This window comes from Gottfriedia endophytica (assembly GCF_017814275.1).
In the GTDB taxonomy this organism is placed as follows: Bacteria; Bacillota; Bacilli; order Bacillales; family Bacillaceae_G; genus Gottfriedia; species Gottfriedia endophytica.
The window spans coordinates 1-57,671 of record NZ_JAGIYQ010000002.1 but is presented as its reverse complement, the minus strand read 5'-3'; the positions used below and the strand labels follow the sequence as shown (position 1 = coordinate 57,671).

The window sequence follows — 57,671 nt, the reverse complement described above, 5'->3', positions numbered from 1 at the left end:
TATCTAATGGACCGTTTGAATTAAGTGAGTGGAAACATGAACAAAGCTATACATTAAAGAAAAATCCAAATTATTGGGATAAAGACGCGGTTAAATTGGACGAGATTAAATATAATGTCGTAAAAGATACTTCAGCAGCAGTAAATCTATATGAAGGTGGTCAAGTCGATTTACTACCAAAATTAGATGCTGAATTTATCGATAAATATAAAAATGATCCAAAGAATTTCCATACAATGTTAGATGCACGTTTAGTATTCTTCCGATTCAATGAATCGAACCCATTATTTAAAAATGCAAACGTTCGTAAAGCAATCGATTTGGCTTATGATAAAAAGGCGGTTACAGATGGAATTATGAATAATGGTGCAATTCCTGCATATTGGGTTGTTCCTACTCAATTTGCAAAAGGACCAGATGGTAAAGAGTTCCGTGATACGAATGGTGACTTCAATAAAGAAGATATAAAAGAAGCACAAAAATTATGGGCACAAGCGAAAAAAGAGCTAGGAAAAGATTCTTTCCAAGTAAATATGCTTAGCTATGATGATTCAACTCGTAAAAAAGCTGCAGAATATATTGCTGGTGAATTATCAAAGAACTTACCTGGTTTAAAAATAAATGTACAACCACAGCCATTTGAAGTGAAATTAGATTTAGAGAAAAAATTCAATTATGACTTCTCATTCTCAGGTTGGGGTCCAGACTATCCAGATCCAATGACATTCATTGACATGTTCTTATCTAATAGTCCTTTCAATGAAATGAAATACAATAATCCTGAATATGATAAACTAGTTTTAGATGCGAAAAAAGAGCCTGATGCTTCTAAACGTTGGAATGATATGCTAGAAGCAGAAAAAGTAATCATGAAAGATTCAGGTATTGGACCGATCTACCAAAATGGTATTGCATATTTAGAAAAACCAACAGTTAAAGGTGTTTACTACAATGCATTTGGAGCGGGATATTCTTATAAAAACGCTACAAATAAAAAGTAACATAGAGAGAAAGGAGCCCTCATATATTCTATTGAAGGCTTCTTTCTTTATTGTAGTTTACTAGAATGAAGGGGGGAATTTATGTACAGTGAACCCTAAAATCTCTATGAAGTACAAAGTCTATTTTTCAGTATTAAAAAAGTTTTCGGAAAATTAGTCAAACTTTGTTGATTTTTTATTTAATTTATGTAGAATTAAGATAAGTTAAAAAATTCTAAATCTTTTTACTATAATTTGTTGGAATGTTTTAACATTTTAAAAACAATGTAGAATACATAGGGGGCAAATAGAATGAAAAAGAAAATTTCATATTTTCTATCACTATCAGTTGCAGTGAGTATGCTTTTAGCTGGATGTAACTCAAGCAACGATAAAAAAACAGGTGGAACAGCTGAAAAAAGCCAAGACCAAGTTCTAAACTTAATTGGTAATGATGAATTACCAGGTTTAGATTCTTCAACAGCTACAGATGCTGAATCTTTTAACGTTTTAGGTAATGTTATGGAAGGTTTATTGACATTAGGTAAAGATGATGTTGTAGAACCAGGTATTGCTGAAGGAAAGCCTGAAATAAATGCTGATAAAACTGTTTACACTTTCCATTTACGTGATGCTAAGTGGTCAAACGGTGATGCTGTAACAGCTTATGATTTTGAATATGCATGGAAGCGTGGAGCTAATCCTAAAACGGCTTCTCAATATGCAAGCATGTTTACTTATTTAAAAAATGGTGAAGATGTAATTTCTGGAAAAAATAAAAATTTAAATTCACTTGGTGTAAAAGCTACTGATGCTAAAACATTAGTAGTTACACTAGAAAAGCCAGTTCCATATTTTGAATCTTTAGTAACTTTCCCAACATTCTATCCATTAAATCAAAAATATGTTGAGTCTCAAGGGAAAAACTATGCTTTAGAAGCTGGTAATTTGATTTTTGACGGACCATTCAAATTATCAAAATGGGATCACAATGTAAGTTATACATTAGAGAAAAATGATAACTATTGGGATGCAAAAGATGTAAAATTAAAAACAATTAACTACAATATCGTAAAAGATGTAGCTGCAACTGTTAACCTTTATACTACTAAAAAAGTTGACCGTGTAATTTTATCTTCTGAATTTGTTGATAAATTTAGAACTAACGAAGATTTTGGAACATATGGAACGCCAACTACATTCTTCTTACGTTTAAACGAAAAGAGAAATCCTGATCTGAAAAACGTGAACATTCGTAAAGCTTTAACGTATGCAATCAACCGTGGAGATATTACAAATGGTATTTTAAATAATGGTTCAAAACCAATTGGTGGAATTGTACCAGCAAACTTTGTTCAAGCTAATGGATCAGATTTCCATCAAGCAAATGGAGACCTAGTGAGCTTTGATAAAGCTAAAGCTACTCAGTATTGGCAACAAGGTTTAAAAGAACTTGGTAAAAAGAACTTAACATTAGAATTACTTGGTGTTGATGACGACACAAACAAAAAAATTGAAGAATATTTACAAGGTGCATTCACATCTGCATTACCTGGTTTAACAATCAACATAAAACAAGTTCCATTTAAACAAAAGCTTGATAATGAAACAAAGCAAGATTATGATATTTCATTAGGTGGATGGGGACCTGACTACTTAGATGCTACTACTTTCTTAAATATGTTTGAGTCTAAGAGCGAATTCAACCAAATGTCTTTTAATGATGGTAAGTATGATGATTTAATGAATAAAGCAAACAAAGATTATTTAGCAGATATTCCAAAACGTGATCAAGCATTACTTGATGCTGAGAAAATCTTAATTCAAGATGATGCTGCGATTATTCCATTATACCAAAGATCAAGAGCTTACTTAATGCAACATAAAGTTCATGGCTTAATTATCCACAACATAGGTCCAGATTACACTTTAAAAAATATAGAAATTAAATAATAATTTGTTTAAAAAGAGTCACAGTAAATGTGGCTCTTTTTTACGTATTTAAAATAGTACTGTAGTCTATAAAGAAGTTGAATGGAACGGAAGGTGCGAGACCCTGTAGGAATAGTGGGAAGGCTGAGACCCCGAAGGCTTCCGAGGCTCTGCTCACTCCCCACGGAAAGCTAGCATCCTGGAGTTGTAATCAACTAGCATGAAAATAATACTTCTGTACGCCATAAAAAAACAATAACAAAGAAGACGCTACTGAGTCGTTAGAATAAGAGAGCGACAAACGTATAGACTTATGGAGTATGTAGCAATGGATTGCAAGTATCGCCAGCTTCATACATTTTCATTTACTGTTGTGAAGCTCCGATTTATGAGCTTCATGGATGGCTAAAGCTTTCAATGTAGAAACAATATATACGAAAACAGACTTTTTTTAATAGAATGAAAGGAGATCCAAAAAATTCAAATACAGTATAGAAAAATCAAATTTTTCAGTATTAATTAAGTTTTTTAAAAAATTCGTCAAATTTTGTTGATTTTTCGTTAAAAATATGTAAAATAAAAGTTAAGTAAAAAATATTGAAATCTTTCTACTCTAATTTGTTAGAATATTTTAATATTTTTTAAAACGATTTAATTACATAGGGGGCAATCAAATGAAAAAGAAAATTTCTTATTTTCTATCGCTATCAGTTGCTGTTAGTATGCTTCTAGCAGGATGTAACTCAAGCAACGATAAAACTGGAGGCACTGCTTCAAAAAGTAAAGATCAAGTTTTAAACTTAATCGGTAATGATGAGTTACCAGGATTAGATTCTTCAATAGCTACAGATGCTGAATCATTTAACGTTTTAGGTAACGTTATGGAAGGTCTAATGACATTAGGTAAAAATGATGCTGTAGAACCTGGTATTGCTGAAAAGGTTGAAACAAATGCTGATAAAACAGTTTATACTTTCCATTTACGTGATGCTAAGTGGTCAAATGGTGATCCTGTAACAGCTAAGGATTTTGTATATGCATGGAAACGTACAGCGAATCCTAAAACTGCTTCTCAATATGCAAGCATGTTTGTTTATTTAAAAAATGGTGCAGATGTAACATCTGGAAAAGCTCCAGTAGACTCACTTGGTGTAGAAGCTAAAGATGATAAAACATTAGTAGTTACACTAGAAAAGCCAGTTCCATATTTTGAATCTTTAGTAACTTTCCCAACATTCTATCCATTAAATCAAAAATATGTTGAATCACAAGGGAAAAACTATGCTTTAGAAGCTGGTAATATGATTTTTGACGGTCCGTTCAAATTATCTAAATGGGATCACAATGTAAGTTATACATTAGAGAAAAATGATAACTATTGGGATGCAAAAGATGTAAAATTAAAAACAATTAACTTCAATATCGTAAAAGATGTAGCTGCAACTGTTAACCTTTATACTACTGGTAAAGTTGACCGTGTAGTTTTATCTTCTGAGTTTGTTGATAAATTCAGAACTAACAAAGATTTCGGAACATATGGAACGCCAACTACATTCTTCTTACGTGTAAACGAAAAGAGAAACCCTGATCTGAAAAATGTGAACATTCGTAAAGCTTTAACGTATGCTATCAAACGTGAAGATATTACAAATGGTATTTTAAATAATGGTTCAAAACCAATTGGTGGAATTGTACCAGCAAACTTTGTTCAAGCTAATGGATCAGATTTCCATCAAGCAAATGGAGACCTTGTAGGCTTTGATAAAGCTAAAGCTACTCAATATTGGGAGCAAGGTTTAAAAGAACTTGGTAAAAAGAACGTAACAGTAGAATTACTTGGTGTTGATGATGACACAAACAAAAAAGTTGAAGAATATTTACAAGGTGCATTAACATCTGCATTACCTGGTTTAACAATCAACTTAAAACAAGTTCCATTTAAACAAAAACTTGATAATGAAACAAAACAAGATTATGATATTTCATTAGGTGGATGGGGACCTGACTATTTAGATTCTACTACTTTCTTAAATCTGTTTAATTCTAAGAGTGAATTTAACGAAATGTCATATAATGATCCTAAATATGATGATTTAATGAATAAAGCTAACAAAGAGTATTTAACAGACATTCCTAAACGTGATCAAGCATTACTTGATGCTGAGAAAATCTTAGTTCAAGAAGATGCTGCGATTATTCCTTTATACCAAAGATCAAGAGCTTACTTAATGCAACATAAAGTTGATGGCTTAATTATCCACAACTTAGCTCCTGATTACACTTATAAAAATGTAACAATTAAATAATAACGTGTTTAAAAGGGTCACATTTATTGTGGCCCTTTTTTCGACGGTGTCTTGTATTATAGATTTTTGAATGAGTAATATCAGCATAGTTCCTATACCAATTGTAAATTTATTGTTACAAATAGTATTATACTTTGACTTTTTCTTAATTCATCAGTAATATTCTTTTAGACAAGTCGTAATATATAGAGAGGAGATGATCTTGTGACGCATTTCATACATCAAGTACTAGATTTCTTTGCATCATTAGGTTATTTTGGAGTTGCTTTAGGTTTAATGATAGAAGTGATTCCAAGTGAAATTGTCTTATCTTATGCTGGTTTTTTAATTGCACAGGGCCATATAAATTTTTGGGGAGCAATGATAGCTGGTATTATAGGTGGTACGATCGCACAAATATTTTTGTATTGGATCGGTGCCTATGGCGGGAGAGCTTTTATTGAAAAATACGGTAAGTACATATTAATAAATAAAAATCACTTAGCAATTGCAGAAAAATGGTTTGAAAAATATGGGGTTGGCGTTATCTTTACTGCTAGATTTATTCCAGTAGTTAGACATGCTATTTCAATCCCAGCAGGTATTGCAAGGATGTCATTATCTAAATTTACGTTTTATACTGTTTTAGCGATGATTCCTTGGGCTTATATGTTTATCTTAATTGGAGAAAACTTAGGGAAAAATTGGGATAAAGCAAAGAGTATAATTGCTCCATACACTCCTTATATTATGATAGGAGCTGTAATATTGCTTCTTGTGTATTTATTAGTTAAGAGAAGATTTAAAAAGAAATAATTTATTTAAGGATAAAAATGGTCACAAATTTGTGGCCATTTTTTTTATGAATTTTCTAAATGAGATGAGTGATAATAGAATAAAAATTGCTAAAATCATGAAAGGTAAATAGAGAAAGTAAAAGAAATTCTTTTAAAATAGGAAATTTTAATGCAAGAAAGGTTGAAACATTTACAATTGTTCCGTATTCTTATAGAGTATATGCTATTTCGTTTTTTGTTTAGAAATTGAGGTGAGTCTTCTATGCTTAACTATTATCTTTCTGATGAGACTGGTAAATTATCACAAATAGATTCAATTGAAAAAGGGTGTTGGATCAATGCTATAAATCCAACCGAACAAGAAATTCAATTTTTAATAAAAAAATTGGATTTAGATGTAGATTTTATTAAGGACCCACTTGATGATGAAGAACGTTCAAGGATTGAAGTAGAGGGAGAACATACCTTAATTATTGTCGACATTCCAATTGTTACACATGATGATACAGGTCATTCCATGTTTGATACAATTCCAATAGGTATGATTATATCACCTAGTACGTTTGTTACGATTTGTTTAAGTGAGAACCCTATATTTGAACGATTTATTTATCAAAAGGTGAAAGGGTTTTTTACGTATAAAAAAACTCGTTTTGCGCTGCAGATACTTCATACAACTTCTACGTATTATTTGAGGTATCTAAAGCAAATAAATCGTAAAACAAATGAAATTGAGGCCGAACTTCATCAATCTACTCGAAATCAAGAGTTATTTACAATGTTAAATTTAGAAAAAAGTTTAGTATATTTTACAACTTCTTTAAAATCCAACAAAATTGTCATGCAGAAGATATTAAAAGGTAATGTCGTAAAAATGTACGAAGATGATGAGGATCTATTAGAAGATGTAATCATTGAAAATAAACAGGCAATAGAGATGGCTGAGGTATATGGTAATATTCTAAGTGGAATGATGAATACTTTTGCTTCTGTAATTTCAAACAATTTAAATATTGTAATGAAATTTTTAACATCGATTACAATTGTTTTATCAATACCAACAATGGTTGCAAGTTTCTATGGAATGAACGTTGATGAAATACCATTATCTCATGTTCCACACGCCTTTTGGCTTGTTTTAGGTATATGCTTTTTCTTATCATCATCACTTGCATTTATATTTTGGAAGAAGAAGTTCTTTTAACTCTCATTTTCTACCTGTTTGGTAGATTTGAGAGTTTATTTTTACTAAAAATGAGGGATTTATATGGGGAATAGTTTTTTTCATTCTTTCCTACAAATGAATACAATTTTTATTTCAATTGTAGTTGAGGCACTACCATTTATTTTGATCGGTGTCTTTTTCTCAGGAATTATTCAAATTTTTGTTACTGAGGAAATGCTTTCAAAATTAATACCAAAAAATAGATTTTTAGCAGTTTTAGTTTCAGTATTATTAGGGTTTATTTTTCCGGGATGTGAATGTGGAATTGTACCAATCGTTACTAGATTAATAGCGAAAGGTGTACCACCATATGCGGCAATTGCGTTTATGTTAACTGGACCAATTATTAATCCAATCGTGTTATTTGCAACGTTTATTGCTTTTGGTAACAATATTCACATGGTCATTTTACGTTGCTTAACAGCTATTATTGTAGCTTATATTACAGGAATTGTTCTTTCATACTCAAAAATTCAAAATCCATTATTAAAAGAACATACTATTCCAGTAAACTATAATGTACCGTTAAAACAAAAATTGTGGGATGTTTGCGTCCATGCCATTGAAGAATTTTTCTCAATGGGTAAATTCTTAATAATCGGTGCTTTTATCGCTGCAAGTGTTCAAACATTTATTAGTACTGACGCTTTAGTGAAAATTGGACATGGTCCATTCTTAAGCTCACTTGTAATGATGGCTCTTGCGTTTATCTTATCATTATGTTCTGAAGCAGATGCGTTCGTTGCCTCTTCATTTCAAAGTACATTCTCTACAAGTTCGATCGTAGCATTTATGGTATTTGGGCCAATGGTTGATATTAAAAATACGTTTATGCTGTTTAATAACTTTAAAAAGGGTTATGTACTGAGAATAATTGGGTTAGCATTTGGAATCACGCTACTACTCACAACTTTCATATGAGGAGGGATGTAAATGGCTAGAGCATATATGTTATTTGGCTTTACAGTCTTTTTAGTTCAATTACATGTTTCAGGAAATATAACGAAATACATTAACATGAAATATTCCTATCTTTCCTTAACAGCTGCCATTTTATTTGGTCTGTTAACGGTCATCCAAGTTATTCACGTATTTAAGACGGAAGGAAACCATGATCATGAACACGACCATGACTGTGATCATACCTGTCATCATGGCCATGTTCATAAAAAGGAAAAAGGGATTAAACGATTTTTAAGTGCTATCGTTTTCATATTTCCTGTTTTTACAGGATTGTTTTTACCGATATCGACACTAGATTCAACAATCGTAGATGCAAAAGGATTTCATTTTCCTGTTTCTGAACCAGGCAACAATGATCCGTTTATGCAGAGACAGTACTTGAAACCAGATTTAAGTGTTTACTACGGTGAAGATGGATACAAACAATTAATAAAACAAGAAACAAAAGAATTTGTAAATAAAAATCATATCGAATTGAATGATGAAAATTTCTTAAAAGGGATGGAAGTACTTTACGATAATCCAGGTATCTTTTTAGGTACAAAAGTAACTTATAAAGGTTTTGTTTATAGAGAAAAATCATTAAATAATAATCAGCTTTTCATATTCCGTTTTGGGATCATTCATTGTGTAGCTGATTCTGGTGTTTATGGAATGCTTATAAATTTTCCTAAGAAAACAAATTTGAAAAATGATCAGTGGGTTGAGGTTACTGGAACATTGAAACAAATGTATTATCAACCATTTAAAACGACGATACCTTACTTGCAGGTTGACAATATAAAAGAAGTTAAACCGCCAAGTGAACCGTATGTATATCGAAATAAATAAATTTTTAGCTATCCCTATTAAAATGAGAGGATAGCTTTTTTTTATTTGAATGGTTTGTAATATTTTGAGGTTTTTAAAATTAGTCAGGAGAGAGTGTATTGAAAATTTTATGGTTAGTAAGATAAATAATTAGGCAAGTACACGTGTCACTTTGACAAGCCGATACGTATGTTATGAGTGTAATGTATTTTATATACAGAGGTGAACTTAAATGTGTTGGGGCTGTAACCGTGAAGAGCGTGAGGAACGTCCAGAACGTCGTCGTGAAGAGGAAAGAGAATTTGTTTCAGTTCGTAGATCTTGTAGAAGACGTAACCGCCGTCGAGATTTTGATTTTAGAGATGAATTTTGTAGAAGACAATTTAACAGAGCAAGACATAGTTGTGTCTTTAATCGATTCAGCAGCTTTAGTCGTTGTGATTGTGATTTTGATAGAGATTTTGATCGTGATCGTGACCGTGATTTTGATCGTAATCGTGACCGTGACCGTGATTTTGACTTTTAAAATTTTGTTAGATGCTTCAAATAAGAAGCATCTTTTTTTGCTTTTATTATGATTTTGATAAAGCAAACTGTTGAATTGAAAGTTGATTTGAGCAGAGGTACGAGACCCTGCAGGAGTAATACCCCCGAAGTGGCTCATCGCCCGCTCAACGGAAATCGAGCATCCCTACGTTCTAATCAACAATGACCTTTATTATATAGCCACAAAGTATACGAAAACAGCACTTCTTATTACTATTACAAACAAAAATGAAAAAAGTTATCAAGATTTAGTAATTCTAAACAAGATAGCTTGTACATATAGTGAAAGTAAGAGGTGATTAGATGAAACAAACAATCTTAATAAAAACAGTGAATATAAAAAGATTAATTGCAAGCATCTTAATAGGAATTGTTATATTATTTCTAATGGCAAGTTTGTTTGTAACGTCTATGACAGATACGAAATCATATTACGTCCATCAATGGTTTGAAAAATTTAGTACTGACGGTTTTATAAAAGCTATTCAATTAGAAAATGGACATTTTAATACAAAACAATCATTGAAAAATAATGGACAAACTATCAATTCATTATTTTTTTCATTACTTACAAATTTACGCCTGAATGATACAAAAAGTTTACTAGTTCAAGAACTTTCAAGTATGTCTAAATTTGATAATAATATTTTAGTTGCTGGAGATGGAACAGATTTCACGAATTTACCAATCGAATCAAGCTTAACACTTGATGAAATAAATAAAGACCCAAATGTGGATGTAAATAAAATTGAAGACCAACCAATCACTCCTACGAAGCCACCGACACATACAACTAATGGGAAAAATGTATTTTTAATTTATCATACACATAGCTGGGAATCATTTTTACCATTAATTCCTGGAGCTACAAAACCAAATGAAGCGACTTCATCTAAAGTAAATGTAAGTCTTCTAGGGGAACGATTGAGAAAGAAATTAATATCGAATGGGATTGGTGCAATTGATGATAAATCGAATATAGGGAATGAATTGGCAAAACGGCAATTGAATTGGAAATCGTCATATAAAATGTCAAGGTTAGTTGTCCAAGATGATTTGCAAAATGACAAAAATCTAAACTATTTAATTGATATTCACCGAGATGATGCACGGAGAGATGTAACGACACAAGTAATTAACGGAAAAAGTTATGCGAAGCTTTATTTTGTCGTAGGTGTCGAAAATAAAAACTATAAGAAAAACTATGAATTTGCAAAAGAAATTAATAAAGAAATTGAAAAAGTAGATAAACGTTTAACTAGAGGGATATTTAGTAAAAACTATTCTAATGGTAATGGCGTATATAATCAGGATTTATCACCAAATTCTATTTTAATAGAAGTAGGTGGTGTAGATAATACACTTCTAGAATTGTATCGAACAGTTGATTTATTAGGAGATATATTAGCTAATTACTATTGGAAAGCAGAAAAAGTAAATGGTTAAGCAAAGACAATCGTCTTTGCTTATTTTTTATCTTTTCTAAAAGATTGTTTTTATAAAAAGGATTTATTTTAAGAATCTGCTGATAATAAAGTTGATTGAAACGGAAGGTGCGAGACTCCTGTGGAGGCAGCGAACAGGTGAGACCCCGCAGGAGCGATGGTGACGAGGAGGCTCAACGCACGCCCCAAGGAAAGCGAGCAACCTGGAGTGAAAAATAACTTAACACAATATTTAATCGCAACAAAGTTTTTAAAAAAAATCTTTTAATCATAAACCTTCTGTTAAATAAGATTTTAATTTAACATAAAATTATTATGTAAACTAAAAATAGTAAAATATGTTTAATTTTTTAAATATTCTTTCAAGTATACTATCTTTTTTTTCGTTAATTTTATAAGATAGTTTTATACATTATAAGACAAAAGGAGACAAACTCATGAAAAAGTGTCATCTTTTATCTTTTCTACTTATCTTTCTACTAATTTTTCAATTAAATAATAGATGGGTAGAAGCATCCAATATCGTAAAGGTAAAATTCGGCTCAAAGGAACTTACCTATTTGTTAAAGGGGAAGATCATTGATCAAAAAAGTATAGATGATCCAAAGGAAAGCCTTTTAACGAGGGAAAGACTACTACTAGCTTTTGCAAAATTATCGAATATTGAAGGTTCGAATACAAGTCTTACAGAGCCTCAAATTATTCAATCAATCAAAAGTTATTACATTACTATTTTACCAACTAATTGGTTATCGGACCAAAATTTGAAAAAGGTTGTATCATTTCAAGAGTTTTGTGAAATCATCAGTGCAATTGATGGATTCCCTAATTTAAAAAAGAATGATGCTATTCAAACTTTAAAATTAAAAGGATTATTTACAGATTCTGAGTATAATACATATTTTATAAATGGAAAGCTTACATATTCAGAAGTTATAGTACTTTTGTTTAGATGGATGCAATTACCGTTAAACCAACCTCAACTAGAACCTACATATTCTTATACAACTCTAAACCAAGTGACATTAAAAGAAGGTCCATCTTATACTTATCCAAATGTAAAAACAATCCCAAAAAATACGCTCTTAACTATTTTAAAGATAACTCCTAAAGTTGCTCTAGTAAAAACTGGCAATTCTGTTGGTTATATTCCTTCTAATACATTAAGTTCATCAAATTCTGTGGGTGTTAATCAAATGTATGGAATTAATACTGATGGCCTTAATGTTAGAAGTGGTCCAAGCACTAGTTATCCAGTTATTCAAAAAATCAATAAAGCAACAAAAGTACAAGGGTATTCTATAAATAATGATTGGCTTTATCTTTCTGATAAAAATTTGAAGGGGTATATATCTATTAAATACACTACTAAACTAAAAAATGATCCATCAAAGCCACCTAGTAATCAAGATGACTCAAAGTTAGTTAGGAAGGTAATTGTCGATACAACATCATTAAATGTTCGTTCAGATAGTTCCACTTCGTCATTGGTCATTGGATCAGTTAAAAAAGGAGAAATTTTAGTCGTTTTAAAGGAAATAGATGGATGGTTACAAATTTCCAAAAATAATTCGATAGGGTTTGTAAGCAAGCAATATGTGAAAGATTTGCAAGTACCAAATTCATCTACCATTAATATAGCAATTGATGCTGGGCACGGAGGTACTGACCCTGGAACAAGCTATAATGGATTAGTTGAAAAAGATATAACTTTAAAAACTGCACAATTTATAAAAGAATCATTTTTGGGTTCAAACGTAAATGTCATTTTAACAAGAGATAGTGATCAATTTATTCCATTAGGCGATCGGGTGAAAATTGCAAAAAATAATGGTGCCATTTTATTTGTTAGTATTCATGTTAATTCTGGTAGTGGTGAAAATGGTGGAGGTACAGAAACATATTATTACGGTAAAGATGGAAAAAATCCTATGATTCAACAAAGCCAGAATCTGGCTAAATCCATTCAAACTCAATTACTAATGGCATGGAACTCAACTGACAGAGGAACGAATCATGGCAATTTCCAAGTTATTCGAGATAACAATCTTCCTGCAGTATTAACTGAGCTAGGCTTTATTGACTCACAAGCAGATCGCTTACATCTATCATCTCAATTGGAATTACACAAGGCTGCAAATGCTATCCATGATGGAATCATACAGTATCTACAAAATAGTGGATATCAAATTACTAATTAAGTAGAAGAAAGATTAATTTATTTTCTAGTAATCAATTGAAATAAGATGTTTTATATTTGAAATTTTCGCAATTATATATAAATTAGAATAAGTAAAAAAATTAAAATGTAAGTGAGGTTTTTTAATTGATACGACTAAAAAATTTAAGAATAAGTGGAAAATATGGAATCGTTACAATTGTGACAATTTCAGTTTTTATCATTTCATCTGGAATAACATTTGGATTTCTTAATTCAATCAAAGATCAATATAACAAAGCAAATATAATAAATAAACAAGAATTAGTTGCCGAGCAAATGTCTGCAATTTATTATAAAAAATATGTAGCATTGTCTGTTTATGCAACATTTAAAGATGAAACATCTTTGGAAAAATATCGAGCAATTGATGAATCATTTTTAAAAACAATCAACACATCAAAAAAAGAAATAAAAAATCCAGCTATTCTAAAAGAAATTCAAAATATCGTTGATTACAATCAACTTATGAACGATATTTTAGAGAAGAAAATCGTACCTGCAGTTGCAGAAGGTAATGAAAGTTTTGTAAAATTATTAGTTCAGCAAGCATATGGAACACAAAGTTATATAGATGGAATCTCAAGTAATATTATTAAACTACTTGATGCAGAAAGAGCTATTAATGATAAGCAAATGCGTGATTCAATCGATTTTGTTAAAGTTGTTTTAGTCCTTTCAATTATTGTTAGTGCAATCCTTTCAATTATTACCTTATACGTTGCGAATAAATTAATAAATGGAAAGTTAAATAAAATATTATCATCTATTAATGAGATTTCGAGTGGTAATTTAAGTGTTGAAACAACTGTATATGAAGGAAAAGATGAAATTGCGATTCTATCGAGTGCAATCAACAGTGTTAAAGAAAATCTAGTAAGAATAATTACTCAAATGCAAAAAGTTTCAACTGAAGTTAATGAAAGAAGTAATGAGTTATCACAATCTGCTTTTGATGTTCAAAAAGCATCACAACAAATCGCTGCTACAATGCAGGAATTAGCATCTGGTTCTTCATTACAGGCTGATTCCGCAAATCAAATGGCAGAAATGACTAGTGAATTTAATGATAAAATGACAATGGCAAATGATGCTGGAGAAAATTTAAAAACAGTGTCTAATGTAGTTCAAGAAAAAACAGCACTAGGTTATGATCAAATGCAACAATCATTGCAACAAATGAATGTTATTCATGAAGTGGTAAAAGGTTCTGTTGAGAATGTTCAACAACTTGTACAACATGCTCAATCTATTTCAAAAGTAATTAAAGTAATTCGTGATATTGCAGATCAAACAAATCTTTTAGCATTAAATGCATCGATAGAGGCTGCTCGAGCAGGAGAAGCAGGGCGTGGTTTTGCTGTTGTAGCAGAAGAAGTTCGTCGTTTAGCTGAAGGTGTAAAATTATCAGTTGAAGATATTACAAACATTGTTCAAACAATTCAAAATGAAGCGAAATCAATGTCAGTTTCTTTATCAGGCGGATTTGATGAAGTTGAAAAAGGAACAAGTGCTATTGCTGCAACAGGTGGTACATTTAACGAAATTAATAATAGTTTTTCCAATATGAATAATGAAATTATGGAAATTGCAAATAATTTAGTTACGATGCAAAATGGTAGTATGGAGCTGATGAAATTTATCGAACAAATTGCATCAGTTACTGAACAAGGCGTTGCTGGAGTACAACAAACAGCTGCATCGGTTCAAGAACAAAGTGCAACAATGGACGAGGTTGCAACTAATGCGGAATTACTTACAGAGCTTTCTGAACAACTTGATGAAGTAATCAGTCAATTTACGATTAATGAAGAAGAACATATTCAAGATGTAGAAAATATTCAAGAAGAATCGATTTCTGAAGATACGACAGATGAAGTTGAAAACGAACTAAATGAAAATAAAGAAATTAAAGAGGGAGAATTCTGATTAATAAAATAATATAAACTTTTAAAAGGCTGTGAACTCAAATTGTGAAAATTTGGTTTACAGCCTTTCTTTATTTTTTTCTTTTGAAATCGGCAGTTTTAATAGAAGTGATGCTGAATCTTTGTCTCAAAAATTATGATCCGTTGATAAAAGTTCATTTTATTGGCTCTTTTCTAAAAGATTGTTGCTTTTGAGATTATTAATATAAAGACAGAGGTTGATTACAATGGAAGGTGCGAGACTCCTGTGGGAATAGCGGGAAGGCTGAGACCTCGCAGGCTTGCCGAGGAGGCTCAGCTCACGCCTCACGGAAAGGGAGCAACCTGGAGTTGTAATCAACTAACATATTCTAAAATAGCCACAATGTTTACGATAACAGCCACAATGTTTACGAAAACAGCCATTTTATTAGAAAGACAATTATTGTTCATACTAACTTAAAAAAGAGAGGTGACTTATTTGAAGAAGACCCTAATTGTATTTTTTGTGCTGTTAATGTTTAGTACTAAAGGTTCATTAGGTAATGCAGAAACGACAAGTGAACAAACTTATCAAGAAGTAATTATGTCTCTCATTTTTCCAAGCATGAATAATGAGTTGTACAAAATATTTGGGCCAGGGGAAGAATATGACTGTCCTTCAATTGTAAAAATAAAAAAATTATATAAAGGTACATATGTATATGAAGTAACATTCCAAATCATTGCCTATAAAACGAATCAAAAACCACCATATACTTTGGTGACAATGACATTTAATAATACAAGTGGAGAGTATAACCTTGTTTCCTTAAAAAAGACATCAATCATGACGAAAAAAATCGAACCTTGTAGGTTACCACAATAATATTATGTAAACTGCTTAACGGTTCAAAATTAATTTAAAATTTCATTGAAATTAATAATGTTACAATGTAATATCAAATTTGAAAGAATTAATAATATTTACAGAATACCATGCAGTTCGTTCTCAAAATGTGGTATTATTAAGAAAAAATATTAAAGGTGGCATTATTATTGGCAGGCAACGATTCAGTAAAAGATATTATTTATATATATGGAGATAAACATAATCATTGCTATATTACTTCAGGCATTAATTTTAGAGAATTTATACAAGGTTTACCTTTTCCAATTCAAAATATACTTTTACTGAAGCATGATGTACAATGGGCTGATTATAATTTAAATTCTTCATTTAATTATGTTGAAAAAGAATACATCTCTCAGTTACTAAATGAGGATGTTGAAAAAAACCTTGATTTTTGTTGGGTTGATTTTGAGGAATTACTTGATTTAGATGAATTAGAACCAAGAGAGATTTCTGAGCTTCTTTATTTGGCTCATAAAAAAGAACCAATCTCTAAGCCGTTTTTACCAAGATTAAATAATTCGTTTGCTTACATAAATATGAATGGTGGGCAATATAAAAAAGTCTATTACAAAAGAATGAATGATTTCTTATTTATGCTTTGTAATTCGATTACAAATAAATTAAATACTTTTAATAAAAAAGGTATTAACTTTTTCTCTCGTCCTAAAAATTTAACTCCGCTTCACATAAATTTAATGTTGAAGTTACTGCCGCTAATGGAAGATGGTATAATCATTGATTTAACTGAAAGATTAGAAAATCGAAAAACAATTGAAATTCCGATTTATCGAGTAAATTACTATGCGGAAATTGATGAAGTTATTGCTAACGTGGATGAACACAGAGAAAAAACAAATCAATTTGCATTGCTAATTTATTCTAAAAAAGATAATGAATGGTCACTAACTGAAGTATAAAAACAGACTGTCCAATGAAGCAACATTTCGTTGTATTGGAGCAGTCTTTTTTTTGTAAATAAAGATTCAATTTAAACTGATTCTATATAATAGCACTTACAATGAACATTAAATTGTAAAAAACAGAAATCAGAATGGAGAATAGTCCAAATCCAATGGTAGTATATCCTAATGCTCTTTGTCCTTTACTTACAGTATAGATCCCAATAGCTGTTCCAATAATACCTAATAAAACTGGTAGCATAAATAAGGAGAACAACGATAAGAATAAGCCAGTATAACCAATCCAAAGTGTAAAAATTGTACTTTCTGATATGTTACCTTCTGTGTATCGAGTTGTGGGCATGAATTCTGTGCTATATTCTTCATTATAATCTCTAGCATAATTTTTTTTCTGTTTGTTAAAAGGGTTTTTCTTATGTCTATACATGGATCCAGCTCCTTTCATTTGCGAGGATACTCTTAGTATGGTTTGCTTCAGTTTGTTCATGAATAGTAAGTATTGTAAATGAGGTTAACTCAAATGAAAAAAATGTCTAAAAATGGTACAATTAATAATATGTATGATTCTTTAGGAGATGAGAATATGGATAGTACCGTGGTAAAATCAGACTTAGATATAGCTTTAGAATCAGAAATGAAGAAAATTGATGAAATAGCAACTACACTTCAATTAGAAGATGATGAAATTGAATATTACGGTAAATATAAAGCAAAGCTTTCATTATCTATTCTTGACCGATTACATACAAAACCAGACGGAAAATTAATATTAGTGACATCTATTAACCCAACTCCTGCTGGAGAAGGAAAGTCTACAGTTACGGTAGGTTTAGCACAAGCTTTTCATCAAATCGGGAAAAAAGCTATCGTTGCGCTTCGTGAACCTTCATTAGGCCCTACGATGGGTGTAAAGGGAGGAGCAACAGGAGGAGGTTATTCCCAAGTTGTCCCAATGGATGACATAAACTTACACTTTACTGGTGACATCCACGCAATAACAACTGCTAATAATGCATTAGCTGCTTTATTAGACAATCACATACAGCAAGGGAACGAACTACAGATTGATCCGAGAAAAATTACGTGGAAACGTGTCGTTGATTTGAATGACAGAGCTCTTCGGAAAATTGTTATTGGGTTAGGTGGACCAACGCAAGGTGTACCTCGTGAAGATGGATTTGATATAACTGTTGCATCTGAAATAATGGCTGTTCTATGTTTAGCATCAAGTTTAGACGACTTGAAAGTTAGATTAAAAAGAATTGTTGTAGCTTATACTATCCATAATGAACCTGTTACTGTTGGTGATTTAGGCGTTGAAGGTGCGCTAACTTTATTACTAAGAGATGCAATCAAACCGAATTTAGTTCAAACATTAGAGCATACTCCTGCAATTATTCATGGTGGTCCTTTTGCAAATATTGCACATGGATGTAATAGTGTGATTGCAACAAAAATGGCTGCAAAGCTCGGTGATTATGTCATTACTGAAGCTGGGTTTGGCGCAGATTTAGGTGGAGAGAAATTTTTAAATATCAAAACAAGAGCGGCAAATTTATCGCCAAATGCAGTAGTCATCGTTGCTACAATACGAGCACTAAAAATGCATGGTGGTGTAAATAAAGCTGAGTTGAAGTCCGAAAATGTTCAAGCTTTAACAGATGGAATTTGTAACTTGGAAAAACATATTGATACAATCAATCAATTTAATGTTCCTGTCGTTGTAGCCATTAATAAATTTTTAACCGATACAGAAAATGAAGTTAATTTTATTAAGGAATGGTGTAAAGAACGTGGTGTAGAGGTTGTTTTAACAGAGGTTTGGGAAAAAGGTGGTCTTGGTGGAATAGAATTAGCTGAGACAATTTCTAGACTTGTTGAAGAACCAGCGAAACCATTTGAATACATTTATGACTTAGAAGATTCAATTGAAGATAAAATCATTAAAATTGCTCAAAAGGTTTATGGAGCAAAAGATGTACAATTTTCTGCAAAAGCAATTAAACAAATGAATGATTTCGAAAACTATGGATGGTCCAATTTGCCAATCTGTATGGCTAAAACCCAATATTCTTTATCAGATCAACCTAAATTACTTGGTAGACCAGAAGGCTTTACCATTGAAATTAGAGAATTAAAAGCATCTATTGGAGCTGGATTCATAGTAGCATTAACTGGTAATGTATTAACGATGCCAGGATTGCCAAAAGAACCAGTTGCGTTAAATATGGATGTTGATTCGAAAGGTAATGCAATTGGATTGTTTTAAATAATATAGAGGTTATCCCATGCTATCCTTGATTGTAAGATGGGATAGCTTTTATTTTTGCTCTTTTCTAGGGGATTTTTTTAAAAGATTGTTGCTTTTAGGTTTTGTAATTTAAAAGACAAAAGTTGATTGGAACGGAAGGGTGACGGGCTTCTGTGGGAAATGCGGGAAGGCTGAGACCCCGCAGGAGCGTATGCGACGAGGAGGCTCAGCTCACGCCCCTAGGAAAGCGAGCATCATGGAGTGGAAATCAACTTACACATTCTTAAATAACAACAAAGTTTAAGAAATCATCCTATTTTTTATATTAAATGTTTACAATATACGTTATAATAGCATTTTCAAGTAGTAATGCTGAGGTGATAGAATGTTTGACCCAACTGCTTTTGATAATATGAAAGTTGTTTTAGAAGGTTCACTTTATGATTTAGATTTATCCGGAGAAATTCGAATTGTTAATCGAGAAGATATCGTAAATCTCGCAAAGATGGACCGTGAGTTTTCAATTACATTTTGTACAAAAAAATTAGAACATAAAGACATAAAGATTACATATAAAATTAACTCAAGTGGACAAGAATTATATAATGAATTGCTTTTAGAACGTGAAGATAGCGGTTGTTATTGTACAATTATCATTGATGGTGATAAATGGTTAAATAAAGAGGATTTAAACCAAAGTAGCATGTTTTTTCAGAAATATTATCCGTATGAAACAGAATCTTGGGTAGAAGAAACAACAATTTCGAGAAAAGATTCAATTGAAAATAAAACTAGTTTAATTGTAAAACCAATTGATAAAATTACAGAAGAAAGAATCGAGTTGCTTGAAGATCTTCTTTTAGCTACGTTAGATATTCTTAAATGGCAAGAAAAACAAGTATATAAAAAGGGGTCTTTAAATGAGTATTGATCAACTAAATGAACGTTTGATAGAGACATTAAGAAAAAATGGAATTGAAAAATATACTGAAGTACAGGAAAAAACGATTCCTGTAATATTAGAAGGAAAAGACATCATCGTTCAATCTCCTACTGGAACTGGCAAAACACTAGCATATGTATTACCTTTACTTCAATCAGTTGATTCATCAGTTGAAGTACCTCAAGTTATGATAATGGCACCAACAAGAGAATTAGTTATGCAGATTTTCCAAGTTGTACAAGAATATGCAAAATCAATGGAAATAAAAGTTGCATCAATCGTTGGTGGAGCGGATGTTAAACGACAAGTTGAAAAATTAAAGGGTCGTCCACAAATAATAGTTGGATCACCTGGTCGAATTGCTCAATTAATCAAAATGAAAAAGCTTAAAATGCATGGTGTTAAGAAAATTGTTTTAGATGAGGTTGACGAATTATTAAAAACAGACGACCAGAAAGAAATTCCCAATATTATTAAAGCAACAATGAAGGATCGTCAGTTGTTATATTTTTCAGCAACCATAACACCTCAAGCAAAAACGTTTGCAAAAAATCAAAATGAACAAGTTGAAGAACTTGTTATTGAACAAAGCTTAGAAGGAAATATTGTCCATGGATATATCCCATGTGATGACAGGGAACAACTGGAAATTTTACGTAGAATAGGCTCCATTCCAAACATGAAGGCTCTTGTATTCAGTAATGATCCTTTTAAACTTGAAGGATACGCAGCTAAACTTAATTTTAGAGGAATTCGTACTGCAATATTACATTCAAAGCTTGGAAAAATGGAAAGAAGTAGAGTGTTAAGTGATTTGCAATCAGGCAAAACAACACTTTTATTTACTACTGACGTTGCAGCTCGAGGAATTGATATTGAAAACTTACCTTATGCAATTACACTAGATGTTCCTGAAAAGGTTGAACAGTATACACATAGAAGTGGTCGAGTTGGACGAATGGGTAATAAAGGTACAGTAGTAAATTTAGTAAATGCTAGGGAACAAAAGCATTTATTAAGTTTAAAAGGAACTCAAAAATTAAACTTTGAGCAATTAACCGTTTTTGGTGGAGATATTGTAAAAGGTGAACAAAAAACTCAACCAAAAGAATCGAATAAACCGAAGAGTAAAAAAATAAGTAAGAAATAAAAATAGGCTATCCTTTGCAAAATTAAGCAGAGGATAGCCTATTTATTAACGGTTTTTTAGCAAGGATAAAATTAAGCCCATTGAGCAAATACTAATATCCATTTGAATATACTCAAAAACAGGATGATCATCATGAATTCCTTTTTGCACTAAATCTTCTTTAATTATTCTGATTAGAGTTAAAGATAATAAATTAGATAGTTCTTCAAATGGCAATTGAGGATCCTTTTGAATGACTTTTTTAGCCTCATCATAGAACAAATCTAAATAACGATAAAAGCTACCTAATGCCTGAATAATATTGTCTGAACTACCATAGTGACCAAAACAAATCTTTGAAGGGTTTAATTCAAGTATTCTCTTTGAAGATTGAATCATTGATTCATAAGAAAATTGATTAGGTGAAGTAGATGGTAACACAAAAGTTAGTCCATTAGATAAAAGTTGGGGGTACAGAACTCCGATCGTATCTCCAGTATAGACATATTGACTCTTTGTATCAAAAATGGATATATGATGCTCCGCATGACCAGGTGTATGAAAAAATTGTAAAGAGCGGTCATGACCAATTTGTAACGATTCTCCATCATTTACAACCTTAATACGGTTTTCATCAACAGGAATAATTGGATCAAATAGCTTATCAAATAGATCACCATATACTTGTTTTGCACTAGCAATTAGTTTGGATGGATTAATTAAATGTTTTGCCCCTTTTGGATGAACAAATAAAGTGGCATTTGGACATTTTTCCATCAATAAACCAGCTCCACCTGAATGATCTAAATGGATATGCGTAACAATTATGTTTTTGATTTGATCTAAATTTACACCTAATTCAGTAAGACCTTTTAGTAAATAATTATGGGAAGGGCTAGCGCTTGTCTCAATAATTGTGACATCGTCATCTAAAATGACATAAGAACCGGTACGCTCCGGAAGTGATAAATCAAATAAATCAATTAAATATGTATTAAAACCTAAGTGATTCATAATTTTCCTCCATATTTATAATAGTTTAGCTCTGTTAAACTGCATAATGGAAAATCACAAGAATAATCTTAATAAACATGAAAATCTATTCTTTTTTTTCTTTAGAAATTATACCGGTAATAACCACTAGGATTAATGCTATGACAGTGACTGTGCCTGTAATTATTTCATCTCTAATAAGTACATGAACAAGAGTTACAATGATAAGAAGTATAATCCAAATATTTTTATAATGTTGCTTAATAAATTTCATGAAATCACCTCTAATTTTAAGTAAAAGTTTACTTTTTAGAAAAAAACGAGGGATTTATCTCTATCAGTAATCAAAGAACTTCATTTATTAAAAAAGTGTAGAAGAGCGATCTTCTACACTAATCTATTCATTATTAATTTGTTGATACTTTCTTTTGAGCAATTTTAAGAGCAAGGTATCCTACAATACTTCCAAATAAAGGTACTAAAAACAGTCCGTGTGAGTTTTCAGTATTGCTATGAAATAATCCATTAATATCAATGAACCATCCAACAACAACTAAAGCCATAACGTAAAGTACGAAATAAAATTCAAAATCTACTAACCCTTTATTCTTTTTCATAAGTAGTCCCTCTTTCTAACCGGTTTTGACATAATTTAGACGAAAATTTGTCACAAAATGTTCATATTTATAGTGTAAGCGAATTCTATTTAATTGTCTAGACGAAAAAGAAGGATGATTTAAAAAATTCCAATCATGTAATTAGACATTTTTCCTAATAATCATTAATATAAAATAAAAAGGATAAAGGGGTTAAAAACATGACCATTTATGATTTTGTTGTGAAGAATAACAAAGGAGAAGATGTTTCTCTTTCAGAATATAAAGATCAAGTTTTAGTCATTGTGAACACAGCAAGTAAATGTGGTTTTACACCTCAATATAAGGAGTTACAAAATTTATACGAACAGTATAAAAGTAAGGGACTTACAATCCTTGCCTTCCCTTGTAATCAATTTATGAAGCAAGAACCAGGCTCTAACGAAGAAATACTTAGTTTTTGTGAATTGAACTACGGTGTGTCATTCCCGGTATTCGCGAAAATTGATGTAAATGGTGAAAATGCTGATCCTTTATTTAAATATCTATCTGAAAAGGCTCCTGGATTAATGGGGTTAAAAGCGATTAAATGGAACTTTACGAAATTCATAATAGATAAAAATGGAAATGTAGTTGAACGTGTAGCACCACAAACAAATCCTATGGACATGAAGGATAAAATTGAAGAATTACTAAATGCCTAGGACCGAAAAGACGAATTGAAAATAATATTTCTGTTAAACTGGCTAATCCTTTTCTCTTAGAAGTTAGAAATTTTGTTAGTTTAATAAACCTAACAATTTACGAATTTTTCGTAATTGGACTAGACGAAACGATCGTTATTTTGTATAGTGTAATAGACAATTGGAGAATTGGAATGTAGGGGGGCCAGTAGTGCTGGCTGAGATAGTATCCAAAGATACTGACCCTTAAACCTGATCTGGTTAGTACCAGCGGAGGGAACATCTTCTAATAGACGAACTTATTCCGTTTATTTTGGATTATTACAACGCTCGGGCTTTCCTGAGCGTTTTTCTTTTTGCTCTTATCTATCTTTCTTTTCCAACTTCATTGTCTACATAATTGTTTAGGAGAGGAAAAACTTTGAAAAAGATTGTTAGTGTATTTTTATCTCTACTACTTGTAGTAGGTTTAGCGGGATGTAGTTCAAACGAAAAAGACAATACATCAAGTAAGAATAAAGCTTTAAAGAAGGTTTCTATTGTTCTTGATTGGACACCGAATACGAATCACACAGGTATTTATGTAGCAAAAGAAAAAGGCTATTTTAAACAACATGGATTAGATGTAAGTATTATAATGCCTGGTAATGCAGGAGCAGATCAGCTTGTTGCATCAGGAAAAGCACAATTTGGTGTGAGTTACCAAGAATCTGTAACACAAGCTAGAATTCAAAGTATTCCATTAGTATCGATCGCAGCTGTTATTCAGCATAATACATCTGGATTTGCATCACCAAAATCAAAAAATATCACTTCACCAAAAGATTTTGCAGGAAAAACATATGGTGGTTGGGGTTCTCCAACTGAAAAGGCTGTTATCTCTTCATTAATGGCTCAACAACATGCGGATGTGAACAAAGTTAAGATTGTTAATATGGGTGACACAGACTTCTTTACTGCAGTAAATCGTGATGTAGATTTTGCATGGATTTATTATGGTTGGACTGGTATCCAAGCAGAATTAAAAAAACAACCAATTAATATGATTTATTTAACGGATTACTCGAAGAAACTTGATTATTACACACCAGTTATTACAACAAATGAAAATATGTTAAAAAATGATCCGAAGACTGTTAAAGAATTTATGGCTGCTCTTTCTGAAGGGTATAATTTTGCGATTAAACATCCAGATGAAAGTGCTGATATTTTAACCAAAGCTGTTCCTGATCTAGATAAAAAACTTGTGAAGAAAAGTCAAGAATGGTTATCACCAAGATATCAAGCTGATGCTCCAAGATGGGGAGAACAAAAATTATCAGTTTGGGAAAATTATAGTAATTGGATGTATGATCACAAGCTTCTTGAAAAGCCATTAGACGCTAAAAAAGCATTTACAAATGATTACTTACCAAAATAAAGGAGACTTTATCATATGGCAAACGCATTAGTTAGTATACAAATAATTCCTAAAGCACACAGTAGTGAAGAGTTATATTCCCTAGTAGATGCTGCAATTGCAGTAATTGATCAAGCAGGGGTCAAATACGAAGTTCATCCACTTGAAACAACAATGGAGGGTGAATTATCAACGTTGCTAAGTGTCATCGAAAAGATGAATAATAAAATGGTCGAACTTGGTAGTCCGAATGTTATTTCTCAAGTTAAAATTTTATTTCAACCAAAAGGAATCACAATGGATACGTTAACGGAGAAGTATCGTCCATGAAGAGGTTAATTGCAAAAGGATGGAGACCATTATTGGTCCTCGTCCTTTTCTTCGTAATTTGGGAATGTACTTCACGTTATAGTCAAATACCAAAATGGCTTCTTCCTGCACCTTCTACCATTTTTAAAGAAGCGTTTACGAATTATAATCTTTTTTTATCTGATACTTTTTCAACCACAAAGTTAGCCGTATCAGGCTATATTATTGGTTCATTAATTGGAATAATCATAGCTGTTTTACTTCATGTCATTCCAGGCATGAAAAATATCTTTTATCCTTATTTAATCCTATCGCAAAATATACCGATTATCGTACTAGCACCACTTCTAGTCGTTTGGTTTGGATTTGGTATCTTACCAAAGATTATCATTATTACGCTTGTATGCTTTTTCCCAATAACAGTTGCTGCGTTAGATGGATTTAAAAATGTACCAAATGATTTAATGCAATATATGAGAATGTCTGGAGCAACTAAATGGCAAATTTTTACGAAAGTAGAGTTTCCTAACGCGTTACCTCCTATTTTTTCTGGATTAAAAATTTCGGCAACATATAGTGTGATGGGAGCGGTCATTTCCGAATGGTTAGGTTCTGATAAGGGAATTGGAGTCTTTATGACTTTATCTTCATCCTCATTCCGAACAGACCGAGTATTCATCGCAATTTTTATTATAATTTTATTAAGTCTGATATTTTATATTGTGATTGTCATAATTGAAAAAAGTATAATAAAGTGGATGCCAAAAGAGGGAAAAAGATGAAAGCAGAACTAAGAGTTGAAAATATCTCAGTCTCATTTCCTAAAACAGGTCAAATTCTGGATTCAATTTCTTTACATGTGAATCAAGGTGAATTTGTTTCAATTATAGGACCTTCAGGAAGTGGGAAAAGTACAATCTTTCAAAGTATTGGAGGAGTTTTGTTACCTGAGAAAGGAGAAATATTCTTAGGTGATAAAAAAATTACTGGTGAAACAGGACATATTAGTTACATGCCACAGCATAACTCTCTCTTACCGTGGAGAAATGTATTACAAAACGTTTTATTAGGGCAAGAATTGCATAAAAAAACAAATTTAGATGAGGCAAAGAGTTGGTTGAGTAAAGTTGGTTTATCAGAGTATGAAAAAGCTTTTCCACATCAACTTTCAGGTGGAATGAAGCAAAGAGTAGCATTTATTCGAGCTCTAATCAGTCCAGCATCTCTAATGCTTCTTGATGAGCCTTTTTCTGCATTAGATGAATTTACGAGACTAGACATGCAAAAATGGTTACTATCTATCTGGGAAAAGGAAAAAAAATCAATCCTGTTTATTACTCATAATATTGAAGAAGCTTTGTTTTTATCAGACCGAATTTATATTTTATCTGAACGACCTGCCAAAATCGTAAAAGAAATTAAGGTAGAATTTCCAAGACCAAGAAATGAAGAGTTACTAATGGATGATTATTTCCAAAAAATGAAAAAAGAAATCTTCGCAGAATTGAAAGGTAGTAGATAATATGAAAGTATTTGATGCTCATATCCATTTTGATAAATATGAAGAAAACGATCGGCAGAAGATAATTGAAAGTTTGTCTTCGAACAAAATTGAAGGGTTAATTAATGTATCGATGGATTTAGCTTCTTGCCAAGAAAATCTAAAGATTGCGGAAGTTAACCCGACAATTTATCCGGCGTTTGGATTTCATCCTGAACAGGCTATACCTTCCGATGGTGATGTAACCGAAATGTTTGATTGGATTGGAAAACATCAAGATAAAATGGTTGCAGTTGGAGAGGTAGGACTTCCATATTACTTAAGAACACAAGAAAATAATTCTAGGTTTCCGTATCAACAATATGTAGATCTGTTAGAAGAGTTTATTAAGTTAGCGAAAAAATTGGATAAACCAATTATTTTACACGCCGTTTATAATGATGCACCTGTTGTGTGTGATTTATTGGAGAAACATACTATTGAACGAGCTCATTTTCATTGGTTTAAAGGTGATCAAAAAACGATGGAGCGGCTCATTCGAAATGGGTTTTATGTATCCTTAACGCCAGATATTCTTTATGAAGAGGAAACGAGAGAGGTTGTTAAAACTTTTCCACTAGATTTAATTATGTCAGAAACAGATGGACCGTGGCCATTTGAAGGTATTTTTACGAATCAAATGACACATCCAAAGATGGTACATCATGTTGTAAGAGAGATTTCTGAAATGAAGAATATTTCGTTGAATGAAGTTTACTCACTATTATATGAAAATGTTAGATGGTTTTATAGAATTAAGTGAAGTATGATTCACGCGAATAGAAGAAAAGTTTGACGAACGTATATTCGCGTTTATTTCAAATATATGGTATAATTTAGAAGTACAGTCTATGGCTGGGTGGGCAGTGGCACTTCCTTATGAAGGGAGGTGACACTTATGTTTACTGTTTACGAAGGGATTAGTCTTATGATTGGTTTCGCTAGTTTAATCGTTGCAGTAATTGCAGTATGTAATTCTTCTGGTAAAAAGAAATAACCCACCCCGCTCTGGTAAAGTAGGTGGATTATTTTGCCCTCTGGCCACTGCACTTCTTGCAGTTAGATGTATAAAGAGCGTCCAGTTGTAGCTGGTGCTCTTTTTTAGTATATGATATCTATTAAAATTATAATCAAAGTTTTTAGGAAAGTAAAGGAACAACCTACTCAACACATGTGGAGTGCTGTTCACTACTAGTAAGGACATATTAATAAGAGATGTGACAGTGAGTATGAAAGCTCCCTCTGTAGAGGGGGCTCATGTTTTATTAATAATTCATCTATTTTATTTGAAGGTGGTATACATCGAAATATAGTTCCAATAGTTGTCTGAGAATTCGGTATTTTCAACCTTTTGGTTTTTGCATAATTGGCTTTTGCAGATGAAGATTACAATAAAGCAAAAAGTAATTTTGAATTAGCACTAGTGAGTAATTTCTAGTGCTTTTTATTTTGTACAGAAAGTAATGACAACAGAAAAAATCTTCAACGTTAGAATTCAAACTTTGTTATGCTTGTTACCTTTTATAAATTATAGAGAGTCGTTACTTTTTTGTTAATTTTTAATGATGTAATGAAAAAGAGCCAGCCCTGAGTATCTCAAGAATGGCAATAAATCAACATTTTGAAGTTATGGGGGAACCCCTGACCTAAACGCTGCCAGGGTGGGTAGTTATATATCCTATAGTTTTCTAATATGCCCGTAGATGCCTTAATTTCCATTTCGAAGTCGAATGGAAAATAGATCAGGATTACTTGGTGACCTAGTTACCAAAGAGGAAATACCTGAAAATTGGGTGATTGGGGGCCAGATAACCTCCCAGATTTATTGTTAATCGTAGCAAGCGATAACGATAGTTTCTTACAAGAAAGATTAAAAATTCTAACTGAAACCATAGATAAAAAAGGAGGAATAAAGTTAACGCATGTAGAAGAAGGAAGAGTAAGTTCAGTCCAACCTGGGCATGAGCACTTCGGATTAAAAGATGGTATCTCGCAACCAGGAATACGTGGATGCATATCAGACATGTCTGAAGATTTTCTAACACCACGCTTTATTGATCCTAAGGACGAACGGGCAAAAATGTTTTCCAGACCAGGTGAAATGCTCATCTGACCTGGTGAATTCGTATTTGGTTACCCAAGCCAAGGGGCATTGGATAGTACAGGGGTATTTAATCCGATGCAAAAAGGAGAAGACATGCTCGTTGATGTGCCCCCTTGGGCCCGAAACGGTTCGTATCTCGTCTTCCGGCGTTTGAGACAGGATTGTTGTGTGGCATTTAGGAATTCCTTGAAAGAACTGGAAATAATGTGAGGTGCCCCTGCCTGCGGTGTTGTTGGAACAACAATCCAGGAAACGTTCTTGTCTGCCGGCCAGTTATACGTAAACCAACGGCGGGTTTCGTTCGAGAAGTCGTATCTCATCTGGCCTTTTCGGCAACCTAGATAATTGGGAAGAAACGGAGGCGCGGGTGTTCTTTCCATCTTCAATCACTTGAGCTATGCAACCGAGGTGCAAAAGCGATTGGTGCCGTATGGTAATTGAATCCTCCATTTCAGTCAATTGATCTTTTTTATTTTACTTTTAATTTCAAACGTACATCATGAAGCGTTATTTAATCGAACTCATAAAAATTATTATCATAGTTAATAAAAATTTTTCTCGACTATTTAAACTATAATGGAGGTTCCAATATTATGCCCTTGTTTAATTACGGTGTATTAAAAGGAAAGGTTTTTGATGTGAGGCCTGTGGATTCAAAAGATAGAACCCCACATTATGAAGTCCATTTAAAAGCAGCTGGAAAGGATTACAGAATTGCAATCAATGTTGCTTCTCAAGATAGTCCCTCAGAGGTTCTATATTATGTAAGTGAAGATTTTAACTCTGATCAGATAACAATTATTCCAACGTTAGAAGAAGGGTTTACTCCAATTACCAGTGATAATCAAAAATTTGCCTTAGATTACATTCGCGGCGGCTTATTTGATCCAAAAAAAATGATTCCTCTCCCAGCTACAGAGGATGGACCAGACAATGACTTAAATGATAAAGTCAACCACTACATAATGGAAGCTAAAAATAAAAATGCTACCGTTTATGCCTACGGAGATAAATTCAAAAATGAAAATTCAAGAGACAAATACTTTCATTTTTCACCAGGGAGAGGTATTCATGATATTCATATGAACCAAGGCAATAGTACTAAGTGGGCGGGTGACGACGGCACATGGCAAGACGGTGCCACTCTTATTCAATTTGAAGAAGAAAATCGATGGGTTGGTATGTTTCTCGCGTTTCAATCCCAATCGTGGTGTACTGATGATGAAGGACATGCGATTAAGCCTGTCAGTGAATGTAACCATAACAATAGCACCAACCAGTAAAAGTTGAAGTTGTTTAAATTGAAATCAGCAATGTTAGGAGTCCCAAGAAATCAAGGGTCTCCCAATTCTTCACTCTAAACCCTATTTTAATTTGCTCTCCTAAATAGAATCATAGAGTTCCGAAAGATAAAGGAATATCTAAGACCATTATGATGTGTTGATTGACTGCTTCCTTAAGAAAGGAAAGCAAGCACAAAGACTGGAATTCTGAAATTTCTTCAATTTTAAAAAATACCATATTTCATACTTTCGTGGATAAAATATTTTGCGAGTGTAAATACCAAAAATTTCGCTTGAGGTGAAACAGTTGAATAACAACGATGAAGTAAAAAATAATGAAGTAAAATTAATACCATATGAAGTGTTAGAGGTAGTTGAAGAGGTGACAGAAATGCCTCCAGGTGTGAAACTAATTAACGCACCAACGGCATGGCAAAAAAGTGATAAGGGTAAGGATATTGTAGTTGCAGTATTAGATACCGGTTGCAAGACGGATCATGTAGATTTAAAAGATCGTATTATCGGCGTACGAAATTTTACAACAGATGATAATAGTGACCCAAATAATGTTTCTGATTATGCGGGCCATGGTACTCATGTTGCGGGTACAATAGCTGCAACAGAAAATAATCAAGGGGTTTTAGGTGTCGCCCCACAGGCTAAACTACTTATTGTAAAAGTTTTGGCCGGAAAAAAAGGTAGTGGGGCGTATGAGTGGATTATTAATGGTATTAATTACGCAGCAAACTGGAAAGGGCCTAATGGAGAAAAAGTACGAGTAATCTCAATGTCCTTAGGAGGACCTCAAGATGTTCCAGAACTTCATGAGGCTGTGAAAAATGCAATAAGTAAAGGTGTTTTAGTTGTCTGTGCCGCCGGAAACAGTGGAGATAATAGACCAGACACAGACGAGTTCGATTACCCAGGAGCTTATCAAGAAGTTGTAGAAGTTGGTGCAGTAGACTTAAATAAAAATATATCAAGATTTAGCGATTCTAACTTAAATGTAGACTTAGTTGCACCGGGAGAAGGAATTCTATCCACCTATAACAACGGAGGATATGCTACGTTAAGTGGAACGTCAATGGCAACTCCACATGTTTCAGGGGGATCTGCCTTAATTATTAAACAAAGTGAAAAAGAATTCGAAAGAACATTATCTGAAGATGAAATTTATGCTCAATTAATTAAAAGAACGGATTCTCTTGGAAATTCTAAGCGTTTTGAAGGGAATGGAATATTAAATTTAGGAAAAGAATAAAAAATTCAAATTTAACTGTCGAATCGATTTCGGCAGTTTTATTATGCCTACCATCAATTGGATATTCAATTTTCTTTACAAAAGTATGAAACATATTTGGTGTAAGCTCCTTTAGGGCTAAAAACTCTTTTTTTAGTGTTTCCTATCTAGCAACGCTTGGGTCGTTCAGGTAGTAAACAGGGCTCCGAGCAAATACTTCAACTTTATAGCACTTAAAAATATACATTTTTACAGACTCTTGCGGGGACAGGTTATTGGGTTCCTTATGAAATCTTTTTTCATCAAATAATCTCGATTTGTTCCGAGGAAAATGGTGTAACCACTGAAAGTTTGATTCAATACATTTTAAATAATGGAATATTTTATTCGTTGAACAGAGACAAAGTTCAACTCCTTATTGAGCATAGGGTAGAAAAGGATATTCTAGAAAGACTTAGAGGATAAGAAGAACTGATTGTTGGTATTGAAGGGGAAAGTTAGAAGGAGATATTATGTAAAACTAAAAGTAATCCTTAATTAAATAATAATGAATTGATTTTTTGGAAAATCCATAATATTATAAAATTATATCTTTGGAAGAAAGGTAAGGTACCGTATAAAATGAAGTAATAATCCTAATTTTTAGACAATATTTTGAAAATTTTATTTTAAAATATATTTCGTCTAGATGGGATTAGTCTGTTCATTTTTAGGTGCCATTTTATTTAAAATGAGAAACACTCTTTTATAATGAGATTCATTCAAAAGGGATGTTTTTTCATTATACCTAAAATTAACTAATCCTCTCTAGAATCCTAGGGAGGTTTTTTGATGTTATTGTTAGCAGCGAGTAAAATAGAAAAAAGTTACGGAGACCGATTAATTATAAAAGTTAATCAACTTACAGTCTATCATGGTGAGCGTATTGGTATTGTAGGGAAGAATGGTGAAGGGAAATCAACATTATTGAAAATATTAGCGAATGAACTTAGGCCTGATCAAGGGACTGTTCAATTATTCTGTCCGATTGCTTATATTCCTCAGCTTGAAGATGTAGATGCAGAAGAGATTGAAAGTAAATTAAAAAGGAGTTGGGGGGTTCCAAAGGGGGAAACAATGAGTGGTGGAGAAAAAACGAGATTAAAAATTGCATCAGCCCTCTCATCGGAAGCCAAATTAATCATTGCTGATGAACCAACTAGTCATTTGGATGTTAATGGAGTCGAAAAATTTGAAAAGGAAATGAGACAATTTGATGGTGGTGTAATCATTATTTCTCATGATCGAGAGCTGTTAAATAAAGTTTGTACATCCATTTGGGAAATAGACAGTGGTACCATTCAATGCTATGAAGGAAACTATAATGATTATGTTGATCAAAAGCAACATAAAAAAGATAGGAAATGGTTCGAGTATGAGCAATATACAAAGGAAAAACATCGTTTAGAACAGGCTACACTCGAAAAAAGTCAAAAGTCTAAGTCATTAAAGAAAGCACCGAGCAGAATGGGGAATTCTGAAGCAAGACTTCACAAAAGAAGTGTAGGTCAGAAAAAGGCAAAATTAGATAAAGGAGTAAAGGCGATCCAAACAAGAATTACCCAACTTGAGAAAAAAGAAAAACCGAAAACAGAAGAGAAAATTATTTTTGATATAAATCAATTTAAGCAAATTCATAGTAAAACAGCAATTTCGTTTAATCAAGTAAGTGCTAAATTTGGTGCACGAATGTTGTTTAGTCATCTAAATGGAGCGATTAAACCTGGTTCAAAAGTTGCTATTATGGGATTCAATGGTGCTGGGAAATCTACATTATTAAACATGATTGCAAACGGTAATGAGGAAATAGACGTTGCAAAATCAGTGTCATTAGGCTTTTTCCACCAACATCTAGAAAATCTTGATGAAAACAAAACGATTTTAGAAAATGTCAAAGAATCGAGTAATTACTCAGAACATTTAATTCGTACAGTTTTATCAAGATTACAGTTTAAGAGAGAAGATGTTCATAAAAAAGTCCTAATGTTAAGTGGAGGAGAAAGAGTTAAAACAGCATTAGTAAAAGTATTTCTTGGAAATTATAATGTTCTATTACTTGATGAACCAACCAATTATTTAGACCTCCCAACTATTGAGGCTTTGCAAGGAGTATTAAAGGATTATCCAGGGACAATTATTTTTGCTACCCACGACCGTTATTTCGTTAAAAATTTGGCAACCCATATCCTTACTATACAAATCAATAATTCATATCTAAAAGAATGTGACTCCTTACATGAGTCGAAAAAGATTGTTACTAGACGGGAGAAAGAAGATTATTTAATCGCAATTGAAATGGAGTTAACAGAGACATTAAGTAAATTATCTATGACAAGTAATAAAGAAGAAAAGCAATTACTTGAAGTAAAGTATTTGGAATTGTTAAGGAAAAAACAGCTAATCGAGTAGTCATTTATGTTTCTATTTTGATTATTTGTCTATTTTTCACAAGGAAAACCGCCATCGATATAGGATGGCGGTATTATTTAAGCTTAAATTTCCTGTCAGCCCAAGATTACTTTAAATCAAAACGATCTGCATTCATTACCTTGACCCAGGCAGCTATAAAGTCATTTACAAACTTACTTTTGTTATCGTCTTGAGCATAAACTTCTACAATGGAACGTAGTACTGAGTTTGAACCGAACACTAGGTCAACCCTAGTTGCTGTGCGTACTACCTCACCTGATTTGCGATCACTTCCTTCAAATACGCCTCCGTCTACTGGCTTCCATGCTACTCCTATATCAAGCAAATTAACAAAGAAGTCGTTAGTAAGAGTGCCTACTCGATCAGTAAAAACTCCGTGATGTGTACCACCGTAGTTAGTACCTAGGACGCGCATGCCACCAACAAGTGCAGTCATTTCTGGTGCTGTAAGGTTAAGTAATTGTGCTTTGTCTACTAATAACTCTTCTACGCTTACACTATACTGCTTTTTCTGATAGTTGCGGAAACCATCAGCGAAAGGCTCTAGCACTGCAAAGCTCTCTAAATCGGTTTGCTCTTGTGTAGAATCTCCACGTCCTGGAGCAAAAGGAACGGTTACATCAAAGCCTGCATCTCGTGCAGCTTTTTCTACTGCGGCACTACCACCAAGTACAATTAGGTCGGCCATGCTAACTTTTAAATCTAGATGATTTTGAATGTTTTCTAGAACAGTAAGCACATTTGTAAGTTGTTCAGGCTGATTCACTTCCCAATCTTTCTGTGGAGCAAGACGGATGCGAGCACCATTAGCACCGCCACGCATATCTGAGCCACGGAAGGTACTTGCTGAAGCCCAAGCAGTTGTTACTAGCTCGCTGATTGTAAGTCCTGAGTCTAGGATCATTACTTTAATCTTTTCTACTTCTGATGCTGTTAATTCATAATCAACAGCAGGTACAGGATCTTGCCAGATAAGAACTTCTTCTGGAACCTCTGGGCCAAGATATCTTGCACGAGGACCCATGTCACGGTGTGTTAGTTTGAACCATGCACGAGCGAATGCATCTGCAAATTCTTCTGGATTCTCATGGAAACGACGAGAAATCTTTTCGTAAGTTGGATCCATACGTAAAGCCATATCTGCGGTAGTCATCATAGTCGGAACACGAACTGATGAATCTTCTGCATCTGGGGCAAGATCCTTCTCAGCAGGATTTACAGCAATCCACTGATATGCGCCTGCAGGGCTCTTTGAGAGCTCCCATTCATATCCAAACAATAAATCAAAGAATCCATTATCCCACTGTGTTGGATTAGCAGTCCAAGCGCCTTCAATACCGCTTGTGATGGTATCACGACCTTTGCCAGTACCATGTGTGCTTAGCCAACCTAAGCCTTGCGCTTCAATAGGAGAAGCTTCTGGATCTGGACCTACAAGAGCAGCGTCTCCTGCACCGTGTGCCTTACCAAAAGTATGTCCTCCAGCTACTAGTGTAACTGTTTCCTCATCGTTCATTCCCATACGTGCAAAGGTTTCACGTATGTCACTTCCACTAGAAAGTGGATCGGGATTACCGTTTGGACCTTCAGGGTTAACATAGATAAGTCCCATCTGAACAGCAGCAAGTGGGTTCTCAAGATCACGATCGCCTTTGTAACGGTTATCACCTAACCATTCCGTTTCAGTACCCCAGTAAATGTCTTCTTCTGGATGCCAAACGTCTGGTCGTCCTCCTCCAAAACCAAATGTCTTTCCGCCCATTGATTCTATCGCAACATTTCCAGTTAAAATAAACAAGTCTGCCCAAGAGATTTTGTTGCCATACTTTTGCTTAATCGGCCATAGTAACCGGCGAGCTTTATCGAGATTACCATTGTCAGGCCAGCTGTTAAGTGGAGCAAAACGCTGTGTGCCAGTTCCAGCACCTCCACGGCCGTCACCTGTACGATATGTACCAGCGGAGTGCCAAGCCATACGAATAAAGAACGGACCATAATGTCCATAGTCAGCAGGCCACCAATCTTGACTGGTTGTCATTAGATCGTGAAGATCCTGTTTAAGAGAGTAGTAGTCTAGCTTTTTGAATTCTTCTGCATAATTAAAGTCCTCTCCCATAGGATTAGATTTTCTGTCATGTTGATGTAGAATATTTAAGTTCAACTGGTTTGGCCACCAGTCTCTGTTTGATGTACCACTAGATTTGTTAGTAGTAGCACCTCCGTGCATTACTGGGCACTTCCCTGTGTTAACTGTGTTATTAGTATCCATATGTATTTCTCCCATCCTTGTAAATTTAGAAAATCATTATGATTCTAGTCGTAAGAAAGCTACAACCTAGATTATAATAATTATTATATAATAAATATAATAAACTATGACTTGAATTGAAAGAAAAAAGACTTTTCAGATTAAAATATATGCTTCCAGCAGGACCAAATATGAATTTCAATGAAGTTCGAAATGGTGAAAAAGGAAAGAAAAAAAGAAGTACGTTCATAAAAAACATAAATAAAAGAAAACTAACATCAAATTGGAAACGTCCCATTAATAATAAGGACATTTTATTACAAGGAGAATGATTAATGGCAACCATTAGGATTTTACTATTCATAATATTAATAAGCATTACCTTCTCCAAAAATGCTTTTGCTGAAGTTCCTCTTAAAGCTGCATTTATCCGTGATCATCAGCTATGGATAAAAGACGGCGATAAAGAAATACAGATTACAAAAGATCGATATGTGTATTCTCAAAAATGGTCATATGACGGTCGGTTTATTGGTTATATCGACGGTGATGACCAAGGGCAAAAATCAGATTTATTCATTTATGATACAAAGGAAAAAGAAAGTTACCAGCCTTATTTTAGAGTCGAAGCAACTGACTTTAAATGGTCTCCAAACCAAAATCAATTAGCCTACATTGATCATGGATTATTAAATGTAACAAAAACAAAGAATGGTCTTCCGCAAGGGTTTGAAAATGTCTCACTTGGGGTTAGTGGTTATGAATGGTTTCCGAACGGGAGAGAATTTATTGTTTCCTCACAATCTAGTTTACGTCCTACAGGATGGGGACCAATACCACTTTATAGAATTCCAGTCGATGCAAAACTTAATGCAGATAAAATGAAACATTTTTATACTATTCAAACAAAAGCACCTAATTTGTTTGCCATTATGGCTGATTATTTTAAGTGGAGTTCTGATGGGAAATGGGTTAGTTTTCTTGGCATACCTACAGCTTCTTGGTCCATGGATAGCAATCCGTTATGTGTTTTATCATCACAAGGTAGAAACTTTCAAGCAGTAGGAAAAATGCTAGGTTACCAAGACTGGTTTAAGTGGGCACCAAATGCTAATCAATTAGCCTATATATCAGGAGAAGGAAGATTTTTCGTTGAAAACAAGAAAATGACGATTGCTGAAATGCCAACATCTATACAACAAAAGGAATACACACCTAAAGGATTTGTAGATCTCGATTTGGAATGGTTCTCTAATGATTTGGTAATTGTGGCACGTGCGAAAGAGAACAAGGAGTGGAAGGAAGGACCTGTACCAACCATGTTTACATCACTTTATGTTATTAATATTAGAACAGCAGACCAAAAACAAATCACTTTTCCGAAGAGGAATGAGCTTGATGAAGATCCTCAGGTTGTTGGATCTTATCTTACTTGGTTTCGAAAGATAGTAGAGGGAAATAAAGGTGATGTATGGGTAAAAGATGCTTTAAATGGTCATGAGAAGATTTGGCTAAAAAATGTAGATTCCACTCCAATGTTTTTTATATCGAAGCAAAGGACTTAAGAATATGTTAATTAAATTATATTCAGCAAACGGGAGGAATTGTTGAAAATGAAAAGGCAATTCAAAATCAAAATGTACTCTTTAGAGGTGAACTTTTACAAGTGTCTGTCTGTTAATAAATTAAATATTACCCCACCTGAATAAAATTAGACTTTGATGGGGGAATATGGAAGAGTAATAATTATTAATGAATTACTTCTAAACCGGAAAACTACCAAAGATTAACTAGAAGACCATAGGTCATGAGAAATGTTTATTTCAAAATAAATTTATTATTTATATTGGGACTATATGATGATGTATGCCATCGAGGCGAAATGAAAAAACAGGAAGCAAAATGCTCCGTGTCCCACAGATACATCAATATCTTACTCTCCGTAAAAGCCTGATTGGTTCAACTTACTATCAGTGGGAGATGTAGAAAACTCCCACTGATTTAAATTACCGAAACCATCAACATTTCCTGAAACAACTGTCGATGCTCCGTTAAATGAATTATTTGTGTACGTTAACCTACTGTATTTTTTCTATTTTAAGACTCGAAATTGTTTTGTTGAGATTGTCCAAATCGCTCGCATCAGCTGTTAGCACTTTCGATGCTCCGCTGTAATTGGCATTCGCAAAGACAGTTACTTGATAGCCTGGTGCAATATGAATTGAAGAAATTGCATCATTGCCAATGCCTTTTACGAGCTGGTTATAATCATAATTTCCAGAACCGAGTAATTCTGATGCACCGCTAAAAGCAGTTTCACTGTAAACAGTCACAGGCGTTTCAACACCGTTTAAGCGAAAAAACATATTTATGAATCCTGCGGTCTCACGCTCTGCTTGGTTCAGCTGATTAAGGATTGGAGCTTTTACGACGCTTTTCCACATGTCGGAATAATAATTACTGTAAGCCGCTTGCCAGAACCAATTAATGATAGAATCATTCCATACCTGAGGCATAACTGATTTCGCTTGTACTGCAGCTTGATGAATCCATAGCTCAGGATCATTTGAAGGCACCAAATTATATAGACCTGAATCTGGAACTGTCACTTGATCTTGAATAAGTTCGGAAAATGATTCGAGTTTCGAATGATATCCAGGTGCGTGATGATCAAGATTAGAAATATTTGAAGCATGAAGAGGCATTGTAGCATCTGTAAAATAGTGCAAAGATAACCCTAAGTTATAGAATGCATTGTAAAAATCACCATTTTTGTAGTAGTTCGATGCTAGATTAAAATACTTCGCCCCTGATTGGCGTGCTGTTGGATAAGACAGTCCCGCATAATTCGTTTTCGTGTCCGGATCATAAAAGTGGGACATAAATGTGCTAGTATCATAGTAAGGATTAATGTGATCAGCATCGTACAAGCCTTGCTCCCAACGATCACGAAACTGTTCAAGCAGAGTGGCAGGCTTGTTAATTTCAGGATCTGCATTGCTGGAAATAAGTTTGACACCGTTGTTTACGATAAAAAGATGTGTACTTTGATCTTGATTATGCGGATCATCACAAGACCACGCGAAAGCTTTTTGAAAACTGCCGAATAATGAAGTGACGGTAATTGCACTTACGGCAACTAATGACATTATTTTTTTAGTTCCAATACGTTTTTTCATCATATATCTTCCCTTTGTTTTTTGTTGTTATACCGGTATAATGCTGATTATAATGAATTTTCAAATTTTTGTCTGTTTTTGATGAAAAATGACGAAAAAATACCTAATACATAATGCAAATGACATGAAAAAGGTATTAAAAAAATGATTTAGATTGAACGAAAAACAGGGTATTTTTGCCAATATTTGTTCCAGCATTAATAGTACTACCTAAAATTATGTCAAAACGATTGGTGGTTTGGATGATACCTCAGCGAAAAGATCATTTAACCAGTACCTTAAACCAAAACGGCCGAGATGCCGTTTTTTCTTTTTCGGTTGAAGGGGCTTCATCAAGCTTTTCCATCCCAATTAGATTTCGATTCTCCCGTAAATTGCTGTTAGAAAGTTGAATGGAACTATTGTAACCTGCTCGAAATTGATATAAGATTATGAATTGAAAGAATATTAAGTTAAAAATTGTGGTGTTTTCCATTAATTAACATACAGAGGAGTAAAGATGAAATGAAAAAAGCTCTCGTGGCTTCTATAACCGGTGCAGCATTATTATTTGGTATCAGTACTGGCGTTTACGCCGGTTCCAATCTGAAGAAGATTGAAGCTTATCTCGATGGAAATGTAAAAATACGTGTAAATGGCAAACTAGCGCAGTTCAATGACAGCAAAGGCCTTGCTCTTCAGCCGATTTCTTACAAGGGCAGTATTTACGTTCCGATTCAAGGCATTGGCAGCGTACTGAATGTACCCGTCGTTACGGATGCCAAAAGCAAAGAAATTATCGTTGGCGAAAAAGTGAACGGCACTCCCGTGAAATCCGAGAATTTCCACAATACGAACTACTCTAAGGATCCAAAACAAACGACTTACAAAGGTACGAATTATAAAGAAGTTCTTTATAATCATTTGGACGATGGTGGAGCTCCTTTCTTCTATTTTACGCCTAACAAAAAATATAAGAAGCTCGTACTTAAGATTGCCGCGATTGACGGGAACTTAACCAATATCAAAATATCCGACTTGGATACAAACGCGCTTCTCAAAGATGTAGGAACAATTACGCCGGAAGACGGCCTGAAAGAGATTCAAATCGACATCGGTGGCGTCAAGACGGTTGCGGTTAACCTTCAAGTCAGCAAGAATGCTGGGTATATGGTCCCACTCATCGCTTCTTACTTTAAGTAACAGTAAAAAACGGCTAATCCTCAAAACATGTTAAACGTTTCGCGGGTTAGCCGTTCTTATTTTATAATAAATGACTATTTTGACCTATGTTAAATGCTCTAGAACCAGAGCATTTTCTTTGAGGGAGATTCTATAAAAGAACATTACTTAGATTAGAAGATTAATTTGTCAAAACCCGCATCAACACATCAACATCTGGCAACCCATACTCTTTATCCACTTCATCTTGAGTGAGAAGACTGTTGATAATTGTAAAATACCAGGACAGCAACTTTCTTGGATCTCCAGATGAAAACTCACCGGATTCCTGACCTTTAACAAAGACAGGAATGAGCGGATCAATCAGAACGTTTGTGGAAACCTCTGAGAAGATCTGCGTGACTTTTTCCGGAACATCATTTGCCGTTCGCGCCCTTTCCATCAGCATAAAAGCGTACATTTTGTTTTCATCCATCATGTGTTTCGTTAAGTTTCTAATTTGCTCGAATGGTGTTCCAGGTAAGGATGGAGCTAGCTTAAGTTCCCTTTTTGCTTCATCCATCAATTCTTGGACAATGGTTGTGTAAAGCTCCTTTTTAGATTGAAAATAGCGGTAAATAAGTCCCTCGCTAATACCTGCTTCCTCGGCAATGACGCTGGTTTTTGTTCCAGTATATCCACGGCGAGCAAACACTTTTAGTGCCGCCTGTTTAATTTGCTCTCTACGGTCATCACGAATTTGATTAAGCTTCTCTTTGTTTAATGGAGACAATCGTTCCAACCTCCAAATCATTGAAAAATAGTATATTCATTATATCATAAATTGAAAATTGTTAGTTAGAAGTCGGGACAATTAGAGGACGTACTCTTGTTAACAACTCCTCAAGGAACTGATCGGCACGGGCAAAGCATGCTAAATGGCCGGCGTTCTTGATGAGAACAAATTCCTTATGAGGAGCTTCTATCTCGTTGTAATAAAGTTTTGCCAATTCAGTCGGAGTGATTATGTCATTATCTCCATGAATAATAAAGATTGGAAGCTCAAATTGCATCCCGACCTTTTTAAAATCAAAGTTTATTAATTCAGCAAATAGATGGTCAAGAGAAAAACTCATGCCTTTAAAAATATCCATAATATCTTTTATTTTATGTTCCGGGGATGAAATCAAAGAGGGTAAAATTAAGTCTGTAATCATATTTGGAACATCTCTAATGGCCTTTACAAGAATTCGATTCCGCTTATCGACATCCTTACGACTTATCTGGGATCGATCTGCTTCCATTTTTTCAAGAAATTGTACCCCCTTTGAATTTCCTGATTTGCGGACAGCATTCACCGATATTTCATGCAAAAGATTTTGTGAATCCGGGGCATTCTGATCTGTACCTACATACGCATAAAAAAGATCTGGACGACGATTTGCCATCATGATACCAATTAGGCTTCCCGCAGAGCTTCCGATGAGAACGACTTTTGGCTGGCCGAGCTTCTCGGTCAAGTATTCCGCCACCTCTATCCCATCCTTGGCAAGGAGTTCAAAAGTGATGGTTCCACAACTGTCTTTTCCATTCTTCCCGAAAGTTTTTCCTGCCCCGCGTTGATCCCATTGAACAACAGTGAAGTGTTTTTCCCATGAACGTAATAATGGATTAAAAACGGAATAGGTAGAAGCCGGTCCGCCATGTATTAATAATAAAATGGGGTTGTTCCGATCCTCACCCCGTATGCTAATCCATTGGTCAATGCCGCCAATTTTAATATAACTGCTTTCAACAATGCTGTTCGGAGTTTTAATCTGAAGTAATTTAGCATTCTGACTTTGATTACGTTTTCTCATAATGATTTGCTGAAGGATATTGTTTTTGCCCATTTTTATTTACCTTCTTTCGTTTGTTTATGAGTGAGTGACTTACTCATTATTAGAATGGGGTATTTTTAAGTTGATGTCAATGGGAAAATTTATTATAAACAGAAAAATAGAAATATTGACTAAATCTCTTGAAAAAGGGTTAAATAAAAGGGAGTATTAAATATTTTTTTAGAAAAATAATTTAATGAATCATTTTATATTTTTGGAGGCTTTCCAATGGCAATATCAACTTTTTCAAGATTTTCTGACTACAAGCAAAAAATAAATTCATTACCTTCAATATCTGAGGATCAAATCCTCACTGAACAATTTCTGCTAGATATAGATGAAAAAAAGAAAATCGATATCTATTATGCCCCATTTGAATACGTAAACGAAAATGCAAAAGTTGTGATTGCTGGTATTACTCCTGGCCTACATCAAATGAAAAGATCCTTTTCAACGGTTTTTAACTTAAAGGATCAAACGATAGACGATGAACAAATCTTACATGAAGTAAAGAAAAACTCGAGTTTCGAAGGACCAATGAGGAAAAATCTAATTGCAATGTTAGATGAATTACAATTACATAGTTACTTAGGATTAACGTCTACAAGTGAATTATTTAGTAGTGCAAGTCAACTTGTTCAAACGAATTCAGTCATTTGTTATCCTGTTTTTTATAAAGGAAAAAATTACACTGGTTCGACTCCAAATATAACCACAGAACTACTAATGAAATATATTATTAACGGTTTTGCCAAGGAAATAGAAACAATGAATAATCCATTAATCATTCCTTTAGGTGTAAATGTAACGAAGGTATTAAATTATCTAGTTGAAAATAATTACATAGAACCTAAGTTTATCTTAAATGGATTTCCTCATACATCAGGAGCAAATGGTCACCGTCATCGACAATTTGCTGAAAATAAAAAGGAAATGGAACAAAAATTGAAAGAATTCTTTAGATAAAAAATTCGTAAATAGAGATTAATTTAAATAGCCCTTCATTGTTTCAAAAAGATAGAAGGGCTATTTACTGTGAAACGAACATTAATCTACTTCTAACTAGTTGATCTTTTAATAACATCTAGCTAATTCATGCTATAATGTTTGGTAGAATTAATGGAGGAAACCATATGACAAATCAAGATAAAATCAATCAAATTGAGGCATATGTAAAAGAAATTCACAATGGTGATAGTAGTGGTCATGACTGGTATCATATAGACCGTGTTCGTAAATTAGCCAAAATGATTGCTTTAAAAGAAAATGCTGATGCACTTATTGTTGAATGTGCAGCACTAGTTCATGATGTAATCGATGATAAATTAATAACAGATTTAAAAGAACAGCGTGAGCAGTTAGAGGTATTTCTATTAAAAACTTTACAAAATGAAGACCAAGTTTCATTTGTTTTTGACATTATTGATAACATTTCATACAAAGGTGGCAATGGAGTAATCCCTTCGTCAAGAGAAGGAAAGATTGTTCAAGATGCTGATCGATTAGATGCACTAGGTGCAATTGGTGTTGCAAGAACCTTTGCCTATGGTGGTAAAAAGAATCGAAGCATGTATAATCCAGATTTTGAAATTCGTGAAAATATGACATTAGAAGAATATAGAAGTGATAAAAGCTCTTCATTACATCACTTTTACGAGAAAATATTAAAATTAAAGGATTTAATGAATACAGAAACAGCAAAAGAAATCGCTGAAGAACGACATCATTTTGTTGAAACATTTATAGATCAATTTATGAAAGAGTGGAATAGTATCGAATGAAAATTTTACAAGCAGAAAACCTAGTCAAAACTTACGGAGATAAAACTTTATTCAATGAAATTTCATTTACCGTATCGGAAGGGCAAAAAATAGGATTACTTGGTATAAATGGAACGGGTAAATCTAGTCTATTACAGATCATTGCTGGAGTAGAGGTAGCGGATTCTGGTGAAATCATCACGCCAAAAGATTATATAATTAGTTATTTACCTCAACACGAAGACTTTACTAGAAGTCAAACAATTCTTGAAGCTGTTTTTGAAAGTAACGATCCTATCATGAAGCTAGTAAAGGATTATGAGAGTACACTTCAAAAATTACAGAAACAACCTGAAAACGAAAAATTATTATCTGAACTATTAAAATTACAAGCTCAAATGGATTCAAAAAACGCATGGGATCTTGAAGCAAATGCAAAAACAATCCTATCAAAATTAGGTTTACAAGATTTAACCCAAGATGTTGTGAATCTTTCAGGTGGTCAAAAGAAACGAGTTGCGCTTGCAAAGGCACTTATTCATCCATGTGACCTATTAATTTTAGATGAACCAACGAACCATTTAGATTTTAATAGCATTGTCTTTTTACAAGACCACGTTTCAAAGTTGAAAAATGCAGTGTTATTTGTAACACATGATCGTTATTTTTTAGATGCTGTTACAACAGCTTTACTTGAACTTTCTAACGGCTCAATTTATCGATATGAAGGGAACTATCAATATTATATTGAGCAACGAGCAATTCGTGAGGAACAAGAAGCAGCTACTAATGACAAGAGAAAGAATTTGTTCCGAACAGAATTAGCATGGATGAGAAGAGGGGCAAAGGCTCGTACGACAAAGCAAAAAGCTAGAATTCAACGTTTTGAGGATTTATCGACAAAAATAACAAAAGACCAATCTTCAGAACTTGAAATGAATTTTCAACAATCACGCTTAGGCAAAAAAGTTGTTGAATTTATTGATGTAAATAAACAATTTGATCATAAAGTGATCTTAAAGGATTTTTCTTTATTAATTAATCAAAATGATCGAATTGGTATCATCGGTGAAAATGGAGTTGGGAAGTCAACTTTATTAGAAATGTTAACAGGTAATCTAAAGGCTGACACAGGTGTAATTGATATTGGACAAACTGTTAAAATTGCACACTATAAACAAATAAATGAAGAGTTCAATTCAAATATGAGAATGCTTGATTATATTAAAGAAGAGGCTGAAGTCATTCATACTCCAGATGGAAAAACAATATCAGCGTCTCAAATGCTCGAAACATTTTTATTCCCGCCACATTCTCATGGAATTATCCTTGGAAAATTATCCGGTGGTGAAAAGAGAAGATTATATTTACTAAGATTGTTAATGACTGCTCCAAATGTCCTGTTACTTGATGAACCGACAAATGATTTAGATATTGAAACACTAACGATTTTAGAAGACTATATTGAAAAGTTTTCTGGTGTGGTAATTACAGTTTCCCATGATCGCTATTTCTTAGATAAAGTTACAAACAAATTATTAATCTTTGAAGGTGAGGGTAATGTTTCCTCAACTTTAGAAACTTACTCTGAGTATTTAGATCGAAAAGTAGAAGAGGAAAAACAAGCAGTAACTGAGCAACCAAAACAACCAAAGCCGGTACAAGAAAAGGAAAATAAACGTAAAAAATTAAGCTATCAAGAACAAAAAGAGTGGGAAAGTATCGAAGGTGACATTGAAAAATTAGAAGAAGAAATTGAAAGATTAAATGATGAGTTATTAAAAGTTGGCTCTGATTTTGAACAAGCCCATAAGCTATCACAGCAAATTGAACAAAATGAACAATTACTCGAAAACAAGATGGAACGCTGGTCAGAATTAAGCGAGCTAGTTGAAAGTTTAAAAAATAACTAATTTTATTTTTTAGGGAAAATTTCAGCTTGAAATTTCAATTTTAACGAAACAATTTATCAATTTTGACCCGGTAAAATGGTGTCTTCTATCAATTTTCAACTTTTTACAAAGACAAATCAATTGATTATATTTTGTAAAAAGAAAGGGAGTTGATATGAATGATTAACCACATTACTATCGTAGGTCGATTAACGAAGGATCCAATTTTACAAACTACAGTTAATGGAAGAAAAACTGCTTTTATCAATGTTGCAACATCTGCGTATTCTGATTATCTAAAAAAGGTAGTAACAAACTTTGTTTCAGTCAAGCTTTGGGGACGTACAGCTGAATACGCAACTTCTAAAGCGAAAAAAGGAATGGAAGTAACGGTAGAAGGATCACTAAGAACCTCATCATATGTGAATGAGCAAGATAAGCAAATATTCGTTACTGAAGTCATGGTTGAGAAATTTCATGTACTGCAAGGTAGAATAGAAATAGATGAGGAAAATGATACATCAAAAGCAATGGATAATCTTAGTGAGTTCGTGAAAGCATTACAATAGAGTAACTCTCCTTTTTTTGTTAGAATATAAAAAAATGCAAAAAAAGGAGAATTCGATGAAGATTCTTTCGATAGAACCAACTCCAAGTCCAAATACAATGAAAATTACTTTGGATACAGAGTTACCAGCAGGACAAAAAAGCCACTATACAAATGAAAGTGCTCAGGCAGCACCAGTAGTCATTCAAAACATTTTAAAAATAGATGGTGTAAAAAGTGTATATCACGTAGCAGATTTTCTTGCGATTGATAGAAAACCAACAGCTGATTGGAAAGGGATTTTATTAAAAGTAAGAGAAATCTTTGGTGAAGATGTTACATCAACTGATGATGATGTAATGAAAATTGAATCAAACTTTGGTGAGGTTCAAGTATTTGTTCAAATGTATCAAGACATCCCGATGCAGCTTAAATTAGTTACAAACGGTGAAGAGCGTAGAGCGGCATTGCCACCTTATTTTAAAGGTGCGGTAATGGAGCTTTCAACAGCTGCTAAAAACGTTGTATTAGATCGTCAATGGATTGATTATGGTATTCGTTATGGAGAATATCAATCAATCGAAAAAGAAGTAGTTGATGAATTAACAGCAACACATCCTGAGGAAAAGATTAAAGAAACAGTTTCACAACTAATTAACCAATCTTCAGATCAACCTGAACAACCTCAGGAAATTAAAAATGTTTATGAAAAGTTAACAGAAGATCTATTCAAAGAAGAAGACTGGAAAAAACGATATGCTAGATTTGTTAAAGTAAATCCAACAAAAGAAGATTTACCTTTATTAGAAAAAGCATTAAATGACTCGAATGTTTCGATTAGAAGATTAGCAACTGCTTATTTAGGTATGTTAAAATCAGATGATGTACTTCCATTGCTTCTTAAAGCATTAAAAGACCCAGCAGTAGGAGTTCGTAGAATTGCAGGAGACTGTCTTTCTGATTTAGGATTAGTTGAAGCAATGCCTGCAATGATTGAAGCACTTAAAGATTTGAATAAAATAGTTCGCTGGCGTGCTGCAATGTTTTTATTTGAGGTTGGAGACGAGTCAGCAATTCCTTCTCTTAAAGAAGCACTTAAGGGTGAATCTGAATTCGAAGTTAAAATGCAAATGCAATTAGCTCTTCAAAGAATTGAAAATGGTGAAGAAGCTCTAGGATCAGTTTGGAAACAAATGACAGAGCAGTTTAAAAAAGAGCAATAATATCGTAAGGGAGAATTATAAAAATGAATGCATATGAAGAGTATATGAGAGAAATAGTTAAACCAATGAGAGCTGAACTTTCAACAAACGGGTTTACTGAGTTAATGAAGGAAGAAGAAGTTACAAACTTTATGGAAAATCTAAGTGATACAGCATTTGTTGTTATCAACTCAGTTTGTGGTTGTGCTGCAGGATTAGCAAGACCATCTGCAGTGCAAGCTGTTCTAGAAGCTGAAGTAAAACCAGCTCATGCTGTGACTGTATTTGCAGGTCAAGATAAAGAAGCGACAGCAAAATTAAGAGAATATTTAGCTGAATTCCCACCATCATCTCCTTCAATGGCGGTATTTAAAGGGAAAGAAGTAGTAGGATTTATCCCTCGTGAACAAATCGAAGGATCAACACCTGAGGACATTAAAGAAAGAATCCTATCTATATTTAAACAAATGTAAGAATTAGCTGTCCCTAAAAGATAAGAGGGACAGCTTCTTTTAATTAATATTGCTTCTAAATTATTGGAGGAATAGAAAATGATTGTTACTACATGCCTAAGACCGGACAATTCAATAATTGATAGAGCAATTGGGGTTGCGAAAGATTTAGACACAACTTTTGAAAAAAGAAATGATCTAAGTATAGCTGAAATGCACAATGTATTTAATAGCCCAATACTAGTCGTTGGAAAAAAACGACTTGAATTATTCACCCAACATTCCAATGAACCATTTTTCTTCCATCCAAATTCAGCTGTTTTTCGAATAAGAAGGTTACTAAATGGAGAGCACGACCCATTTTGCGATGCTTGTTCATTAGAAGAAGGAGATTCATTACTTGATTGTACTCTTGGGTTAGCATCAGATAGTATTGTCGCTAGTTTTAGAGTAGGAGAAAAAGGACGAGTAATCGGACTTGAAAAAAATAAGACCATTGCTTACATCGTAAAAGAGGGAATAAAAACGGATCAGCAAAATATTGAAAACTGGAACGAAATCTTAAATAGGATTGAAGTAAACCATGTTGATCATTTAGCATTTTTAAAGAAACAAAAGGATAATAGTATTGATGTAATCTACTTTGACCCTATGTTTCAAGAAGAAATCAATGAAAGTAATGGAATTAAAAAGATTAAGCCATTAGCTGAATATGATTCAATTTTGGAAGAGACAATAGAAGAAGCGAAGCGGGTTGCCAGTAAAAAAGTTGTATTAAAAGATCATTTCCGAAGTGATCGATTTAAAAAATATGGCTTTCATCAATTAATTAGAAAATCTGCTCAGTTTCATTTTGGCTATATAGAACTATAAATTTGTCATTTTTTTTGATTGCATGTTATGAGATAATTCATTAGTAAACTCAATTTTTAAGAAGAATAAAATAAAGCAATAGTTAGAGCTTTGACAACATGTATTAGACAGTTTATTTGGGAGAAAAGGGAGTTATTTATGAATCAAGTAGATAAAGTATATTTAGATTTATGTAACTATATTTTAGAACATGGGACAAAAAAAGAAGATCGAACAGGAACGGGAACTATAAGTGTATTTGGTTATCAAATGCGCTTTAATTTACAAGAAGGATTTCCATTATTGACAACAAAACGAGTACCATTTCGCTTAGTTGCGAGTGAATTATTATGGTTTTTAAAAGGGGATACAAATCTTCGTTACTTATTAGAAAATAATAACCATATTTGGGATGAATGGGGTTTTCAGAAATGGGTGGAATCAAACGAGTATAATGGTCCCGATATGACGAATTTCGGTATTCGTAGCCAAAAAGATGAAGAGTTCAATGCCCTATATCAAGAACAGATGAAAGTGTACCAAGAAAGAGTATTGAATGATATAGACTTTGCTAAAGAATTTGGTGATCTTGGTAATGTGTATGGGAAACAATGGCGTAGCTGGGAAGGTGCTGATGGACAAACGTATGACCAAATCCAGTATATTATCGATGAAATTAAGAGGAATCCAGATTCAAGACGATTACTTTGTAATGCATGGAGTGCGTCAGAAATTAAGAATCAGCAACTTCCACCATGTCATTATGCATTTCAATTTTATGTTCTAGATGGAAAGCTAAGTTGCATGTTTAATATGCGTTCGAATGATGTATTTTTAGGTCTACCTTTTAACATTGCATCTTATGCGTTGCTAACACACTTAATAGCTCATGAATGTGGACTAGAAGTTGGAGAATTAATCTATACTGGTGCAGATGTTCATATTTATTCAAATCATATTGAACAAATTCAAACTCAACTAACTCGTGAATCACGTAAATTACCAACTCTAAAATTAAATTCAGAAGTTAAAAGTATATTTGATTTTGAATTAAATGACATTGAACTGGTTGGATATGACCCACATCCAACTATCAAAGCGCCAGTAGCTGTTTAGGATAAAATAAAAAACGTTTATAAAAATGAACTTTAACCTATAAAAAGAACGTATGGCAAATTACTAATGGGTTCAGTTTAGAGTTGTAAACAATTATTAAAGGAGTAGTGAGTGTATGATAGCTGCAATTGTTGCCATGGCAGAAAATCGAGTAATCGGCAAAGATAATCAACTTCCTTGGCATATCTCAGAAGAGTTACGTTACTTTAAAAAAGTAACAACTGGACATACAATCCTAATGGGGCGAAAAACGTACGAATCAATTGGTCGTCCTTTACCAAACCGAAAAAACGTTGTCGTAACAAGAAACAAAGACTATAAGGCTGAAGGTATTGAAGTCATTCATCATCTATCTGACTATCATCCTGAGGAAAATGAAGATGTATTTATCATAGGTGGAGCAGAAATCTTTAAAGAATCAATGGGAATTTTAGATACTCTCTACTTAACTGAAATACAAAAGGAAATTGAAGGAGACACATTTTTCCCTGAATTTTCAAAGGAAGAATGGAAAGAAGTATCTTCTTCTGAAATGAATACAGATGAAAAATCTGGACTTCAATACGTATATAAAATCTATAAGAAAATTTCATAATGAAAAAATTCGTTATTCGGGTTATAAAGGAAGAAAGACATCTTACTCTTAAAGGATGTCTTTTTCTCTTTGTTTATTATAAAAAAGTGAAAGGCAAATGGGAATTATGTTAAAATATATCTGATTATTAAGAAAATTCTATTTTAAAGTAACGGTAGCATAATACAATATATAAAGAGGTGATATGTTGAAAAAGAGGATACTATCCATACTTGTTCTTATAGTTGGGATAATGATTGTTTACGGTATTTATTACACATATCCGAAGAGTATCACACGTTCTATAAATGGTGTTGAATATCAGTTGGGTGGTGGCAAAACGAAGTCTGTACAAATAAACGTTCAAGGAAAACTTCAACATTCACTACTAGGAAACAAAACCTTTGTAGGTAAAATAGGTTTTAAAGGAGTAAGTTATCCTAACAAAGATAGTAATAGGCAATTAAAAATAAAATTCCAAGAGAATGGCTCTGGAAATATAATTTATGCTTATTATAAAAACGGTACTCCAGTCATAAATAGTTATGGTGTTCTTTTTATAAACAATGATTTTAGTAAAGTGAGCATCCAAGTATTTAAACCTGACAATGATGGAGGGAAGACTTGGTTTGCCAAAAATGGATTAATCATTTCAGGACCTGCAAAGAGTATAGATAAAGCTTTAGAAATTGCCAATGATTTAATGAAAAATGTGAGGGCTTTCGTTCAATGAGAATTACACATTTAATTCAAAACGCTTGGTGATGACTCCAAGCGTTTTTGGTATGATAATTAAAATATTAATTAACCTGTTTTTATGTCACTAGATCCTTTGTTACTTATTTTGTGACTAAGTACTTCGTCATGTTATTTGAACTACTTATTCTAAAAAGTAGAATTTTTTTAGAATTTATTAAAGAGAAATGATGATAAAGAAGTTGATTGGAACGGAAGGGTGCTCGACTCCTGTGGGAGATGTGGGAAGGCTGAGACCCCGCAGGCTTGCCGAGGAGGCTCAGCTCACGCCCCAAGGAAAGCGAGCATCCTGGAGTGGAAATCAACTTATCACATTCTTAAATAGAAACAAAGTAAAAGATATCAATCTTTTGATTTTAATGTTGCTTTATAGCTACTTTTAATAAACAAAGAATTTGCGACACTACTAGGGAAGAATAGTTTGACTTAATTGTCATTTAAAATATACTATGTCTTTAAAAAAAGATTAATTTTCTATATAATAGAATGCATATTGATTTACTGGAGGAGAACGATGATTCGTACGATTTATGCAGCTATTCGGATAATATGGGGTGTAATATATGTAGGTTTAAAACTACCAAAAGTAAAAAGACTCCCAAACACATTATCCGTTAATGAAAGAGATAAATTTATCCATCAAGTTCCAGATTATTTTGGGAAAATGATGATTGGAGTTACAGGTAGTAAAGTAGAGGTAATAGGATTAGAAAATATCCCAAAAGATCAAGCAGTCTTGTTCGTGAGTAATCACCAAAGTAATTTTGACATACCATTATTAATGGGGTATTTAAATAAACCTATGGGATTTATTTCAAAGGTTGAATTGAGTAAGATTCCAATTGTTCGTCAATGGATGGAAAATATGAATTGTGTATTTATGGACCGTGAAGATCGCCGTCAGTCGCTTCTTGCTATTAAAGATGGTATCACGAAACTTCAAAATGGACATTCTTTAGTTATCTTTCCTGAGGGGACAAGAAGTAAGGGCGACAAAATGGGAGAATTTAAATCAGGTAGTTTCCACTTAGCTCTTAAATCTGGTGTGCCGATTGTTCCGCTAAGAATTAATGGAACATATAATATTTTAGAATCAAATGGTAATCGAATTAAACCAGCAAATATTTCTCTTGAAGCATTTCCGCCAGTTAATCCAGCAGAATTAGGATTGACTGATCCAAAAGCTATTAGTAGCTATGTGCAACAAATTATTGAAGGAAAATAAAAACAATTATTTTCAAGAAATGTCAATAAAGATATTGACTTTCGTTTTTTTGTAAATTAAGATGTTTAATAATTAAATATACGACAATGAAGAGGAATAGTAAGTATAGGAGCTTTTTAGAGAGGGAATGGATGGTGAAAATTCCTAAAGTATATATACTGAACCAGCCTTAGAGTCACTGTACCGAAACTAAGTAGGCTACAGCGGTATTCCCGTTAAAGATTTTGAGAGATTATGTAAAAGTTAATTTAACTATTTACATAATAATTAGGGTGGTAACGCCAAGAATGGTCCCTTGTGATTATTCTTGGCGTTTTTTGTTGTATTTAAAATGTTTCATTAAATTAGGAGGATTGAAAAATGAGTAATAATAAAAAGTTTGTAGAAGCAATCACCGCAATGGATGAAGATTTTGCACAGTGGTATACAGACATTGTTAAAAAAGCTGAGTTAATTGATTATTCAAGTGTAAAAGGTTGTATGATTATTCGACCATACGGATACGCAATTTGGGAAAATATCCAGAAAGAACTAGATTCTAAATTTAAAGAAACTGGCCATGAAAATGTTTATATGCCAATGTTCATTCCAAAATCATTATTACAAAAAGAAGCAGATCATGTTGAAGGGTTTGCTCCTGAGGTTGCTTGGGTGACACACGGAGGACATGATGAGTTAGTCGAGCCATTAGCTGTTCGTCCAACTTCAGAAACATTATTCTGTGAGCACTATTCAAAAACGATCGAAAGCTATAATGATCTTCCAAGATTATATAACCAATGGTGCTCTGTTGTTCGCTGGGAAAAAACAACTCGTCCATTCTTACGTACAACAGAATTTTTATGGCAAGAAGGACATACTGCACACGCAACTGCAGAAGAGGCGCAAGAAGAAACATTACAAATGCTTAATGTATACGCTGATTTCTTAGAGAATTTTTTAGCAATCCCAGTTATTAAGGGACAAAAAACAGATAAAGAAAAATTTGCTGGTGCAAAAGCAACTTATACAATTGAAAGTTTAATGCATGACGGAAAAGCACTTCAAAGCGGAACTTCACATAATTTTGGAGATGGTTTTGCGAAAGCTTTTGACATTCAATATACTGACAAAAATTCAAAGAGACAATATGTACATCAAACTTCTTGGGGTATGACAACTCGTGTTATTGGTGCATTAATTATGGTACATGGTGATGATAGCGGCTTAGTATTACCACCAAAAGTTGCACCAACACAAGTAATGGTCATTCCAATCGCTCAGCATAAAGAGGGTGTAATCGAAAAGGCGACAGAACTTAAAAATCGTATTGCATCAGTTGCTCGAGTTAAAATCGATACTTCTGACAAAATGCCTGGTTGGAAGTTTAATGAGTATGAAATGAAAGGTATTCCAGTTCGTGTTGAAATTGGACCAAAAGATATCGAAAAGAATCAAGCTGTCCTTGTAAGAAGAGATACACGTGAAAAAATCTTTGTTTCTCTAGATAATCTTGAACAAAGTATTTCAGATTTATTAGTTGATATTCACGAAAATCTATACAATAAAGCACTTGATAATCGTACGCAAAAAACGTTTGAAGCAAAAAATATGGTAGAACTAAAAGAAATTGCTGACACTAAACCTGGGTTTATTAAGGCTATGTGGTGTAACGATTTAGCTTGTGAAGAGAAAATTAAAGAAGATGTAGGATTAACTTCACGCTGCATTCCTTTCGAACAAGAACAAGTGTCTGATGAATGTGTATGCTGCGGTAAGAAAACAGAAACAATGGTTTATTGGGGTAAAGCGTATTAAAATTGTATGATATTATCTTTATTGATTTCATTATAATAAAAAAGTAAAAAGCATGTTATTTTGATTGGAGTATCAATCGAAATACATGCTTTTTATTTTTTAAGCAACACCTTTACGGTTAGAATTTTTAGAAAATGTCGAATATTAACAATTACTTTACACTGTAACAATAGTCAATTAACATTTTTGAAGTTTAATAGAAAGTGAAAAAGAAATTAAATAAACATTAAAAAATATTAAAAAAATCTTAGGAGGAAGAATATGACTAAAAGAAATTATTTAAAAAAAGGAACAATTTTTGCCTTGGCACTAGGATTGACAGTTCCAACATTCTTACATACAAATGCAGAGAGTAAAAAAGGAAAAGTATCCATTACATCTGTTCAATTTAATGGAATGAAAACCGCATCTACTATTCAAGATATGGTAAAAACATATACAACTGCATCTGTTGATGTGAAATACAGTGACGGAAAAACAAGAAACTTTCCATTATCCTACAAAAGATTATTTAAATCAGAAGATAAAATTGCGAGAAACAATGGTGAGTATATTGCTGCTGGTACACCAATTGACTTTTTCGGGGATCCTATTGTAGATAAGAGTATTCCTGGAAAACCAACTAATTTTTTATCTGACTCTCCTGACTCAAATTCTTTACTGAATCCAATTGATGGCAAACTTTATATGGTGACACATTACGAATATCAAACACTTGATGCTGCTGGTCAATCTGCATATGGAATTGTTCCTGCTTCAATGAGTTTAAGCAAAATGGAACAAGATAAAAAGACTGGAGAGCTTAAAGCTAAGGAAGTTAAGAAAATTGATTTTTCATCTGTAAATGGTCTGTGGATTCCATGTAATGGTTCATTATCGCCTTGGAATACTCACTTAGGATCAGAGGAATACGAACCAGATGCACGCCAATTTGAAACAGATCCTAAATCTTCTGCAAGAACTTCAACTGAAAGTTTTGCACAGCTTTACTGGGGAGATAAAGCAAAAGCGAACCCATATTTCTATGGATTTATTCCTGAAATTAAAGTAACAAAAGATGGGGAAGCAAATGTAACTAAACATTATAGTATCGGCCGTTTTTCACATGAATTAATGAAAATGATGCCAGATAAACGCACTGCATTTTTCGGAGATGATGGATCATATACAGGATTATTTATGTATGTTGCAGATAAAGAAGCAGATTTAACAGCTGGTACATTATACGCTGCTAAATTTAAGCAAACTGGAACTCAAAATGGTGGTTCAGGAAACTTAGAATGGATTCGACTAGGTCATTCTACTGACAAAGAAATCAAAAAAATCATTTATAGTGGCATTAAATTTAGTGATATCTTTGAAACGTCAGATGCACCTAAAGATGGATTTAAAGCAATCAAACAATACTCTTATGGAAAAACTGAATATTTGAAATTAAAACCAGGCATGGAAAAAGCAGCAGCATTTTTAGAGTCTCGTCGATATGCTGCAATGCTAGGAGCAACTACAGAGTTTAACAAAATGGAAGGCGTAACATTAAATGCAAAAGATAAAAAAGTGTATATTGCGATTACTGATATAAGTAAAGGAATGGAAAAGGATGCAAGTGGAAAAGATCCAGCAGATGATATTCAATTACCGAAGATTAAAGCTGGTGCGACATATGAATTAAATTTAATGGGTGGACTACAAGATAGTGACAAAAATGTCATTAACAGTAATTATGTTGCAACAACAATGTCAGGATTAGTTGTAGGAGAAGATTTACCAGCTGCTGACCCATACGGAAATACTGCAAATGTTGATAAAGTAGCTAATACTGACAACTTAAGCTATTCTGAAGCAATGAGAACTTTATTTATCGGTGAAGATAGTTCAATGCATACAAATAACTTTGTTTGGGCTTATAATGTAGATTCGAAAAAATTATCTCGTATTTTATCAATTCCAGCTGCTGCAGAAGCAACAGGATTGTTTGCCGCAGATGATCGTAATGGATTCTCATACATTATGACTAACTTCCAACATCCAGGTGATGAATTAGATAATTTCCCTATCACAGCAGTGAATAAAGATGAACTGAAGAAAGCTATGGATAAAGAAATCGGAATTGATAAAACAGGTGGTATTGGTTATATTTCAGGTTTACCATCATTTACAAATCTACCTTACACTATCGAAAAAAAAGTTGAGAAAAAACCTGAAAAGAATGAAGTGAAAAAACCTGTTAAGCAACCAGTAAAGAAACCAGTAAAAAAAAATGAAAAGAAAAAATAGAATCTGATTTACATCCTTAACAACTAAATTATATTAGAACATAAAAACCTTTAATTATTAAAATAGGGACCTAATAGGTCTCTATTTTTTTGAACTTTATAAATAAAGGATTTCATAGAAAAACATTGAATAATAAACATTACTTACTTGATACCATTAAAATCTCATATAATGTACGGAGGATTTATGATATATGATCATCAAAATAAAACAATTACCACTAAAAGGCTAGTACTAAGACTGTTTCAAAAATTTGATGCAGAAGCTGTTACTAATCTTTGTAATAATTATAATATCTATAAAAATACATTATACCTATCTTCTTCGCATCACTCTTAATCTTGAGGTGGGGGTCTTACTGCCCGTTAATGTGGGATAAACGAAATCCTGTTAAATCAGGATTTTTTATTGTTTGTAGATTTTAGTGAGAATTAACAATCTTAATTAACAAACCTTCTAATTATTTGGTGTAAATTTTATAGAATATTTTAGAAAAATGATTTGACGAATGTTGAAATTTTTGACAGAATTAGAATAGATAGATTTTTTACATAATAATAGAGGAAAGTTGGGGGAGAAAAATGCTTGGTAATATTGGCTTTCCAGGTTTAATCTTAATTTTAGTATTAGCATTAATTATATTCGGTCCGAAAAAGTTACCAGAAGTAGGAAGGGCGTTTGGAGAAACATTAAAAGAATTTAAACGTTCAACCCAAGGTTTAACAAACGATTTGTTAGACGAAAAAGAAGAAAAAAAATCAAATTAATTTGAATAAAAGCAAACCCGGCTAGATTGCACCCCTTAAAGTAGATGTTGAAAAACCCAGAGTTGGGCAACATTGACTTTAAGGGGTGTTTTCTTATGGCGAAAAAAGGTCAGAAGTTCCAAAAATATAGTTTCGAAATTAAAGC

At 33.2% G+C, this 57,671-nt stretch carries 52 protein-coding genes, 1 riboswitch and 1 other annotated feature (1 of these 54 running past the window's edge); of the genes, 44 read left to right on the top strand and 8 right to left on the bottom strand.

Features of this window, described 5'->3' with window-relative positions; all coding sequences use genetic code 11:
• From J5Y03_RS02920 to J5Y03_RS02860, 13 genes are all read left to right on the top strand, one after another.
• Positions 1-1,001, top strand: partial view of a peptide ABC transporter substrate-binding protein gene (locus J5Y03_RS02920; protein WP_209402369.1) — the 3' portion only. Its footprint begins 634 nt before the window's first position; only the last 1,001 of its 1,635 coding nucleotides appear in the window; its start codon lies beyond the left edge, outside the window; its stop codon occupies positions 999-1,001.
• Positions 1,002-1,292: 291 nt separating this feature from the next.
• Positions 1,293-2,933, top strand: a complete 1,641-nt coding sequence (locus tag J5Y03_RS02915; RefSeq protein ID WP_209402367.1) for a peptide ABC transporter substrate-binding protein — start codon at positions 1,293-1,295, stop codon at positions 2,931-2,933.
• 653 nt (positions 2,934-3,586) lie between these two features.
• On the top strand, positions 3,587-5,218 hold the full coding sequence (locus tag J5Y03_RS02910; protein WP_209402360.1) for a peptide ABC transporter substrate-binding protein: 1,632 nt from the start codon (positions 3,587-3,589) through the stop codon (positions 5,216-5,218).
• Between the two features lie 204 nt (positions 5,219-5,422).
• Positions 5,423-6,013: a DedA family protein gene (locus J5Y03_RS02905; RefSeq protein WP_322099540.1), complete on the top strand. Its 591-nt coding sequence runs from the start codon at positions 5,423-5,425 to the stop codon at positions 6,011-6,013.
• A 243-nt stretch (positions 6,014-6,256) separates the two neighbouring features.
• Complete coding sequence (locus tag J5Y03_RS02900; RefSeq protein ID WP_209402358.1) at positions 6,257-7,198, top strand: magnesium transporter CorA family protein; 942 nt, start codon at positions 6,257-6,259, stop codon at positions 7,196-7,198.
• 63 nt (positions 7,199-7,261) lie between these two features.
• Positions 7,262-8,140 (top strand): permease, encoded by an 879-nt coding sequence (locus J5Y03_RS02895; RefSeq protein WP_209402356.1) that lies wholly within the window; start codon positions 7,262-7,264, stop codon positions 8,138-8,140.
• A 12-nt stretch (positions 8,141-8,152) separates the two neighbouring features.
• The gene (locus J5Y03_RS02890) at positions 8,153-9,013 is read left to right on the top strand and encodes a TIGR03943 family putative permease subunit (protein WP_209402354.1); all 861 of its coding nucleotides are present in this window, start codon (positions 8,153-8,155) and stop codon (positions 9,011-9,013) included.
• Positions 9,014-9,224: 211 nt separating this feature from the next.
• Complete coding sequence (locus J5Y03_RS02885) at positions 9,225-9,518, top strand: hypothetical protein (RefSeq protein WP_209402352.1); 294 nt, start codon at positions 9,225-9,227, stop codon at positions 9,516-9,518.
• A gap of 323 nt (positions 9,519-9,841) precedes the next feature.
• The gene (locus tag J5Y03_RS02880) at positions 9,842-10,984 is read left to right on the top strand and encodes a stage II sporulation protein P (RefSeq protein WP_209402350.1); all 1,143 of its coding nucleotides are present in this window, start codon (positions 9,842-9,844) and stop codon (positions 10,982-10,984) included.
• 436 nt (positions 10,985-11,420) lie between these two features.
• Positions 11,421-13,184: an N-acetylmuramoyl-L-alanine amidase gene (locus J5Y03_RS02875; protein ID WP_209402348.1), complete on the top strand. Its 1,764-nt coding sequence runs from the start codon at positions 11,421-11,423 to the stop codon at positions 13,182-13,184.
• 125 nt (positions 13,185-13,309) lie between these two features.
• The gene (locus tag J5Y03_RS02870; protein ID WP_209402346.1) at positions 13,310-15,130 is read left to right on the top strand and encodes a methyl-accepting chemotaxis protein; all 1,821 of its coding nucleotides are present in this window, start codon (positions 13,310-13,312) and stop codon (positions 15,128-15,130) included.
• Between the two features lie 459 nt (positions 15,131-15,589).
• Positions 15,590-15,976: a DUF3888 domain-containing protein gene (locus J5Y03_RS02865; RefSeq protein ID WP_209402344.1), complete on the top strand. Its 387-nt coding sequence runs from the start codon at positions 15,590-15,592 to the stop codon at positions 15,974-15,976.
• 170 nt (positions 15,977-16,146) lie between these two features.
• Positions 16,147-16,920, top strand: a complete 774-nt coding sequence (locus J5Y03_RS02860) for an oxalate:formate antiporter (RefSeq protein ID WP_209402342.1) — start codon at positions 16,147-16,149, stop codon at positions 16,918-16,920.
• 82 nt (positions 16,921-17,002) lie between these two features.
• On the opposite strand, the gene J5Y03_RS02855 is transcribed toward J5Y03_RS02860, so the two are convergent.
• On the bottom strand, positions 17,003-17,350 hold the full coding sequence (locus J5Y03_RS02855) for a permease (protein ID WP_209402340.1): 348 nt from the start codon (positions 17,348-17,350) through the stop codon (positions 17,003-17,005).
• Between the two features lie 156 nt (positions 17,351-17,506).
• Here J5Y03_RS02855 and J5Y03_RS02850 point away from each other — a divergent pair, with 156 nt between their 5' ends.
• The 3 genes from J5Y03_RS02850 to J5Y03_RS02840 all read left to right on the top strand — a co-directional run bounded on the left by J5Y03_RS02850 (position 17,507) and on the right by J5Y03_RS02840 (position 21,267).
• A complete protein-coding gene (locus tag J5Y03_RS02850) occupies positions 17,507-19,192 on the top strand; it encodes a formate--tetrahydrofolate ligase (RefSeq protein ID WP_322099552.1) in 1,686 nt (561 codons plus the stop codon).
• 367 nt (positions 19,193-19,559) lie between these two features.
• Positions 19,560-20,105: a hypothetical protein gene (locus J5Y03_RS02845; protein WP_209403173.1), complete on the top strand. Its 546-nt coding sequence runs from the start codon at positions 19,560-19,562 to the stop codon at positions 20,103-20,105.
• Positions 20,095-21,267: a DEAD/DEAH box helicase gene (locus J5Y03_RS02840; RefSeq protein ID WP_209402336.1), complete on the top strand. Its 1,173-nt coding sequence runs from the start codon at positions 20,095-20,097 to the stop codon at positions 21,265-21,267. The genes J5Y03_RS02845 and J5Y03_RS02840 overlap by 11 nt, the downstream gene beginning before the upstream one ends.
• A 45-nt stretch (positions 21,268-21,312) precedes the next feature.
• Here the strand turns inward: J5Y03_RS02840 and J5Y03_RS02835 are convergent, their stop codons facing one another.
• The 3 genes from J5Y03_RS02835 to J5Y03_RS02825 all read right to left on the bottom strand — a co-directional run bounded on the left by J5Y03_RS02835 (position 21,313) and on the right by J5Y03_RS02825 (position 22,856).
• Positions 21,313-22,260: an MBL fold metallo-hydrolase gene (locus J5Y03_RS02835; RefSeq protein ID WP_209402328.1), complete on the bottom strand. Its 948-nt coding sequence runs from the start codon at positions 22,258-22,260 to the stop codon at positions 21,313-21,315.
• Between the two features lie 85 nt (positions 22,261-22,345).
• The gene (locus J5Y03_RS02830) at positions 22,346-22,513 is read right to left on the bottom strand and encodes a hypothetical protein (protein WP_209402320.1); all 168 of its coding nucleotides are present in this window, start codon (positions 22,511-22,513) and stop codon (positions 22,346-22,348) included.
• A 133-nt stretch (positions 22,514-22,646) separates the two neighbouring features.
• Positions 22,647-22,856, bottom strand: coding sequence for a DUF3925 family protein (locus tag J5Y03_RS02825; protein ID WP_209402318.1), 210 nt, complete (start codon positions 22,854-22,856; stop codon positions 22,647-22,649).
• A 200-nt stretch (positions 22,857-23,056) separates the two neighbouring features.
• Here J5Y03_RS02825 and J5Y03_RS02820 point away from each other — a divergent pair, with 200 nt between their 5' ends.
• From J5Y03_RS02820 to abc-f, 11 genes are all read left to right on the top strand, one after another.
• Entirely contained in the window at positions 23,057-23,539 is a 483-nt protein-coding gene (locus J5Y03_RS02820; protein ID WP_209402310.1) for a glutathione peroxidase, read from the top strand.
• Between the two features lie 167 nt (positions 23,540-23,706).
• Positions 23,707-23,814: riboswitch (TPP riboswitch) on the top strand.
• 125 nt (positions 23,815-23,939) lie between these two features.
• Entirely contained in the window at positions 23,940-24,938 is a 999-nt protein-coding gene (locus J5Y03_RS02815) for an ABC transporter substrate-binding protein (protein WP_209402308.1), read from the top strand.
• A 15-nt stretch (positions 24,939-24,953) separates the two neighbouring features.
• Complete coding sequence (locus tag J5Y03_RS02810) at positions 24,954-25,247, top strand: thiamine-binding protein (protein WP_209402300.1); 294 nt, start codon at positions 24,954-24,956, stop codon at positions 25,245-25,247.
• The gene (locus J5Y03_RS02805; RefSeq protein WP_209402298.1) at positions 25,244-26,008 is read left to right on the top strand and encodes an ABC transporter permease; all 765 of its coding nucleotides are present in this window, start codon (positions 25,244-25,246) and stop codon (positions 26,006-26,008) included. Before J5Y03_RS02810 ends, J5Y03_RS02805 begins: the two co-directional genes overlap by 4 nt.
• Positions 26,005-26,748: an ABC transporter ATP-binding protein gene (locus tag J5Y03_RS02800; RefSeq protein ID WP_209402296.1), complete on the top strand. Its 744-nt coding sequence runs from the start codon at positions 26,005-26,007 to the stop codon at positions 26,746-26,748. Before J5Y03_RS02805 ends, J5Y03_RS02800 begins: the two co-directional genes overlap by 4 nt.
• Position 26,749: 1 nt before the next feature.
• A complete protein-coding gene (locus tag J5Y03_RS02795; RefSeq protein ID WP_209402294.1) occupies positions 26,750-27,529 on the top strand; it encodes a TatD family hydrolase in 780 nt (259 codons plus the stop codon).
• Between the two features lie 135 nt (positions 27,530-27,664).
• On the top strand, positions 27,665-27,763 hold the full coding sequence (locus J5Y03_RS19760) for a putative holin-like toxin (RefSeq protein ID WP_245208714.1): 99 nt from the start codon (positions 27,665-27,667) through the stop codon (positions 27,761-27,763).
• Between the two features lie 792 nt (positions 27,764-28,555).
• Entirely contained in the window at positions 28,556-28,879 is a 324-nt protein-coding gene (locus J5Y03_RS02790; RefSeq protein WP_209402292.1) for a hypothetical protein, read from the top strand.
• 584 nt (positions 28,880-29,463) lie between these two features.
• Positions 29,464-30,153 carry a YukJ family protein gene (locus tag J5Y03_RS02785; protein WP_209402290.1) on the top strand — a complete coding sequence of 230 codons (690 nt, stop codon included), beginning with the start codon at positions 29,464-29,466 and terminating at the stop codon, positions 30,151-30,153.
• 307 nt (positions 30,154-30,460) lie between these two features.
• Positions 30,461-31,414, top strand: coding sequence for a S8 family peptidase (locus tag J5Y03_RS02780; protein WP_245208713.1), 954 nt, complete (start codon positions 30,461-30,463; stop codon positions 31,412-31,414).
• Positions 31,415-32,224: 810 nt separating this feature from the next.
• Positions 32,225-33,841: a ribosomal protection-like ABC-F family protein gene (abc-f, locus tag J5Y03_RS02775; protein ID WP_209402288.1), complete on the top strand. Its 1,617-nt coding sequence runs from the start codon at positions 32,225-32,227 to the stop codon at positions 33,839-33,841.
• Positions 33,842-33,947: 106 nt separating this feature from the next.
• Here abc-f and katG read toward each other — a convergent pair whose 3' ends face one another.
• Complete coding sequence (gene katG, locus J5Y03_RS02770) at positions 33,948-36,131, bottom strand: catalase/peroxidase HPI (protein WP_209402286.1); 2,184 nt, start codon at positions 36,129-36,131, stop codon at positions 33,948-33,950.
• Positions 36,132-36,301: 170 nt separating this feature from the next.
• Between katG and J5Y03_RS02765 the strand changes: the two genes are divergently transcribed.
• A complete protein-coding gene (locus tag J5Y03_RS02765) occupies positions 36,302-36,442 on the top strand; it encodes a hypothetical protein (RefSeq protein WP_209402277.1) in 141 nt (46 codons plus the stop codon).
• A 3-nt stretch (positions 36,443-36,445) separates the two neighbouring features.
• Positions 36,446-37,675 carry a TolB-like translocation protein gene (locus J5Y03_RS02760; protein WP_209402275.1) on the top strand — a complete coding sequence of 410 codons (1,230 nt, stop codon included), beginning with the start codon at positions 36,446-36,448 and terminating at the stop codon, positions 37,673-37,675.
• A gap of 513 nt (positions 37,676-38,188) precedes the next feature.
• On the opposite strand, the gene J5Y03_RS02755 is transcribed toward J5Y03_RS02760, so the two are convergent.
• A complete protein-coding gene (locus J5Y03_RS02755; protein WP_209402273.1) occupies positions 38,189-39,289 on the bottom strand; it encodes a zinc dependent phospholipase C family protein in 1,101 nt (366 codons plus the stop codon).
• A 504-nt stretch (positions 39,290-39,793) separates the two neighbouring features.
• On the opposite strand from J5Y03_RS02755, the gene J5Y03_RS02750 reads away from it, so the two are divergent.
• Positions 39,794-40,471, top strand: coding sequence for a hypothetical protein (locus tag J5Y03_RS02750; RefSeq protein ID WP_209402271.1), 678 nt, complete (start codon positions 39,794-39,796; stop codon positions 40,469-40,471).
• Between the two features lie 160 nt (positions 40,472-40,631).
• Here the strand turns inward: J5Y03_RS02750 and J5Y03_RS02745 are convergent, their stop codons facing one another.
• Positions 40,632-41,222: a TetR/AcrR family transcriptional regulator gene (locus J5Y03_RS02745; protein ID WP_209402269.1), complete on the bottom strand. Its 591-nt coding sequence runs from the start codon at positions 41,220-41,222 to the stop codon at positions 40,632-40,634.
• A gap of 61 nt (positions 41,223-41,283) precedes the next feature.
• On the bottom strand, positions 41,284-42,321 hold the full coding sequence (locus J5Y03_RS02740) for an alpha/beta fold hydrolase (protein ID WP_209402267.1): 1,038 nt from the start codon (positions 42,319-42,321) through the stop codon (positions 41,284-41,286).
• 216 nt (positions 42,322-42,537) lie between these two features.
• Between J5Y03_RS02740 and J5Y03_RS02735 the strand changes: the two genes are divergently transcribed.
• The 14 genes from J5Y03_RS02735 to J5Y03_RS02670 all read left to right on the top strand — a co-directional run bounded on the left by J5Y03_RS02735 (position 42,538) and on the right by J5Y03_RS02670 (position 57,526).
• Entirely contained in the window at positions 42,538-43,275 is a 738-nt protein-coding gene (locus J5Y03_RS02735) for a uracil-DNA glycosylase family protein (RefSeq protein ID WP_209402265.1), read from the top strand.
• 167 nt (positions 43,276-43,442) lie between these two features.
• Complete coding sequence (locus J5Y03_RS02730) at positions 43,443-44,090, top strand: HD domain-containing protein (protein ID WP_209402263.1); 648 nt, start codon at positions 43,443-43,445, stop codon at positions 44,088-44,090.
• Positions 44,087-45,982: an ABC-F family ATP-binding cassette domain-containing protein gene (locus J5Y03_RS02725; protein ID WP_209402261.1), complete on the top strand. Its 1,896-nt coding sequence runs from the start codon at positions 44,087-44,089 to the stop codon at positions 45,980-45,982. Before J5Y03_RS02730 ends, J5Y03_RS02725 begins: the two co-directional genes overlap by 4 nt.
• A 158-nt stretch (positions 45,983-46,140) precedes the next feature.
• Entirely contained in the window at positions 46,141-46,530 is a 390-nt protein-coding gene (locus J5Y03_RS02720; protein ID WP_209402259.1) for a single-stranded DNA-binding protein, read from the top strand.
• Between the two features lie 55 nt (positions 46,531-46,585).
• Positions 46,586-47,731 carry a conserved virulence factor C family protein gene (locus J5Y03_RS02715; protein WP_209402257.1) on the top strand — a complete coding sequence of 382 codons (1,146 nt, stop codon included), beginning with the start codon at positions 46,586-46,588 and terminating at the stop codon, positions 47,729-47,731.
• 23 nt (positions 47,732-47,754) lie between these two features.
• Positions 47,755-48,183, top strand: coding sequence for a BrxA/BrxB family bacilliredoxin (locus J5Y03_RS02710; protein WP_209402255.1), 429 nt, complete (start codon positions 47,755-47,757; stop codon positions 48,181-48,183).
• Between the two features lie 78 nt (positions 48,184-48,261).
• Entirely contained in the window at positions 48,262-49,035 is a 774-nt protein-coding gene (locus J5Y03_RS02705) for a class I SAM-dependent methyltransferase (protein ID WP_209402253.1), read from the top strand.
• Positions 49,036-49,173: 138 nt separating this feature from the next.
• Complete coding sequence (locus tag J5Y03_RS02700; protein WP_209402251.1) at positions 49,174-50,130, top strand: thymidylate synthase; 957 nt, start codon at positions 49,174-49,176, stop codon at positions 50,128-50,130.
• Between the two features lie 115 nt (positions 50,131-50,245).
• Positions 50,246-50,725, top strand: a complete 480-nt coding sequence (locus J5Y03_RS02695) for a dihydrofolate reductase (protein ID WP_209402243.1) — start codon at positions 50,246-50,248, stop codon at positions 50,723-50,725.
• A 187-nt stretch (positions 50,726-50,912) separates the two neighbouring features.
• Entirely contained in the window at positions 50,913-51,437 is a 525-nt protein-coding gene (locus J5Y03_RS02690) for a hypothetical protein (protein ID WP_209402234.1), read from the top strand.
• A 537-nt stretch (positions 51,438-51,974) separates the two neighbouring features.
• A complete protein-coding gene (locus J5Y03_RS02685) occupies positions 51,975-52,685 on the top strand; it encodes a lysophospholipid acyltransferase family protein (protein ID WP_209402232.1) in 711 nt (236 codons plus the stop codon).
• A gap of 77 nt (positions 52,686-52,762) precedes the next feature.
• Positions 52,763-52,984, top strand: a binding site (T-box leader).
• 61 nt (positions 52,985-53,045) lie between these two features.
• Positions 53,046-54,482, top strand: coding sequence for a proline--tRNA ligase (gene proS / locus J5Y03_RS02680; RefSeq protein ID WP_209402230.1), 1,437 nt, complete (start codon positions 53,046-53,048; stop codon positions 54,480-54,482).
• A gap of 261 nt (positions 54,483-54,743) precedes the next feature.
• Positions 54,744-56,759 carry a PhoX family protein gene (locus J5Y03_RS02675; protein WP_209402228.1) on the top strand — a complete coding sequence of 672 codons (2,016 nt, stop codon included), beginning with the start codon at positions 54,744-54,746 and terminating at the stop codon, positions 56,757-56,759.
• Positions 56,760-57,340: 581 nt separating this feature from the next.
• Positions 57,341-57,526, top strand: coding sequence for a twin-arginine translocase TatA/TatE family subunit (locus tag J5Y03_RS02670; protein WP_209402226.1), 186 nt, complete (start codon positions 57,341-57,343; stop codon positions 57,524-57,526).
• Positions 57,527-57,671: the final 145 nt, after the last annotated feature.

Bases quoted from the DNA above. Each gene is read 5' to 3' on its own strand.
- J5Y03_RS02835 (WP_209402328.1), bottom strand. From the start codon at position 22,260: ATGAATCACTTAGGTTTTAATACATATTTAATTGATTTATTTGATTTA.
- J5Y03_RS02705 (WP_209402253.1), top strand. From the start codon at position 48,262: ATGATTGTTACTACATGCCTAAGACCGGACAATTCAATAATTGATAGA.
- J5Y03_RS02885 (WP_209402352.1), top strand. From the start codon at position 9,225: ATGTGTTGGGGCTGTAACCGTGAAGAGCGTGAGGAACGTCCAGAACGT.
- J5Y03_RS02900 (WP_209402358.1), top strand. From the start codon at position 6,257: ATGCTTAACTATTATCTTTCTGATGAGACTGGTAAATTATCACAAATA.
- J5Y03_RS02795 (WP_209402294.1), top strand. From the start codon at position 26,750: ATGAAAGTATTTGATGCTCATATCCATTTTGATAAATATGAAGAAAAC.
- proS (WP_209402230.1), top strand. From the start codon at position 53,046: ATGAGTAATAATAAAAAGTTTGTAGAAGCAATCACCGCAATGGATGAA.
- J5Y03_RS02840 (WP_209402336.1), top strand. From the start codon at position 20,095: ATGAGTATTGATCAACTAAATGAACGTTTGATAGAGACATTAAGAAAA.
- J5Y03_RS02820 (WP_209402310.1), top strand. From the start codon at position 23,057: ATGACCATTTATGATTTTGTTGTGAAGAATAACAAAGGAGAAGATGTT.
- J5Y03_RS02730 (WP_209402263.1), top strand. From the start codon at position 43,443: ATGACAAATCAAGATAAAATCAATCAAATTGAGGCATATGTAAAAGAA.
- J5Y03_RS02685 (WP_209402232.1), top strand. From the start codon at position 51,975: ATGATTCGTACGATTTATGCAGCTATTCGGATAATATGGGGTGTAATA.
- J5Y03_RS02750 (WP_209402271.1), top strand. From the start codon at position 39,794: ATGAAAAAAGCTCTCGTGGCTTCTATAACCGGTGCAGCATTATTATTT.
- J5Y03_RS02830 (WP_209402320.1), bottom strand. From the start codon at position 22,513: ATGAAATTTATTAAGCAACATTATAAAAATATTTGGATTATACTTCTT.
- J5Y03_RS02755 (WP_209402273.1), bottom strand. From the start codon at position 39,289: ATGAAAAAACGTATTGGAACTAAAAAAATAATGTCATTAGTTGCCGTA.
- J5Y03_RS02845 (WP_209403173.1), top strand. From the start codon at position 19,560: ATGTTTGACCCAACTGCTTTTGATAATATGAAAGTTGTTTTAGAAGGT.
- J5Y03_RS02810 (WP_209402300.1), top strand. From the start codon at position 24,954: ATGGCAAACGCATTAGTTAGTATACAAATAATTCCTAAAGCACACAGT.
- J5Y03_RS02720 (WP_209402259.1), top strand. From the start codon at position 46,141: ATGATTAACCACATTACTATCGTAGGTCGATTAACGAAGGATCCAATT.
- J5Y03_RS02715 (WP_209402257.1), top strand. From the start codon at position 46,586: ATGAAGATTCTTTCGATAGAACCAACTCCAAGTCCAAATACAATGAAA.
- abc-f (WP_209402288.1), top strand. From the start codon at position 32,225: ATGTTATTGTTAGCAGCGAGTAAAATAGAAAAAAGTTACGGAGACCGA.
- J5Y03_RS02710 (WP_209402255.1), top strand. From the start codon at position 47,755: ATGAATGCATATGAAGAGTATATGAGAGAAATAGTTAAACCAATGAGA.
- J5Y03_RS02695 (WP_209402243.1), top strand. From the start codon at position 50,246: ATGATAGCTGCAATTGTTGCCATGGCAGAAAATCGAGTAATCGGCAAA.
- katG (WP_209402286.1), bottom strand. From the start codon at position 36,131: ATGGATACTAATAACACAGTTAACACAGGGAAGTGCCCAGTAATGCAC.
- J5Y03_RS02765 (WP_209402277.1), top strand. From the start codon at position 36,302: ATGAATTTCAATGAAGTTCGAAATGGTGAAAAAGGAAAGAAAAAAAGA.
- J5Y03_RS02800 (WP_209402296.1), top strand. From the start codon at position 26,005: ATGAAAGCAGAACTAAGAGTTGAAAATATCTCAGTCTCATTTCCTAAA.
- J5Y03_RS02735 (WP_209402265.1), top strand. From the start codon at position 42,538: ATGGCAATATCAACTTTTTCAAGATTTTCTGACTACAAGCAAAAAATA.
- J5Y03_RS02740 (WP_209402267.1), bottom strand. From the start codon at position 42,321: ATGGGCAAAAACAATATCCTTCAGCAAATCATTATGAGAAAACGTAAT.
- J5Y03_RS19760 (WP_245208714.1), top strand. From the start codon at position 27,665: ATGTTTACTGTTTACGAAGGGATTAGTCTTATGATTGGTTTCGCTAGT.
- J5Y03_RS02785 (WP_209402290.1), top strand. From the start codon at position 29,464: ATGCCCTTGTTTAATTACGGTGTATTAAAAGGAAAGGTTTTTGATGTG.
- J5Y03_RS02760 (WP_209402275.1), top strand. From the start codon at position 36,446: ATGGCAACCATTAGGATTTTACTATTCATAATATTAATAAGCATTACC.
- J5Y03_RS02855 (WP_209402340.1), bottom strand. From the start codon at position 17,350: ATGTATAGACATAAGAAAAACCCTTTTAACAAACAGAAAAAAAATTAT.
- J5Y03_RS02850 (WP_322099552.1), top strand. From the start codon at position 17,507: ATGGATAGTACCGTGGTAAAATCAGACTTAGATATAGCTTTAGAATCA.
- J5Y03_RS02725 (WP_209402261.1), top strand. From the start codon at position 44,087: ATGAAAATTTTACAAGCAGAAAACCTAGTCAAAACTTACGGAGATAAA.
- J5Y03_RS02875 (WP_209402348.1), top strand. From the start codon at position 11,421: ATGAAAAAGTGTCATCTTTTATCTTTTCTACTTATCTTTCTACTAATT.
- J5Y03_RS02895 (WP_209402356.1), top strand. From the start codon at position 7,262: ATGGGGAATAGTTTTTTTCATTCTTTCCTACAAATGAATACAATTTTT.
- J5Y03_RS02670 (WP_209402226.1), top strand. From the start codon at position 57,341: ATGCTTGGTAATATTGGCTTTCCAGGTTTAATCTTAATTTTAGTATTA.
- J5Y03_RS02825 (WP_209402318.1), bottom strand. From the start codon at position 22,856: ATGAAAAAGAATAAAGGGTTAGTAGATTTTGAATTTTATTTCGTACTT.
- J5Y03_RS02675 (WP_209402228.1), top strand. From the start codon at position 54,744: ATGACTAAAAGAAATTATTTAAAAAAAGGAACAATTTTTGCCTTGGCA.
- J5Y03_RS02700 (WP_209402251.1), top strand. From the start codon at position 49,174: ATGAATCAAGTAGATAAAGTATATTTAGATTTATGTAACTATATTTTA.
- J5Y03_RS02890 (WP_209402354.1), top strand. From the start codon at position 8,153: ATGGCTAGAGCATATATGTTATTTGGCTTTACAGTCTTTTTAGTTCAA.
- J5Y03_RS02910 (WP_209402360.1), top strand. From the start codon at position 3,587: ATGAAAAAGAAAATTTCTTATTTTCTATCGCTATCAGTTGCTGTTAGT.
- J5Y03_RS02880 (WP_209402350.1), top strand. From the start codon at position 9,842: ATGAAACAAACAATCTTAATAAAAACAGTGAATATAAAAAGATTAATT.
- J5Y03_RS02805 (WP_209402298.1), top strand. From the start codon at position 25,244: ATGAAGAGGTTAATTGCAAAAGGATGGAGACCATTATTGGTCCTCGTC.
- J5Y03_RS02915 (WP_209402367.1), top strand. From the start codon at position 1,293: ATGAAAAAGAAAATTTCATATTTTCTATCACTATCAGTTGCAGTGAGT.